The 56369-nt window shown below is 65.1% G+C and carries 56 protein-coding genes and 1 riboswitch (2 of these 57 only partly in view); of the genes, 23 read left to right on the top strand and 33 right to left on the bottom strand.

Translation table 11 applies throughout. The features are described 5' to 3' along the window. A protein-coding gene (locus CXR03_RS13750) for a phosphodiesterase (RefSeq protein WP_104104334.1) crosses the window boundary here: on the bottom strand, positions 1–706 show its 5' portion. 191 nt of this gene lie to the left of the window's left edge; 706 of the gene's 897 nt are visible here — the first part of the coding sequence; it begins with the start codon at positions 704–706; the stop codon falls past the left edge of the window. A 240-nt stretch (positions 707–946) separates the two neighbouring features. Here CXR03_RS13750 and CXR03_RS13745 point away from each other — a divergent pair, with 240 nt between their 5' ends. The 8 genes from CXR03_RS13745 to CXR03_RS13710 all read left to right on the top strand — a co-directional run bounded on the left by CXR03_RS13745 (position 947) and on the right by CXR03_RS13710 (position 7313). Next, on the top strand, positions 947–1495 hold the full coding sequence (locus tag CXR03_RS13745; RefSeq protein ID WP_308470583.1) for a hypothetical protein: 549 nt from the start codon (positions 947–949) through the stop codon (positions 1493–1495). A gap of 107 nt (positions 1496–1602) precedes the next feature. Then, positions 1603–1905: an urease subunit gamma gene (locus CXR03_RS13740; protein ID WP_104104333.1), complete on the top strand. Its 303-nt coding sequence runs from the start codon at positions 1603–1605 to the stop codon at positions 1903–1905. A gap of 5 nt (positions 1906–1910) precedes the next feature. Further along, entirely contained in the window at positions 1911–2243 is a 333-nt protein-coding gene (locus tag CXR03_RS13735) for an urease subunit beta (protein ID WP_104104673.1), read from the top strand. Between the two features lie 2 nt (positions 2244–2245). Next, entirely contained in the window at positions 2246–3952 is a 1707-nt protein-coding gene (locus CXR03_RS13730; RefSeq protein ID WP_104104332.1) for an urease subunit alpha, read from the top strand. Between the two features lie 10 nt (positions 3953–3962). After that, entirely contained in the window at positions 3963–4697 is a 735-nt protein-coding gene (locus CXR03_RS13725; protein ID WP_104104331.1) for an urease accessory protein UreF, read from the top strand. Next, the gene (gene ureG / locus CXR03_RS13720; RefSeq protein WP_258073652.1) at positions 4690–5475 is read left to right on the top strand and encodes an urease accessory protein UreG; all 786 of its coding nucleotides are present in this window, start codon (positions 4690–4692) and stop codon (positions 5473–5475) included. The genes CXR03_RS13725 and ureG overlap by 8 nt, the downstream gene beginning before the upstream one ends. Then, on the top strand, positions 5438–6283 hold the full coding sequence (locus tag CXR03_RS13715) for an urease accessory protein UreD (protein WP_181034614.1): 846 nt from the start codon (positions 5438–5440) through the stop codon (positions 6281–6283). The genes ureG and CXR03_RS13715 overlap by 38 nt, the downstream gene beginning before the upstream one ends. Before the next feature lie 94 nt (positions 6284–6377). Continuing rightward, the gene (locus CXR03_RS13710) at positions 6378–7313 is read left to right on the top strand and encodes an alpha/beta fold hydrolase (RefSeq protein ID WP_104104329.1); all 936 of its coding nucleotides are present in this window, start codon (positions 6378–6380) and stop codon (positions 7311–7313) included. Positions 7314–7375: 62 nt separating this feature from the next. Here the strand turns inward: CXR03_RS13710 and CXR03_RS13705 are convergent, their stop codons facing one another. From CXR03_RS13705 to CXR03_RS13630, 17 genes are all read right to left on the bottom strand, one after another. Beyond that, positions 7376–8392: a glycine betaine ABC transporter substrate-binding protein gene (locus CXR03_RS13705; protein WP_104104328.1), complete on the bottom strand. Its 1017-nt coding sequence runs from the start codon at positions 8390–8392 to the stop codon at positions 7376–7378. Beyond that, the gene (locus tag CXR03_RS13700; RefSeq protein ID WP_104104327.1) at positions 8393–9211 is read right to left on the bottom strand and encodes an ABC transporter permease; all 819 of its coding nucleotides are present in this window, start codon (positions 9209–9211) and stop codon (positions 8393–8395) included. Further along, positions 9208–10440, bottom strand: coding sequence for an ABC transporter ATP-binding protein (locus CXR03_RS13695; protein ID WP_258073651.1), 1233 nt, complete (start codon positions 10438–10440; stop codon positions 9208–9210). Before CXR03_RS13695 ends, CXR03_RS13700 begins: the two co-directional genes overlap by 4 nt. Beyond that, positions 10433–11074, bottom strand: coding sequence for an ABC transporter permease (locus tag CXR03_RS13690; protein ID WP_104104326.1), 642 nt, complete (start codon positions 11072–11074; stop codon positions 10433–10435). Before CXR03_RS13690 ends, CXR03_RS13695 begins: the two co-directional genes overlap by 8 nt. Positions 11075–11325: 251 nt before the next feature. Further along, the gene (locus CXR03_RS13685) at positions 11326–12342 is read right to left on the bottom strand and encodes a zinc-binding dehydrogenase (RefSeq protein ID WP_258073650.1); all 1017 of its coding nucleotides are present in this window, start codon (positions 12340–12342) and stop codon (positions 11326–11328) included. Positions 12343–12472: 130 nt separating this feature from the next. Then, positions 12473–13528: a zinc-dependent alcohol dehydrogenase family protein gene (locus CXR03_RS13680; RefSeq protein ID WP_104104325.1), complete on the bottom strand. Its 1056-nt coding sequence runs from the start codon at positions 13526–13528 to the stop codon at positions 12473–12475. 145 nt (positions 13529–13673) lie between these two features. Further along, entirely contained in the window at positions 13674–14120 is a 447-nt protein-coding gene (locus tag CXR03_RS13675) for a YchJ family protein (protein ID WP_181034612.1), read from the bottom strand. A gap of 39 nt (positions 14121–14159) precedes the next feature. Beyond that, positions 14160–14465 carry a hypothetical protein gene (locus CXR03_RS13670; protein ID WP_219816250.1) on the bottom strand — a complete coding sequence of 102 codons (306 nt, stop codon included), beginning with the start codon at positions 14463–14465 and terminating at the stop codon, positions 14160–14162. Beyond that, entirely contained in the window at positions 14462–15835 is a 1374-nt protein-coding gene (locus tag CXR03_RS13665) for a serine/threonine-protein kinase (RefSeq protein WP_104104323.1), read from the bottom strand. Before CXR03_RS13665 ends, CXR03_RS13670 begins: the two co-directional genes overlap by 4 nt. Positions 15836–16017: 182 nt before the next feature. After that, on the bottom strand, positions 16018–17319 hold the full coding sequence (locus CXR03_RS13660) for an Nramp family divalent metal transporter (RefSeq protein ID WP_104104322.1): 1302 nt from the start codon (positions 17317–17319) through the stop codon (positions 16018–16020). A gap of 107 nt (positions 17320–17426) precedes the next feature. After that, entirely contained in the window at positions 17427–17861 is a 435-nt protein-coding gene (locus CXR03_RS13655; protein ID WP_104104321.1) for a hypothetical protein, read from the bottom strand. Beyond that, on the bottom strand, positions 17858–18034 hold the full coding sequence (locus CXR03_RS18320) for a hypothetical protein (protein ID WP_181034610.1): 177 nt from the start codon (positions 18032–18034) through the stop codon (positions 17858–17860). The genes CXR03_RS13655 and CXR03_RS18320 overlap by 4 nt, the downstream gene beginning before the upstream one ends. A gap of 30 nt (positions 18035–18064) precedes the next feature. Further along, positions 18065–18188, bottom strand: a riboswitch (SAM riboswitch). Between the two features lie 95 nt (positions 18189–18283). After that, on the bottom strand, positions 18284–20011 hold the full coding sequence (locus tag CXR03_RS13650) for an ABC transporter ATP-binding protein (RefSeq protein ID WP_104104320.1): 1728 nt from the start codon (positions 20009–20011) through the stop codon (positions 18284–18286). Beyond that, on the bottom strand, positions 20011–20838 hold the full coding sequence (locus CXR03_RS13645; RefSeq protein WP_104104319.1) for an ABC transporter permease: 828 nt from the start codon (positions 20836–20838) through the stop codon (positions 20011–20013). The genes CXR03_RS13650 and CXR03_RS13645 overlap by 1 nt, the downstream gene beginning before the upstream one ends. Further along, positions 20835–21782: an ABC transporter permease gene (locus CXR03_RS13640; RefSeq protein WP_104104318.1), complete on the bottom strand. Its 948-nt coding sequence runs from the start codon at positions 21780–21782 to the stop codon at positions 20835–20837. The genes CXR03_RS13645 and CXR03_RS13640 overlap by 4 nt, the downstream gene beginning before the upstream one ends. Positions 21783–21788: 6 nt before the next feature. Then, positions 21789–23324, bottom strand: a complete 1536-nt coding sequence (locus CXR03_RS13635) for an ABC transporter substrate-binding protein (RefSeq protein WP_104104317.1) — start codon at positions 23322–23324, stop codon at positions 21789–21791. A 339-nt stretch (positions 23325–23663) separates the two neighbouring features. Then, on the bottom strand, positions 23664–23867 hold the full coding sequence (locus CXR03_RS13630) for a cold-shock protein (protein WP_104055094.1): 204 nt from the start codon (positions 23865–23867) through the stop codon (positions 23664–23666). Positions 23868–24079: 212 nt separating this feature from the next. Here CXR03_RS13630 and glsA point away from each other — a divergent pair, with 212 nt between their 5' ends. Further along, the gene (gene glsA / locus CXR03_RS13625) at positions 24080–25963 is read left to right on the top strand and encodes a glutaminase A (RefSeq protein ID WP_104104316.1); all 1884 of its coding nucleotides are present in this window, start codon (positions 24080–24082) and stop codon (positions 25961–25963) included. A 54-nt stretch (positions 25964–26017) separates the two neighbouring features. On the opposite strand, the gene CXR03_RS13620 is transcribed toward glsA, so the two are convergent. Next, entirely contained in the window at positions 26018–26956 is a 939-nt protein-coding gene (locus tag CXR03_RS13620; protein ID WP_181034609.1) for a LysR family transcriptional regulator, read from the bottom strand. Positions 26957–27191: 235 nt separating this feature from the next. Here CXR03_RS13620 and CXR03_RS13615 point away from each other — a divergent pair, with 235 nt between their 5' ends. Next, positions 27192–28523, top strand: a complete 1332-nt coding sequence (locus CXR03_RS13615; protein WP_104104314.1) for an LGFP repeat-containing protein — start codon at positions 27192–27194, stop codon at positions 28521–28523. Between the two features lie 95 nt (positions 28524–28618). Here the strand turns inward: CXR03_RS13615 and CXR03_RS13610 are convergent, their stop codons facing one another. The 3 genes from CXR03_RS13610 to CXR03_RS13600 all read right to left on the bottom strand — a co-directional run bounded on the left by CXR03_RS13610 (position 28619) and on the right by CXR03_RS13600 (position 31349). Next, entirely contained in the window at positions 28619–28822 is a 204-nt protein-coding gene (locus CXR03_RS13610; RefSeq protein WP_104055090.1) for a cold-shock protein, read from the bottom strand. Positions 28823–29028: 206 nt separating this feature from the next. Further along, positions 29029–29577, bottom strand: coding sequence for a DUF421 domain-containing protein (locus CXR03_RS13605; RefSeq protein WP_258073649.1), 549 nt, complete (start codon positions 29575–29577; stop codon positions 29029–29031). A gap of 218 nt (positions 29578–29795) precedes the next feature. Continuing rightward, positions 29796–31349: an FAD-binding protein gene (locus tag CXR03_RS13600; RefSeq protein ID WP_219816249.1), complete on the bottom strand. Its 1554-nt coding sequence runs from the start codon at positions 31347–31349 to the stop codon at positions 29796–29798. A gap of 209 nt (positions 31350–31558) precedes the next feature. Between CXR03_RS13600 and CXR03_RS13595 the strand changes: the two genes are divergently transcribed. Together CXR03_RS13595 and CXR03_RS13590 are read left to right on the top strand one after the other, a co-directional pair. After that, complete coding sequence (locus CXR03_RS13595) at positions 31559–32716, top strand: Rieske 2Fe-2S domain-containing protein (protein WP_104104312.1); 1158 nt, start codon at positions 31559–31561, stop codon at positions 32714–32716. Beyond that, positions 32716–32997, top strand: coding sequence for a ferredoxin (locus tag CXR03_RS13590; RefSeq protein WP_104104311.1), 282 nt, complete (start codon positions 32716–32718; stop codon positions 32995–32997). The genes CXR03_RS13595 and CXR03_RS13590 overlap by 1 nt, the downstream gene beginning before the upstream one ends. Positions 32998–33166: 169 nt before the next feature. Here the strand turns inward: CXR03_RS13590 and CXR03_RS13585 are convergent, their stop codons facing one another. After that, the gene (locus tag CXR03_RS13585) at positions 33167–34213 is read right to left on the bottom strand and encodes a ferredoxin--NADP reductase (RefSeq protein WP_181034608.1); all 1047 of its coding nucleotides are present in this window, start codon (positions 34211–34213) and stop codon (positions 33167–33169) included. Then, positions 34210–35109 (bottom strand): alpha/beta fold hydrolase, encoded by a 900-nt coding sequence (locus CXR03_RS13580; RefSeq protein ID WP_104104310.1) that lies wholly within the window; start codon positions 35107–35109, stop codon positions 34210–34212. Before CXR03_RS13580 ends, CXR03_RS13585 begins: the two co-directional genes overlap by 4 nt. A 221-nt stretch (positions 35110–35330) precedes the next feature. Between CXR03_RS13580 and CXR03_RS13575 the strand changes: the two genes are divergently transcribed. The 3 genes from CXR03_RS13575 (at position 35331) to CXR03_RS13565 (ending at position 38064) form a co-directional block, all read left to right on the top strand. Beyond that, the gene (locus CXR03_RS13575) at positions 35331–36515 is read left to right on the top strand and encodes an acyl-CoA dehydrogenase family protein (protein WP_104104309.1); all 1185 of its coding nucleotides are present in this window, start codon (positions 35331–35333) and stop codon (positions 36513–36515) included. 62 nt (positions 36516–36577) lie between these two features. Beyond that, positions 36578–37504, top strand: coding sequence for a VOC family protein (locus CXR03_RS13570; RefSeq protein ID WP_104104308.1), 927 nt, complete (start codon positions 36578–36580; stop codon positions 37502–37504). A gap of 92 nt (positions 37505–37596) precedes the next feature. Beyond that, positions 37597–38064, top strand: a complete 468-nt coding sequence (locus CXR03_RS13565; RefSeq protein WP_104104307.1) for a nuclear transport factor 2 family protein — start codon at positions 37597–37599, stop codon at positions 38062–38064. 82 nt (positions 38065–38146) lie between these two features. Here the strand turns inward: CXR03_RS13565 and CXR03_RS13560 are convergent, their stop codons facing one another. Continuing rightward, a complete protein-coding gene (locus CXR03_RS13560; protein ID WP_104104306.1) occupies positions 38147–38962 on the bottom strand; it encodes an IclR family transcriptional regulator in 816 nt (271 codons plus the stop codon). 244 nt (positions 38963–39206) lie between these two features. On the opposite strand from CXR03_RS13560, the gene CXR03_RS13555 reads away from it, so the two are divergent. Genes CXR03_RS13555 through CXR03_RS13540 form a run of 4 tightly spaced genes read left to right on the top strand, consistent with a single transcriptional unit; the run spans position 39207 to position 43225 of the window. Beyond that, positions 39207–40022, top strand: a complete 816-nt coding sequence (locus CXR03_RS13555) for a 2-keto-4-pentenoate hydratase (RefSeq protein WP_104104305.1) — start codon at positions 39207–39209, stop codon at positions 40020–40022. Next, entirely contained in the window at positions 40022–40996 is a 975-nt protein-coding gene (locus CXR03_RS13550) for an acetaldehyde dehydrogenase (acetylating) (RefSeq protein WP_258073648.1), read from the top strand. The genes CXR03_RS13555 and CXR03_RS13550 overlap by 1 nt, the downstream gene beginning before the upstream one ends. 2 nt (positions 40997–40998) lie before the next feature. Next, positions 40999–42006: a 4-hydroxy-2-oxovalerate aldolase gene (dmpG, locus tag CXR03_RS13545; RefSeq protein WP_104104304.1), complete on the top strand. Its 1008-nt coding sequence runs from the start codon at positions 40999–41001 to the stop codon at positions 42004–42006. A 31-nt stretch (positions 42007–42037) separates the two neighbouring features. Beyond that, entirely contained in the window at positions 42038–43225 is a 1188-nt protein-coding gene (locus CXR03_RS13540; protein WP_104104303.1) for a flavin reductase, read from the top strand. A 3-nt stretch (positions 43226–43228) separates the two neighbouring features. Here the strand turns inward: CXR03_RS13540 and CXR03_RS13535 are convergent, their stop codons facing one another. The 5 genes from CXR03_RS13535 to CXR03_RS13515 all read right to left on the bottom strand — a co-directional run bounded on the left by CXR03_RS13535 (position 43229) and on the right by CXR03_RS13515 (position 48404). After that, positions 43229–44593 (bottom strand): TetR family transcriptional regulator, encoded by a 1365-nt coding sequence (locus CXR03_RS13535; protein WP_219816248.1) that lies wholly within the window; start codon positions 44591–44593, stop codon positions 43229–43231. 44 nt (positions 44594–44637) lie between these two features. Beyond that, positions 44638–45105: a thioesterase family protein gene (locus CXR03_RS13530; RefSeq protein WP_258073647.1), complete on the bottom strand. Its 468-nt coding sequence runs from the start codon at positions 45103–45105 to the stop codon at positions 44638–44640. Continuing rightward, positions 45102–46613 (bottom strand): FAD-dependent oxidoreductase, encoded by a 1512-nt coding sequence (locus CXR03_RS13525; RefSeq protein WP_104104301.1) that lies wholly within the window; start codon positions 46611–46613, stop codon positions 45102–45104. Before CXR03_RS13525 ends, CXR03_RS13530 begins: the two co-directional genes overlap by 4 nt. A 163-nt stretch (positions 46614–46776) precedes the next feature. Beyond that, positions 46777–47766: an LLM class flavin-dependent oxidoreductase gene (locus CXR03_RS13520; RefSeq protein ID WP_104055075.1), complete on the bottom strand. Its 990-nt coding sequence runs from the start codon at positions 47764–47766 to the stop codon at positions 46777–46779. A 149-nt stretch (positions 47767–47915) separates the two neighbouring features. After that, entirely contained in the window at positions 47916–48404 is a 489-nt protein-coding gene (locus tag CXR03_RS13515; protein ID WP_181034607.1) for an SRPBCC domain-containing protein, read from the bottom strand. Between the two features lie 155 nt (positions 48405–48559). Between CXR03_RS13515 and CXR03_RS13510 the strand changes: the two genes are divergently transcribed. Beyond that, the gene (locus tag CXR03_RS13510) at positions 48560–48856 is read left to right on the top strand and encodes a DUF3253 domain-containing protein (protein ID WP_181034606.1); all 297 of its coding nucleotides are present in this window, start codon (positions 48560–48562) and stop codon (positions 48854–48856) included. A gap of 2 nt (positions 48857–48858) precedes the next feature. Here the strand turns inward: CXR03_RS13510 and CXR03_RS13505 are convergent, their stop codons facing one another. Then, positions 48859–49167, bottom strand: coding sequence for a cupin domain-containing protein (locus tag CXR03_RS13505; protein ID WP_104104298.1), 309 nt, complete (start codon positions 49165–49167; stop codon positions 48859–48861). Between the two features lie 61 nt (positions 49168–49228). After that, positions 49229–50872 carry a PucR family transcriptional regulator ligand-binding domain-containing protein gene (locus CXR03_RS13500; protein ID WP_104104297.1) on the bottom strand — a complete coding sequence of 548 codons (1644 nt, stop codon included), beginning with the start codon at positions 50870–50872 and terminating at the stop codon, positions 49229–49231. A 150-nt stretch (positions 50873–51022) separates the two neighbouring features. Here CXR03_RS13500 and CXR03_RS13495 point away from each other — a divergent pair, with 150 nt between their 5' ends. The 3 genes from CXR03_RS13495 to putP all read left to right on the top strand — a co-directional run bounded on the left by CXR03_RS13495 (position 51023) and on the right by putP (position 55597). After that, a complete protein-coding gene (locus CXR03_RS13495) occupies positions 51023–52513 on the top strand; it encodes a CoA-acylating methylmalonate-semialdehyde dehydrogenase (protein ID WP_104104296.1) in 1491 nt (496 codons plus the stop codon). Between the two features lie 21 nt (positions 52514–52534). Then, on the top strand, positions 52535–53908 hold the full coding sequence (locus CXR03_RS13490; RefSeq protein ID WP_104104295.1) for an aspartate aminotransferase family protein: 1374 nt from the start codon (positions 52535–52537) through the stop codon (positions 53906–53908). A gap of 177 nt (positions 53909–54085) precedes the next feature. Next, positions 54086–55597, top strand: coding sequence for a sodium/proline symporter PutP (putP, locus tag CXR03_RS13485; RefSeq protein ID WP_104104294.1), 1512 nt, complete (start codon positions 54086–54088; stop codon positions 55595–55597). A gap of 58 nt (positions 55598–55655) precedes the next feature. Here putP and CXR03_RS13480 read toward each other — a convergent pair whose 3' ends face one another. Continuing rightward, a protein-coding gene (locus tag CXR03_RS13480; protein ID WP_104104293.1) for an L-lactate dehydrogenase crosses the window boundary here: on the bottom strand, positions 55656–56369 show its 3' portion. The gene runs 249 nt beyond the window's last position; the window shows 714 of its 963 coding nt (coding positions 250–963); its start codon lies beyond the right edge, outside the window; the stop codon is at positions 55656–55658.

Genomic DNA, 56369 nt, shown 5'->3' with positions numbered 1-56369 from the left:
CAGGCGTGGTCAGGTCTTGGGTGTAACAGGTTGCCGAGGCCACGGAGACGGGGATGCCGGCAAAGGTGGCGAAGGTTGAATAATGCAGGTGTCCGGCGATGATGGACCGGACATCGGTCCCGGCCAGCGCCGCCGCGAAATCCCGCTGATGGCGAAGCTCCACCAGCACGGTCAGGTCCTGGACGCTGGGAACCGGCGGATGATGCAGGGCCAGGATCGTGCCGTCCGGGGCGGGAGTTTTCAGCACGTTCCGCAGCCAGTCCAGCTGGGTGCCGGTCAACTCGCCGTAATGGTGGCCCGGCACGGTGGAGTCCAGGGTGATGATCCGCAGTCCGTTGACCATGTAGACACGGTCCACCGGCGCCATGTCCGGTGCTTCGTCCAGCAGTGCGGTTTTCAGGTTTTCGCGGTTGTCGTGATTACCCATCGCCCAGATGAGCCGGGCTCCCATCCGCTCGGCAACGGGTGCCACGATGCCGCGGAGTTTCGCGTAGGCCTGCGGTTCGCCCTTATCTGCCAGGTCACCGGTAAAGACAATGGCCTCCGGTTTTTGTCCGGACGCCTCCAGCCTGGCGAAAAGTTCTGCCAGCCTGGCCTGGCTGTCCACGGCCCCGTACAGCGGGCCGGGGCCGGCGACCAGATGCGTGTCGCTGAGATGAAGAATGAAATGTCGCGGCCGGGGGTGTTCGGCCGGGAGGAAATCCATGAGGACCTTCTTTGTCGACAGCAGTTACTGCGTTCCTTCCTTTCCATCAAACCAGAGTTTCCGGTTGAGGGTGAACCTTCCGCGGCGTGTTCCCCGCTTACACGGTGCAGGTAACCGGAGGCCGCCGGCAGATCACCCGGCAGGCCTGTTCCGCGGCAGGAGTTGGTTTGCCTGCTCTGGCGCACTGCCGCCGGCGCCCGTAGGCTCGGGGATGTCAGCGACTTCACGGGAGGACCCCTCATGAGAATCAGCCACATTCCGTTGCGCCTAACCACGGGCGCGTACATCCTGAACTCCGGTCTGGGCAAGCGCAACCTGGACGAGGAAAGCGCAGCAGGCCTGCAGCAGATGGCCGCCAACGCGTTTCCGCAGGTCATGGATCTTGACGCGGCCAGGTTCGGCAAACTGCTGAGCGCAGCGGAGATCGCCGTGGGCCTGACCCTCCTGACACCGTTTGTCCCCAGCAGGCTGGCCGGCCTGGTCCTCGGAGCCTTCTCCGGCGGCATGGTGACCATGTACCTGAAGACCCCCGGCCTGACGGAAGATGACGGAATCCGCCCCTCCGCACAGGGCACGCCGCTGGCCAAGGATGTTTGGATGGCGGGAATTGCCGCGTCCCTGCTGCTGGACCGCAAAAACCGGACCAAGATCAAGGAAGTTACCAAGGTCAAGGAAGTCAAGGTTCCGGCTCCGGTCAAAGCTGGGGCGGCTGCCGTGGCCGTCAAAGCAGCCAAAGACATCAAGCACCATAAGGATAAGGACCACAAGGGCAGCAAGAAGTCGAAGTAGTGCCGTTGTGCCCGGCCCGTCATCCAGTTCGCAGCGTGCCGGGCACAACCTGCAGGTAATACGTAATACGCAACACAGCGGAAACATGGCGGTGGCACACTCGGCACATGTTTCTCACTCCCTCGGATACGGAAAAGCTCCTGCTGAGCGTTGCCGGCATGGTGGCGCGTGACCGCCGTTCGCGTGGTGTCCTCCTCAACTATCCCGAAGCCGTTGCCCTGATCTCCTGCTGGGTGATGGAACGTGCACGCGAGGGCGGGCTCGTGGCTGACCTGATGAGCGAGGGACGCAGCGTCCTCACGCGCGGGGACGTGATGGAGGGTGTGCCGGAAATGATTCCGGACCTGCAGATCGAAGCCACCTTTCCCGACGGCCGCAAGCTCGTCACCATCACGGATCCCATTTCATGAGCGGCCTGATACCCGGTGAGGTACGCACAGCCGCGGGCAGTCATGAACTCAACGCCGGCCGTGAGACGCGCGTCCTCGTAGTCACCAACGACGGCGACCGTCCCGTCCAGATTGGCTCCCACTTCCACTTCGCGGAAGTGAACAGTGCGCTGACCTTTGACCGGACGGCCGCTGCCGGCTTCCGGCTGGGTGTGCCCGCCGGCACCGCCGTACGCTTTGAACCGGGTGCGTCCCGCGAAGTGACGCTGGTTCGGCTGGCCGGCAGCGGCACCGTGCCGGGCCTTCAAATCCGCGACGGCGGCTCCCCCTTCGCGCCTGTCCCCGGATCGGAGTCCTGAAGATGCAGATCAGCCGGCACGACTATGCACACCTGTACGGGCCAACCGTCGGTGACTCCGTCCGGCTCGGTGACACCGACCTGTGGATCAGCCCCGAAAAGGACTACACCTTCGGCGGCGATGAATCGGTGTTCGGCGGCGGGAAGAACATCCGCGAATCGATGGCCCAGTCCACCCGCACCTCCGCGGAGGGCGCCCCGGACCTGATCATTACCAACGTGCTCATCGTGGACCACTGGGGCATTGTCCGGGCCGACGTCGGCGTCAGGAACGGACGCATCGCAGGCATCGGCAAGGCCGGCAACCCGGACATCATGGACAACATCGATCCGGCACTGGTGATCGGTCCCGGCACCGAGGTCATCGCCGGCGAGGGCAAGATCCTGACCGCCGGCGGGATCGACACCCATGTGCACCTGCTCGGCACCGACGCTCTACGGGAAGCCCTGGCCGCCGGCATCACCACGGTGGGCGGCGGCGGCACGGGCCCCGCCGAGGGATCCAAGGCTACCACCGTCACCCCCGGAGCCTGGAACCTGCAGGTGATGCACCGCGCGCTGGACACCCTGCCGATGAATTTCCTGCTCTACGGCAAGGGCAACACGGTCAGCCAGGCCGCCCTGGCGGAGCAGGCACTGGCCGGCGCCGCCGGCTACAAGGTCCACGAAGACTGGGGCTCCACCCCGGCGGCCATTGATGCGGCGCTGACCGCCGCGGACCGGTGGGGTGTGCAGGTGGCGCTGCATGCCGATTCGTTGAACGAGGCCGGCTACGTGCAGGACACCCTGGCCGCCGTCAAGGGCCGCGGCATCCATGTCTTCCACGCCGAGGGAGCCGGCGGCGGACATGCCCCGGACATCATCACCGTGGCTTCCGCCGCCAACGTGCTGCCGGCGTCGACCAATCCCACGCTGCCGTTTACGGTCAACACCGTAGCCGAGCACCTGGACATGCTGATGGTCTGCCATCACCTGAATCCGCGCATCCCCGAGGACCTGGCCTTCGCCGAGTCACGGATCCGCGCCAACACCATGATGGCCGAGGACGTGCTGCAGGACCTCGGTGCCATGTCCATCACGTCCTCCGATGCGCAGGCGATGGGCCGGATCGGAGAAACCATCACGCGCACCTGGCAGGTGGCACACGTGATGAAGGACTACATGGGGGCCGCGGAATCGGCCCTGCCGGCGGATAACGAACGCGTTCGCCGGTACATCGCCAAATACACCATCTGCCCGGCGGTGGCCCACGGCATTGATCATGAAGTCGGCTCCATTGAGCCGGGCAAGATGGCGGACCTCGTGCTGTGGAACCCCGCATTCTTTGGCGTCCGGCCGTCCCTGGTGATCAAGGGCGGTGCCATTGTGGCGGGCCAGATGGGTGATCCCAATGCCTCGCTGCCCACGCCGCAGCCGGTCTGGATGCGGGAGGCCCTGGCCGGCAGGGCCTCGTCCGCTCCGCATCTGTCCACCTCCTTTGTGGCGCAGGCTGCACTGGACGACGGGCTGGCGGACCGGCTGGGCCTGGTGCGGAAACTGACCGCCATCCGCTCCACCCGGGACGTGACCAAAGCTTCGCTGCCCAACAACACCGCGCTTCCGGACATCCGGGTGAACCCCGAAACGTTCATGGTCAGCATCGACGGACAGGTCATTGAACCCGCACCGGTTGCCGATCTGCCGCTGACCCAGCGCTACACGCTCTTTTGAGGCGGGAAGCATGACATCTTCCCTGCCTCAGGGCGGAAGTACCGGCGAATCCGCTGTGGCCGCGTTCCTGCTGGCCGATTCGCGTCTGCCGTCGGGCGCGTACTCGCATTCCGCTGGTCTTGAACCTGCGGTGATGGCCGGGCTGCAGGTGGAGGGCGTCTACCCCTATCTGATCTCCCGGCTGCAGACCGTGGGCCGGATGGAAACCATTGCCGCTGTGCTGGCGCACCGCCGGGCCCTGGAACTCTGCACGGCGGCCGGTGGGGAAGACGACGGCGGTGCCCCCGGTTTTGCCGCCCTGGAGGCGGCGCTTGACGCCCGGACGCCGTCGGCCGCCCAGCGGGATGCTTCCCGGCGGCTCGGCCGCGGGATGCTGCGGCTGGCGGCTACGCTCAAACCCGGGGATCCCGCCGTCGCCGCACTGAAACGGGAAGCCCCGCGTCCAACCCGCCCGGTTGCCCTTGGCGTGGCCGCCAGTGCCTTGGGTGTAGGCGAAGCCGCGCTCGCCCGGCTGTGCTGCTATGACGATGCGCAGTCCGTGGTTGCCGCTGCTTTGAAACTGCTGCCCATCGATCCCATGACCGCCACCGGGTGGATTTTGGCCGCCGAGCCGCAGATCAACGCCGTCGCTGATGACGCTCTGCAGGCCCGGGACCTTGACGACTTACCCGCGCTCAGCGCTCCCCTGATGGAGCACTGGGCCGAAGACCATACCGAAAGAACAAGGAGACTGTTCGTTGCCTGAGAACACCGCATTCACCGATAAAACCACCGCGTCACCCCTGTCCGATCCGAACCGTTCGCTGCGCCTGGGCGTTGCCGGGCCGGTGGGGACCGGCAAGAGCTCGCTGATCGCGACCATCTGCCGTGCCATGTCCGAGGAGCTGTCCATCGGCGTCATCACCAATGACATCTACACGGATGAGGACGCCCGGTTCCTGCGTTCGGCCGGGGTGCTGCCCGCCGAGCGCATCCGCGCCGTGGAAACCGGGGCCTGCCCGCACACCGCCATCCGTGACGACGTCACCACCAACCTGCTGGCCGTGGAGGACCTGGAAGCTGACTTCGCCCCGCTGGATCTGGTCCTGGTGGAAAGCGGCGGCGACAACCTCACCGCCACCTTCTCCCCCGCCCTGGTGGACGCGCAGATCTTTGTCCTGGACGTGGCAGGCGGCGGGGACGTGGCCCGCAAGGGCGGCCCCGGCATCGCCCGGGCGGACCTGCTGGTTATCAATAAGATCGACCTGGCCCCGCATGTGGACGTGGATGTGGACCTGATGGTCGCCGACGCCACCACAGCCCGCGAAGGCGGGCCGGTGCTGGCCCTGTCCCGCAAACAGCAGCACACCATCGATGACCTCAGCGCGTGGGTCCGCTCCATGGTGGCCCTGCACCGCGCAGGCTCCCACACTCCGCAGGACCCCGGGCCCATGGCACCCCATTTCCACGCCGATGAAGACGGCGACGGCGGCTTCTTCCACACCCATGACGAGGAGCCGGACGCTGTCCCCCACCGTCACTAACTCCGTTACCGGGTACCCCGCTGCCGCTGCAGCTCCACGGCCGCGGCCCACCCGCATTTCCGTGGAGCGCGCCGGGGACCGGGCACGGTTTTCGGTGCTGGATCAGGGGTTGTACCTGGCACCCCGGCCCGTCAACGGCACCGCGGATCCGCTGCACCTGCGCGTGGCTCTGATTGGCATCCACATGATGCTGCTGGGCGGCGACGACGTGCGGATTGAGGTTTCTGTGGACCCCGGAGTGACTCTGGAAGTGGTGGAGCCCGCGGGCATGGTGGCGTACGACGCCGATTTGGTTCCGTCCCGCTGGTCACTGGACGCGGAGCTGGGCGAGGACGCTGCCCTGATTTGGGACGGCGCGTCCTTCGTGGCAGCCGCCGGGTCCAATGTCCGCCGGCAAACCCGGCTGCAGTTGGCTTCCGGAGCGAGGGCGCTGGTCCGGGAGACGCTGGTGCTGGGACGCAGCGGCGAGCACGGCGGCCGTTTGCGCAGCATCACCCGTGCTGCCGGACCCGGCGGGGATCTCCTCTACGAGGATCTGGACCTCACCGGGCCGCGGCACCGCGCCGTCGGAATCCTTGGAGATGCCAAGGTCGTGGCCACGGCGACGGCGGTTGGCTGGCGTCCGGGTGCCCTGCCCGCACCCGCTGCAGGCACCGCACCCGATGGCGCCCGTGAACCGGACCGGACACGGCGGTTCGACCTGGCAGCTCCCGGCGCAGTGGCCCGCAGCCTCGGCGTTCAGGCGCACACCGCGGACCGGGAAGCGGGAGCCGTGTTTGAGGCCTGGCGGGCGGAGCTGACAAGCTGAGCCCGTCCCGCCGCGCAGGGGTGGCGGAAGGAGGCACGGGGTGGTTGGCTGGTGCAAGCTCCGCACCCGCGTGCCTGCACGAGAGGAAAGCATCATGGCTGAAGGCCTGCCCGGCTTTGCCCGTTTTGAACAGTTTGCCGTGGAGGTCAACGGCATCACCGTTACCGGACGCGTCTCACGCGCCGATGCGGCGGGCCCCGGAGGCGGCAGTTCCAAGCCGGCGCTGCTCCTGCTGCACGGGCATCCGGAAACGCATTTGATGTGGCACAAGGTGGCCGACGCACTGGCGGAGCACTTCACCGTGGTGGCACCGGACCTGCGCGGCTACGGCGGCTCCTCAAAGCCGGCCGGAGAGCCCGACCATTCCACGTACAGCAAACGGGAAATGGCAAAGGATGCCGTCGCGGTCATGGAGCATTTTGGGGCCGTTCGGGGCTTCGACCGGTTTGCCCTGTGTGCCCATGACCGCGGAGCCCGCGTGGGGCACCGGATGCTGGCCGATTTTCCGGAGCGTGTCACGAGGGCCATGTTCCTGGACATTGCTCCCACCCTCGACATGTACGCCGCTACGGACCGGGCCTTCGCAGAGGCCTACTTTCACTGGTTCTTCCTGATCCAGCCGGCGCCGCTGCCCGAGGCCCTGATCGAAGCCAATCCGCGGGCCTACGTGGAGAACATCATGGGCAGCCGCTATGCCGGACTGGAGCCGTTTCCCGCACCGGTGCTTGAAGCCTACGTGGCAGCGCTCTCCTCCCCCGGCGCGGTTCATGCCATGTGCGAGGACTACCGCGCCTCAGCCACCATCGATCTGGAACACGACCGGGCGGACCGCGAAGCCGGGCTCACCCCCGAGGTGCCGCTGCGCGTGCTGTGGGGAGCCCACGGGGCCATCGAGTCGCAGTTCGAACCGCTGGCGCTCTGGGGCAAAGCAGTGCCCGGAGCCACCGGCAGGGCGGTGGACGCCGGGCACTATCTTCCCGAGGAAGCCCCGGCGGAAGTTCTGGCCGAGATTCTCGCCTTCTTCGTCTAGTACACAATCCCGAACACCCAGACGGCCAGAGTGAACGCCCACGTCAGGACGCCGTCCAACAGCTACTGCGCGGGACTTACCAACCCCTCCGCCACCATCCAGTCATAGGCCACCTGCTCCGGTTCCTCGCCCTGGACATCCACCTTGAGGTTCAATGACCGCATGGTTTCGTCGTCAAGCTTCACCGCCACCTGTTCCAGGACCGCTTCCAGCTCCGGATACTCCTGCAGGGTCTTGGTGTAGATCACCGGTGCGGCGTTGTAGGCCGGAAAGAAGCTGCGGTCATCTTCCAGCACCAGCAAGTCCAGGGCGTCAATCCGCCCGTCAGTCGCGAAGACTTCGCCGACGGTGCACTCCCCCTGGTCCACCGCACCGTAGATCGCACCGGTGTCATACAGGCCCACGTTCCCTTCCGGAACCACGATCCCGCGGTCCAGTCCGTAGAGCTGGAGCATGGGATTGAACCCGTCCTGCCGCGAGTTGAATTCTGCGTCCACGCAAAAGGTCAGGTCCTGCACCGGCAGTGCCGCCAGGTCGGAGATCCTGCTGACACCCAGCGCTTCTGCCCGCTGCCTGCTCATCGCCAGCGCGTACGTGTTGTTCAACTCCGCGGGGGCTCCCCACGTCAGCCCGTTGGGGATATCCGCGTCATACACGGCCTGCCACTGCTCCTGCTGGTCCGGGAGGCCCTGTTCCTCGCCCAGATACGTGAGCCAGGCGGTTCCCGTGTATTCCCACATGATGTCCGCCTGCCCGCTGCGCAGCAGTTCCCGGGCAGGGGTGCTGCCCGGCACATTGCTCAGGTCCGTGACCTCGAACCCGGCAGCTTTCGCGGCCAGGACGCTCATCTTGCCCAGAATGAGCTGCTCCGTGAAATTCTTCGAGGTCACCGTGACGGACGCCCCCTCGGGCAGGCCCTCAATCGGTTCAATGCTCCCCGGCTCCACCGGCGGTACATAGGAACCGGCCGGCTGCAGCCCGCACCCTGACACCAGCAGGGTGAGCACTGCCAGCGCTGCTGCGAGCGCTGCAGCAGTCCGGGTACGCGGTGCCCGGCGTGTCTGCGGTGCCGTACTCATTCAAAGACCTTTCGGACGGGCAACGTACTCCACCACACGGCCGATCCAGTCCACCATCAGGGCCAGCAGGGCTACCATGACGGCACCGCTGATCAGCACCCGGGGCAGGTTCAGGTTCACTCCGGTGGTAATCAGGACGCCCAGCCCGCCGCCGTTAATGAACGTGGCGAGCGCTCCGGTTCCCACCAGCAGCACCAGCGCGGTGCGGATCCCGGCCAGCATGAGCGGGACGGCCAGGGGCAGCTCCACCCGGAACAGCACCCGCGCGGCGCTCATTCCCATCCCGCGCCCGGCCTCCACCAGCCGGGAATCCACATTGTCCAGACCCAGCATGGTGTTGCGCAGCACGGGCAGCAGGGCATAGAGCACCAGAGCCACCACTGCCGTCCGGAATCCGAACCCCAGCCAGAAAGCCAGCAGAACCACCAGCCCAATGGCCGGTGCCGCCTGGCCGATGTTAACCACGGCCAGCACCGGCCCGGTCAAAAAGCGCAGCGGCCTGCGGGTGAGGAGTACACCCAGGGGAAGAGCGATGAGCAGCACGATGACGGCTGAAATCACAGTCAACCGCAGATGTTCCAGCGTGTAGACCCAAAGGGTGGCCGGATCCAGGGTGGTCAGTTCGGTCTGCGTCAGGTCTGCTGCCGAGAGCCAGAACAGCAGAATCCCGAGGGCCGCAGCGATCCCCGCCAGCTGCCAGATGAGCCCCCGCGGGGAGTTTCCCCGGAGTTCTGAAGCGGCTTCGGCATCGGTGAGCCGCTGTTCCCGTTCCGCCGGTTTCGGTGCAGCGACGACTCCCGCCGCACTGTTGGCGCTCATGGCTGCCCGGCTTCCGTGGAGCCCGCCGGAGCCGGGCGTGACTTGGAAGCCCGTTTCCGTTCCCGTTCCTGTCTGGCGTTGGAGACCCATTGCCGGGTGCGCACTGCCTGCAGGATGAGCGGAGCGTCAATCACGCCGTGCAGGTGCCCCTGCGCATCGGTGACGAGTACCCCGTCACGGCTGGACACCAGCACCAGACTCAAGGCATCGGCAAGGTTGTTGCCGGGGCCCACCACGGGAAGTTGCGGTTGCCGGTCTGCGGGCAGCACCTGCATCTGCTCCAGCTCCGCCACGGAGAACCAGGCAGCGGGGCTGCCGGTTTCGTCAACAACCACCGCTGATTGCTGGCCCGCTGCCAGGGCGCGGGCCAGGAGTTTCTGCGGTCCTTCTCCGGCGGTTCCGCTGGTCACCGGCAGGGCGGGAACACTGCTGATCCGGGCCAGGGCCAGCTGTTTGAGGCCGGCTTCGGCGCCGGTGAACTGCCGCACAAAGTCATTGGCCGGTTCCGCCAGGATCCTTTCCGGGGAGTCGTACTGGACCAGGTGCCCGCCCTCGGCGAAAACGGCGATGCGGTCCCCCAGCTTGAGGGCCTCATCAAAATCATGGGTCACGAAGACCACGGTTTTCTCCAGATCCGCGTGGATGCGCAGCAATTCGTCCTGCAGCCGTTCCCGGGTAATCGGATCCACTGCGCCAAACGGTTCATCCATGAGCAGCACCGGCGGGTCCGCGGCCAGTGCCCGCGCCACTCCCACCCGCTGCTGCTGTCCGCCGGAGAGCTCCTTGGGGTACCGGTTCCGGTAGCGCGCCGGGTCCAAGGAAACGAGGTCCAGCAGTTCGTCGACCCGGCGGGCGGTGCGCGCCTTGTCCCAGCCCAGCATGGCGGGAACGACGCCGATGTTCGCCGCCACTGTCATGTGCGGGAAAAGACCCCCGGCCTGGATCACGTAGCCGATGCCGCGGCGCAGCTGATCTCCATCGGCGGCGGAGATGTCCTGGCCGCCCAACAGGATCTGCCCGGAGGACGGTTCAATGAGGCGGTTGATCATTTTCAGCGTGGTGGTCTTTCCGCAGCCTGAAGGTCCCACCAGCATGACCATGTCTCCGGAGGAGATCTCCATGTTCAGGTTGTCCACGGCCGCGCGGTCCTGGCCGGGGAACCGTTTGGACACGTCCCGGAGCAGGATTCCGGCAGATGACCGGGCAGAAGGAGAATTCGTTTCAGACACGGATGCCTCTCGGTATGGTCAGCCGGCCGAGGCCCACCAGCAGAAGATCCAGGATGAGTGCCAGCAGCACCACCCCCACGACGCCGGTCACCACGGATTCCAGGGAATTGGCGCCGCCCAGCCGGGACAGGCCTGAAAAGATGAAGCCGCCCAAGCCCGGGCCAAGGGCGTAGGCTGCAACCGCCGCTATCCCCATCACCATTTGGCCGGAGACCCGGATGCCGGAGAGGATGACCGGCCACGCCAGCGGAAGTTCGATCCGGAAGAACAGCCGCAACCGTCCCATCCCCAGTCCCCGGGCAGCTTCCACAGTGTTCCGGGGCACACCGGACAGGCCAACAATGCCGTTGCGAAGGATGGGCAGCAGGGCGTAAAAACCCACCACGATGACGGCCGGAAGCACGCCGAATCCCAGCGGGGCAATAAGGAGGCCTATGAGGGCAAAGGACGGAATGGTCAAACCCACGGCGCTGATGCTGTCCGCCGCAGACCGCAGAGCCGACCGCCGATAAGCCAGAGCCGCAATCAGCACGCCCAGAAATGCGGCGACAATGAGGCACTGCACCACCAGCGAAAAATGCTGCCAACTGGAAAAGAGGATGTCATTCCAGCGCTGCGCAATGAAGTCTGTCACGCCAAACCCACTTCGTCGGTTGGGTGGGATCTGCTTTCATTCCAGCGTAAACCGGCCCTGTGCCGGTGTGCAGTGCCTAGGGCGCCAACAGCCACGCAGACGTATCAGTTGCCAGTACATTCCGGATGCCGGGCTGGCTGCCAGGACCTGGCGCCGCACCGGCGTGCCGGTACAGCGCCAGGAAGGAGCCGTCGTCGTGCTCCTGCTCCGACGAGGCCTCGTGTGCGGGTGCCGTCGTTATTTCTTCTCCCTCAGGGGATCAGCACCAGACGGATGGGATTGCCCTCTTTGGTGTCCAGCGCCTTCACCGCCTGCGCGGCTTCGCTCAACGGAATGCGGCCGCTGACGGATTTTGCGAAGTCCAGCCGACCCAGCCTGGTGAGGTTCACCAGCTGCGGCACGTGGTGGGCTTCGGATCCGTAGTGACCCAGGATCTGTTTGCGCGCAAAGGAGAATCCGGTGCTGTCAGCGATGGTGATGGGGGTGCCGCTCAGGCCCACCAGGACCAGCCGCCCGTGCCGGCCGAGGCATTTGATGGCCTGCGCACGTACGGCGTCCACGCCGGCAAAGTCCAGCGCCACGTCCAGTCCCCTGCCCGCGGTGGCAGCTTCCATGGCGTCTGGGAAGTCTTCGGCCATCGGATCCAGCGCATAATCCGCACCGAATTCCAGGGCGCGTTCTCGGGCCTCGGCAATCGGGTCCACGGCAATGATGGGGGCGGCACCAATCAGGCGCAGGAGCTGGACGCCGTGCGCGCCCAGTCCGCCAATGCCCCAGACGCCCACGGCTTCCCCGGCACGCACATCGGCGGTGGAGGAAATGGCGCCCCAGGGAGTGGAGACGGCATCCGGAATAATTGAGGCCTGGTCAAAGGGAATGTCGTCTCCCAGCGGCACCAGGACGCCGGCCGGCACGACGACGTACTCGGCCCAGCCGCCGTCGTAGTCCACGCCCATCGTGAGGGTGGCGCCGTTGTACTCGTAGCCGGCCTGGATGACCACGCGGTCTCCCGGCTTCGCCGAGGTCACGCCCGGGCCGGTCAGGTCCACGGTGCCCGCGACCTCATGACCGAGGGTCACTTCGTTGCCCTGAAGGAACTGGGGACGCAGCATGCCCTGAATCAAATGAACATCCGAGAGGCAGACGCCGGCTGCACCCACTTTGACGCGGACAAAGCCCGGCCCGGGCTCCGGAATGGGAACTTCCTGAAGCGCAAATTCCTTCGTCTCAACGTTGAGACGTCCTGCAAGCATGGTGCCGGCTGACATGGCAAACCCCTTTCTCGAAGATGGCGGCGGCTATAAATAGCGCCGCCCCCATTATGTTCCTCCGCCGGGCGGGCAGCAAAAAGGCCGCAGGCCGCCGGGGAACGGCGGCCTGCGGCCTGGTGGGATTTGTTTAGGCTTGCAGGATCACTTTCAGTGCGTCCGTTTCCGCCGCACGGGAAAAGGTGTCGTAGGCGGTGAGGATGTCATCGAGCGGATAGCGGTGGCTGATGAATTCCTCGGCCGGGAGCTTTCCCTCGGCAACCAGTTTCAGGAGCATGGGCAGGGTATTGGTGTTGACGAGGCCCATGCTGATGTTGATGTTCTCGATCCAGAGCCTGTCCAGCTCCAGGCTCACAGGTTTGCCGTGCACTCCCACGTTGGCAACGTTCCCGCCGGGGCGGACAATGTTCGTGCACATCTCGAAGGTGGCCGGTATGCCCACCGCCTCCACGGCAACGTCCACTCCCCATCCGTCCGTCTGGGACATGATCTGCTCGCGCCAGTCCGCATCGCCGGAATTCACCCCGTGCGTGGCACCGAACTTTTGTGCCTGCTCCACCCGGTTCGCGTCCAAATCCACGGCGATGACTTTCGCCGCCCCGTAAAGCTTCGCTGTGGCGATGACGGCCAGGCCAACCGGTCCGGCACCAATCACGGCCACGACGTCACCGGGCTTCGTCTGCCCGTACTGCACTCCCATTTCAAAGCCCGTGGGGAAGATGTCGCTGAGCAGCACACCGTGTTCAGGGGAGACCTCCTGAGGCAGGTGGTACAGCGACGTGTCGGCGTACGGAGCCCGCACGTATTCGGCCTGGGTGCCGTCAATCAGGTGGCCGAATATCCAGCCGATGCCGGAGCTGCCCTCCTCGCCGACGCAGTGCGAGTACAGGCCGTCACGGCAGAAGGAGCAGGAACCGTCGGCGGACACGCAGGACAGGATGACTTTGTCTCCCACCTTAAAGTTGCTGACGCCGCTGCCGATTTCGGTGATGGTGCCCACCCCTTCGTGACCCAGGATCCGGCCCGGGGTCACCGCCGGGACGTCGCCCTTGAGGATGTGCAGATCTGTGCCGCAGATGGTGGTGGTGTCTATCTTGACGATGGCATCGCGCGGTTCCTGGATTTGCGGGTTCGGAACGTCCTTCCACGATTTTTGTCCTGGACCCTCATAGACAAGTGCTTTCATGGTGTCCTCGTCTGCTCGGACCGATCGTTGACAGGCCGCTACAGCAACCTGGTCCGGCGGTTTCCGGAACACGGGGCGGCAGGCGCCGCCTGGTCGGTCTGTTCCAGCCTAGGAGCCGGGCGCGAGGTAGTGGAAGACCTGCGGGCTATTCACCGTCCACATAGAGCCAGACTCCGTTGGCGCGGACAAAGCGGCTGGTTTCCTCCTGGATCCCGCGGGCGGCTCCGTCCCGGTAATGGGCCCTGAACCGGACCACCCCGTGATCGTCGAGCGGACCTCCGGCGGACGTTTCCACAATATCCAGCCGCCGCCACTGCAGTCCGCGGTCGAGTTCCAGAACTGCCGGGCGGGTGGACGGGTGCCAGGTCTTCAACAGATAGGGCTGGTCGCCGACGGCGAAGGCAGAGTACCGCGAACGCATCAGTGCCTCGGCGGTGGGAGCGTCTTGTGCACCGGAATGGTACTTCCCGCAGCAGCCGGCGTAGGTTTCCCCGCTCAGGCAGGGGCACCGGTCATCCGCGGCGGGATAGGCGGGAGCGCTGCCGGAGGCGGCTGCGGAGACAGAATGGGAGGCACGCTCGGCTGAAGTCATGAACCCATTATCTCCGGTGCCGTCCTCCGTTCGGGCAGGTCATTTCTGCAGCGCGATCTCCGCTTCCAGGCTCAGTCGCACGGCGTCGATGGCCGCGGTGATCCGCTCCTCACGGGTCAGGGACACGTCCCCGTCTTCGGCCGCAGTCTCCAGCCGCTCGGCCAAGTTGTCCAGATCCCGGAGCGCCTCCTGATACCGGCCGGATTGTGCTGCCTCCGTTACGGCAGCCACCTCCTTCCGGAGTTCCTCCGCAGCGCCCGGCTCAAGTGCGGCAAACCCGCAGCCGCTCAATGCAGTGCCGGCCAGCAGAACCCCTGCCATGGAAAGCGTTCTGCGGCGCCTCACGGTGTGACGCTTTCCTGGAGCTGGCGAAGGCTCTCCCCCAGCTGGCCGGGAACTGCCGGATAACCCTGGTCCTGGGGAAAGATGCCCAACCGGTCGGCCACCATCATCACGGCCATGGCCAGGACCGCCACGGCCACGAATCCCAGCAGGGTCCGTCCCGCCAGCGCCAGCTTTGTCGGCCGTACGGGGACCGCCTGCAGCGCTGCCGCCGCGGATGCCGGCTGCCTCTTGCCGGTACCGACCCTAGGCGGCGTCCGCGGCGGAGCGGGCGTTGAGGAACCTGCGGCGCTTGCGGTCGCCGGCGCCGGCAGCATGCCCCGTTCCGACGGTGCAGGCTCGGTTTCCGGCACCGTTCCTTCTTCCCGGCCGGACCCGCCTCCCGGTCCCTGCTCCTGTTGGTTTCCCTCGTCAGCAGTTGGGATCACGGCGTCGGCGGTGGGTGGCCCGCCGTCGTCCGCTTCCCATGCGGTCTCCCGGTTTCGCGGCTCCGCCACCGGCTGGGTGTGCCCGGACCACCGGTACTCGAGCAGCGCGGCCGATACTTCGGCTGCGGTAGGCCGCTGGTCGGGGTCGCGGGAGGTCATGGACCTGAGCAGCGAACACCAATAGCTTCCAAGTGCGTCCGGCACCTCGGGATTACGGCTCAGCCGGGCAATGGCTGCCTCCACCGCGCTGCCGCCGAACTCGATGCGGCCCGTTACCGCTTCGAGAAGCACCAGACCCAGAGAGTAGATGTCGCTGGAGAATCCCACGTCACGGGAGCTGGCCTGTTCCGGGCTCAGATAGTTGGCGGTGCCGAGCGTGGCGTTCGCGGCCGTGATCCGGGCGCCGTCCAACATGCGTGCTATGCCGAAATCGGTGAGTTTGGCCCGCGGGAGGGTCCCCGAAATGGCCGGGGGAAGCAGAATATTGGCCGGCTTTACATCCCGGTGGATCACCCCGCGCCCGTGGATGTACGCCAGCGCTCCGGCAAGTTCCGCCCCAATGTAAGCAACGTCCGGCGGGCTCAGGGGCTCGGCGTCGCGGAGCCGCTTGCGCAGGTCCGGGCCGTCCACAAGCTCCATGACAAGGAAGGCCCGCGGTTCGCCGGCCTCGCCGTCGTCGCGTCCGGCATCGTCCTTGCCGGCGTCGAATAGGGTTACCAGGCCCGGATGGGAGAGGGACGCCAGTAACCGCATTTCGGTTTCCTGGCGGCCAACGTCGTCTGGGGCGACGGCGCTGGCCCGGAAGAGTTTCACGGCGATGTCTCGGCCGAGAGCCTCGTCCTGTCCACGATAGACGGTGGCCATGCCACCGTGGCCTATGGGTTCGATGAGTCGGTATCGCCCTGAAATGAGCCGGTTGGGGCCATCTGCTGCGAAACTTTCCATGCTGCAACCTCTTCTCGCCTTTCCAGCGTAGCCGAGGGAAATCATGGCGTGGATGGCCCGTGACGAGTTTTTTTACCCGCTGCGGGGGCCCTCGCAGAAGTGTCTGCGTTGCGCTAAACTGCCCTGCCGCGAAAGACGCGGCAGGGCAGTTTAGCACTGAGGTTTCAGCTGTATGAAAAAGGTCAGAGCGCCTTGACGATGGCGTCGATCACCTGCTGTACACCGAGCGCGATGAACAGCAGCGCGGTGATGCCCAGAGCAATGTTGGTGTGCAGCTTGTTGGCCCAGGCCTTCGGCACGCGGCGGCCGTTGAGCAGCCCCAGCAGCGTAACCGCGAGGAAGGGCATGAACAGTGAACCCAGGACACCGTAGGCCAGGATCAAACCGATCGGCTTGCCCAGGATGAACAGCAGCATCGGCGGGAAGGTCAGCCAGAGCAGGTAGAACTTGAAGTACTTTCCGCCCACCCGGGTGTCTTCGTGGCCGGATTCCTTGCCGCGCATGTTGCCCCAGAAGTCAGCGAACATCAGCGAGACGCCGTTCCAGACACCGATGATCGAGGAGAAGGATGCGGCCCAGAACCCCACCAGGAAACCGGTGCCCACAAAATCGCCGTACTCGGCCTTGAGCACGTCGTACAGGTCCAGCAGGCCTTCGTCGCCTGAGCTGAGGGAGATCCCCGCGGCCCGGACAACTTCCGCACCGACGATCAGCATGGCGACCACAAAGATACCGGTCATCACGTACGCCATGGAGTTGTCGATCCGCATGACGCGCATCCACTTGGGCGTGTACCAGCCCTTTTCCCGCAGCCAGTAACCGTAGGCCGCCAGGGTGATGGTTCCGCCCACGCCGCCGGCAAGTGCCAGCGTGTATACCACGCCGCCTTCGGGAATCATGGGTACAAGTCCGGACATCATTTCCGGAATGTTGGGCGCGGCAATAACGGCCAGCCCCACCACGGTGACGAACATAATGCCCACCAGCACCGCAGTGATCTTTTCGAAGGTGGCATATCGCCCGAACCACACCATGGCGAAACCGGCCAGGCCCATGAGGATGGCAAAGACCCACAGATCAACCGCGGGGAACAGAGCCGCCAGCGGAAGCGCGGCGGAGGACATAGCCGTGGCCCCGTATACGAAGCCCCAGATCATGATGTAGGGGCCGAAGTACCAGGTGGTCCATTTGCCGAGTGAGCGCCACCCTTCAAAAATGGTCTTGCCCGTGGCCAGGGTGTAGCGGCCGGCACCTTCAACCAGAATGATCTTCAGGATGACACCAAGGATGACCGCCCAGAGCAGACCGTACCCGTAGCGGGATCCGGCGACGAGCGTAGCAACCATGTCCGCAGCGCCAACGCCGGTGGCCGCCACCACGAGTCCGGGACCGACAACCTTCCATTTGGCAGGGGCACCGCCGTCATCATCAATTCGGTCCGCGTGCGCGACCCGTGACGGGGGAACAGTGCTTTCATCGGCCATGGGCCAGCACTCCTAACACTAGTTTTGGGCAGCCGAAAGCAGATGTGCTGACGGTCACTGGGATGTATGTATTCTCCCACAACCCTTGACTATTCCCGGAATGAGGACTAAGCGGTTACGCCGGTTCCGGTGCCCTCTCCCTGGGGCGGATGCGCAGGTGGCACCGGTGCAGCGTGCCACGGGTCAACTGCGGCGGCTCCCAACCGGCGGAAATCCTCCGGCCGGTCGGTCACCACCGTCAGGTCATGGTGCAGGGCGGTCGCAGCCACCACCACGGTGAGAGTGCCGGTGTCGTGGTCCAATCCCGTGGACGCCAGTGCCACCCCGGGATCCACCGGCAGGATATGGCAGCCGAAGCGGCCGGTGAGCTCCTGCAGCCAGGCACGGTCCGGCTTCGGCAGGTCGCCCAGGGTCAGCGCCGAGATAAAGATCCGCAGGCTGCTGCGGCAACGCAGAAAATCCCGCAGAGCCGCGCTGGGATCAGGGCTTCGGATGTCAGCCAGAACGGCGGTGTCCAGCAGGAGCCCGGACTGCCCGTTCATGCCGGATGCTCGGCACGGGCCAGCAGGAAGTCAAGAAACTCCTGGCGGGCCGCCGTGATAGCCCGGTAATCCGAAAGGGAAACGCCCCGGGGTTCGGCTGCGCGGCCGGGATCAGCGGTGTCAGCGGGCCTGCCTGCGGCAGGGCGGTCAGCGGCATAAACGGAATTGTCCATGAGAATACGGCGACGTGCGCCGGTCCTTTCGGCGTGCTCTTGCCCGCACCGGTTACCCGAGGGCGAGTGCAGGCCACTTCTTCATCCGAACCACCCAACGAGCGTGGGGTTGGTATGCGGCCAAGTCGGAGCTTGGCGGCCGCAGTTCTTGAAGCTGCTTGGAAGTATAGCCAGTTTTGCCGCTGTGCCGGCCGTATTGCCTTCTGTGTCTTGTGCCCGACGTGTGGGGTCCTGTGTCCGATGTGTGGACTAGGTCCGCGCCGGAGAGCCGGCATGCAGGGACAGCGACGAGGCCACGAGCCGTTGAGTGTACTCGTGCTCCGGCGCGGCATAAACCTGTCCGGTTGGACCGGACTCCACGATCCGTCCCTGATGCATGACGGCCACCGTGTCGCACAGGTGTTTCACGACGCCCAGGTCGTGGGAAACGAACACGAGCGTGAGCCGATATTTGTCCACCAAATCAGAGAGCAGGTTCAGCACCTGCGCCCGCACTGAAACGTCCAGGGCGCTGACCGGCTCATCGGCCACCAGGATGCGGGGCTCGCAGATCAGGGCACGCGCTATGGCGATCCGCTGCCGCTGACCCCCGGAGAACTGGTGCGGAAAACGTTCCGCGGCATCGGAAGGCAGGCCCACCGCGTTCAGCATTTCCGCCACCTTGCCGGCATGGTGCCGGGCGGCCACCGGCTCGCCGGGCAGCAGCAGCGGTTCAGCAACCAGATCCCGCACGCGCATGCGGGGATTGAGGGATCCCATCGGATCCTGGAAGACAATCTGCAGCTGCCGGCGCAGTTCCAGCAGCTGGTTCTCTTTCGCACCGCCCACCTCATTGCCGGCCACCTTTACGGAGCCCGACGTCGGCTGGTCCAGACCTGCGAGGATCCGCAGCAGGGTGGACTTGCCGGACCCGGACTCCCCTACTATGCCAAAGCGTTGGCCGGCAGCAACCTGGAAGGACACGTCCTGCAGGGCGGCGACCTCCGCAGGAGCGCGGAACAGGGAACTGCGCCCGCGGCGGTAGGTGCGGTTGAGCCCGTTCACCCGGATCAACGGCTCTGCAGCCTCAGAGTCCGCGGGCGCTGTGACCGCCGGCGCTGCCGGTGCCTGTTCCCGCGCAGCCCCCGGAACGTACCCGGCCGCAGATGAAACCGTGAACAACCGCCCGGAACTGTCCGTCGCCTCCAGATCCGAAGCCGCCAGCAGCCCTCGGGTGTATTCGTGCTGCGGCCGGACAAACACGTCCGCAGTGGGTCCCTGTTCCACGAGCACGCCGTCGCGCATCACCAGAATGCGGTCACAGATGCTGGCCGCCACAGCCAGGTCATGGGTGATGAACAGCAGCCCGCTCCCGCGCCGGGCGACACCCTCTGAGATCAGCTGCAGCATTTGGCGCTGCACGCTTACGTCCAGCGCGGTGGTCGGTTCATCACAGATCAACAGGTCCGGGTCATTGGCCAGCGCCATGGCCAGCATGACGCGCTGGCGCTGCCCGCCCGAAAGCTGGTGCGGATAGGCACGGGCAGCCTCGGCCGGATCCGGCAGCTGTACGGACGCCAGCAGTTCAACACTGCGCGCCACGGCGGCCTGGCCGCGGAGGGTTCCGTGCTGGGTCAGCGCCTCAGCCACCTGACGGCCCACCCGCATCAGCGGGTTCAGGGCACTCAGCGGCTCCTGAAACACCATTCCCGTCCGCCGGCCGCGGATGCGGCTCATCTGGCGGTCGGAAGCTCCCACCAGATCGTGCGGAACGCCGTCCAGCCGGACCGATCCGCTGGTCCGGAGCTCGTCCGGTAACAGTCCCATGAGAGCGGCCGCTGTCACAGATTTTCCCGACCCGGACTCTCCAATCAGGCCCACGCGTTCACCGCGGGACAGGGACAGGGCAAAATCCTTCACCAGCATCCGGCTTCCGGCGCTGACCGATAGGCCGGTGACCTCCAACAGGGGCACAGATGCCGGATGCGGTGCTGACATCAGCGTTCTCCGTTCAATTTTGGATCGAACCGGTCCCGCAGGCCGTCGCCCAGCAGATTGAAGCCCAGCACCGCCACGGCAATGGCCGCTCCGGGCCAGACCGCCAGCGACGGATAGGTGCCCAAAAACTGCTGGGACTCCTGCAGCATCCGGCCCCAGGACGGCACCGGCGGCGGCGTTCCCAGGCCCAGGAAGGACAGCGCAGCCTCTGCCAGGACGGCCAGGCCAAAGGTGACGGAGCACTGCACCACCACCATCCCGGCAATATTGGGCAGGACGTGCCGGCGGGCGATGCGCAGCGCCGGCTGGCTGGCTGCCCGGGCCGCCAGCACGTATTCGGTGCTCATGACCTGCAGGGTGCCGGACCGGGCAACGCGGGCGAAGCCGGGAATGGAGCCAATCCCGATAGCGACCATCGCCGTCGTCGTTCCTCCGCCGAACACCGCGCCGAACATGATCGCCAGCAACAGTGCGGGAAAGGCCAGCAGGATGTCCGCGCCGCGCATCGCCACTTCGTCCACCGCGCCGCGGCGCATGCCGGCCAGAATGCCGATGGGGGTGCCGATGAGGGCGGCGATGCCCACGGCAACCAGCCCCACCGACAGCGTGATGCGGGCTCCATAGAGGATGCCGGAGAAAACGTCCCGCCCGTAGCGGTCCGTGCCCATCAGGTGATCGGGGGTGGAGCCCTGCAGCCGGTCGGCGGGAAAAGCACGGACCGGATCGTAGGGCGTCCAAAAAAAGGACACCAGTGCCGCCAGCAGCACCAGCGTGACCAGCACGGCTCCGACCAGCAGTGTGGGAGAGATCCTGCGGGTGGTCCTCATGGGCGTTTCCTCAGCCGGGGATCGATGATCGTATACAGGACGTCAACGGCCAGGTTGATGATCAGGGTGAGGGCCACCAGGACCATCACCACCGACTGGACGGTAAGCAGGTCCCGGTTCCCCACGGCGTCCAGAAGCATGGAACCCAGGCCGGGAATGACGAAGACGCGTTCAATGACCACGGCGCCAATGATCAGTGCCGCCAACTGTAGGCTGGCGACCGTCAGCACCGGAACCGCGGCATTGCGCAGCCCGTGCCGAACCAGTGCTTCCAGTTTGCCGAGCCCCTTGGCCCGGGCGGTACGCAGATAGTCCTCGCTCATGACTTCCAGGACGGCGGACCGGACGTAGCGGGTCAGGACAGCGCCTTGGACGGAAGCCAGGGCGAGCACCGGCAGGGTCACCCGGTGCAGGAAATCGGCAAAGTCCACCCCCGGCGGAGTCCAGCCGTTGGCCGGGAACCAGCCCAGCCCCACGGCAAAGACCACCACCAGCATGATCCCGGCCAGGAAGCCCGGCACCGCCACGCCCAACTGGCTCAGCCCGCTGAGCAGGACTCCACTGGGTTTGCGGTGCCGCAGCGCGGCAAGGGTCCCGAACGGCACGGCGATGACCAGCGCCGCGGCCATGGCCAGCCCCACAAGAATGAGCGAGACCTGCAGGCGGTCCAGCAGCAGGGGGCTGATGTCCTGCCGGGTGACATAGGAAACCCCGAAGTCACCCCGGAACAGTCCCCCTACCCAGTCGAGATACTGCACCGGCAGCGGTCGGTCCGTGCCGAACTCCCGGCGGGTCTGCTCCAGCAACTCCGGGGTGGCGTTAACACCCAGGGCTATCTGGGCGGGATCGCCGGGGATGGCACGCATGAAGAGGAACACGGCCACGGTGGCCGCCAGGAACGTGGCGGCAAACCGGGCAGCGTTAATCAGCAGGCGGATTCCCACGGCCTGCTACTGCCACCCTGCCGAGCCCAGGTCCAGCGCTTCAGTGACCGAGTTGGCGGGAATGCCGGTCACGCCGGCCTTGGCCACCACAATGTTGGGAAACAGGAACAGGACATCCGCGGCGGCGTCGTCGTTGATGGTGCGCACCACCTGCTGCATGCCGGAAATGTAGCCGGCTTCATCCGCGGCATCCGCGGCTGCCGCGGCGTCCTTGATTTTGGCGTTGTCGTAGCCAAGGTAGTAATTGGGGTTGTTGAACATGGTGAGCAGGTCGCGGCTCTCCACGGCCAGGACCACTGACATGTCGTAGTCGTGGCGGGTGAAGACCTTGTCCAGCCAGACGGCGGGGAACTCGGCGGATTCAATCGTGGCGTTGATGCCCACTTCGGCCAGCTGGGACACCACAATTTCAGACACAGCCGTGGCGTACGGACGGGTGGGCACCGTGAAGGTGACGTCCAGGTTTTCCGCGCCGGCTTCGGCCAGCAGCGCACGGGCCTTTTCGGGGTCGTAGGGATAGGTGCCGTTGAGGTCCTCGTAGTACGGGTCGGTGGGCGGCACGGGTCCACCCACCAGCGTTCCGTAGCCGCTCCAGGCCGTGTCCAGAACGGCTTGGCGGTCCACTGCATGCAGCACGGCCCGGCGGACGCGCACGTCGTTAAACGGAGGACGGGCGTTGTTCATGGACAGCATGATTTCGCCGTTGGAGGTTCCCTCAAGAACCTGAAAGGAGTCGTCGTCCGCGAAGGTGGACAGCAGTTCGGGGGCCTGCATGTTGTAGACCACGTCCACGTCTCCGGAACGGAGGGCGTTGGTGGTGGCCACGGCGTCCGCGAAGTAGCGCAGGGTTGCACTCTCCACCTTGGGAGCCTCCCCCCAGTAACCGGACCGCGCCGCCAATTCAATGGATTCGCCGCGGTTCCAGGCCTGGACGGTGAAGGGTCCGGTGCCGATAGCAGTGGACGCCAGGTCCGCGACGCCGCTTTCATCAAACATGGCGCCCACGGGGGTGCCCAGGTCGAAGAGCCAAGCATTGGACGGGCGGGACAGCTTCACGCTCACTTCGGTGTCGCTGAGGACGGTGACGGATTCCACCACATCCATCTTGGCTTTCAGGCTGGACAGCCACGCGTCCGACTTCACCCGTTCCAGGCTGAACTTAACGTCATCGGCGGTGAAGGCCTCCCCGTTGGAAAACGTGACTCCCGGCTGCAGGGTGAAAGTGTAAGTAGTCCGGTCCCCGCTGATGTCCCAGGACTCCGCGAGCAGCGGCTGGATCTGTCCGTCCTGGTCGATTTCCACGAGTCCCTCATACACGTTGGCCATCAGCGCCTGCGGAATGGCAGCGCCGGCCGTAGTGGTGAAGTCCAGGTTTGCGGGTTCACCCGTCAATGCGACGACGACGCCGTCATTCTCCTGACCGTTCCCCGCACCGTCCTGGCCGGAGCCGCTTTGGCCGGCGCCCGATCCTGCGGAACAGGCGCTGAGTGTCAGCGCCGTCAGCAGAAGGGCAGCCGACGAGCGGACGGGAATTCGGCGCATCTTTTGTTCTCCATCGGTGGGGCGGGCGGTGCCCGGACGGCTGCGGACAATGCGTCCGCGCCAAATGTTGTCCTACATAGTATGAACTCGCTCGGGAACAGAGCGGAAATCGTCTCGGCACGGCCGAAGCGCCACCCCTTGAAGGCAAGCAGCCGCTGTTCCGGGTCACCGGCGGACGCTGCGCTCTAGACCCTGTTGTCCACGACCCCCTACTCCGATCAGGAGGCGGCAGACACCGGACACCTGCAGAACGCGGTGTTAACGCAGAAGCAGGACGGGAATTTCTTCCCGTCCTGCAACTTATTCAAGCCGGTTCCCGGGGGAACCCAAAGTCTAGATTTAGAGGGCCTGGATGTTTACGGCCTGGGGACCCTTGGGGCCCTGCTCTGTATCGAAGCTAACCTTCTGGTTCTCTTCGAGGGAGCGGTAGCCACTCGAGTTGATAGCGGAGTAGTGAGCGAAAACGTCGGCGCTTCCGTCATCGGGCTCGATGAAGCCAAAGCCCTTTTCGGAGTTGAACCATTTCACGGTACCTGTTGCCATTTTTAATCATCCTTCTAAAGAAACCACCCCCGACCTTCGAGGAGTTTCACGTTGCTGTGCCGTACGCGACACGTTACAGAAAAAGCGGCTGGCCCTTGATGTGGGTTTCGCCGCTTGGACTATCAACATGCGCAACACTGCAACTGAAATTAGTATACACAGAGGCCTCCCAGGCGTCACCCCCTTTCCGCGCTACTCGTTAGGCTGGAGAGATGCGTTCCACTTCCTCCGTGACTGCCGCTCACGCGGCGACGTCCCCATCCGCGTCCGGCTCCTATCCCAGCTCCTCCCCCATCGAGACATACCTCCGCAGGATTCACACCGAAATAGCGGAACTCAAGGACGGCAAGCCGTACAGCAGCATTCCTGCGATGGCGAATGTGGACCCGAATAACTTCGGCATTGCACTGGCCACGGCCGACGGATATGTCTACGAGGTGGGCGACACCCGGGAGGAATTCAGCATCCAGTCCATCTCCAAACCCTTCACCTACGGGCTGGCCCTGGCCGACAGGGGAATGGACGCCGTGGACGCGAAGGTGGATGTGGAGCCCTCCGGGGATTCCTTTAATGAGATCTCGCTTGCCGAAGGCACCGGGCGGCCTGCCAACGCCATGATTAACGCGGGCGCCCTCACTGCAACCTCCCTGGTCCGCGGCTCCGGCGGCAGCACCCGCTTCAAGCGGATCCTGAACACTTACTCCGCATTCGCCGGGCGCCAGCTGTCCGTCAGCGAACGGATTTACCGGTCGGAGCTAAAGTCAGGCCACCGCAATCACGCCCTCGCGTACCTGTTGCGCTCCTTTGACATCATCGAATCCGACCCGGCTCCGGTCATCAAGGATTATTTCCGCCAATGCTCGGTGATGGTCAATGCACTGGACCTGGCCATGATGGCCGCTACGCTGGCCAACAGCGGCCGCAACCCGCTCTCCGGCGATCAGGTACTGGAGATTGAACCGGTGGAACGGGTGCTTTCAGTCATGACCACCTGTGGCATGTATGACGACGCCGGTGCCTGGCTGTCCAGCGTGGGTATGCCGGCCAAGTCCGGGGTTGGCGGCGGAACCATCGCCGTGCTGCCCGGGCAGGTTGGACTTGCGGTCTATTCCCCTCCGCTGGACGCCCACGGCTCCAGTGTCCGCGGGGTTGCCACCAGCCAGCGGATCTCCCACGACATGCAGCTGCACTTTGTCCGCGCTGCCCGCACCGGCCGTTCCGCCATCCGCAACGTCTATGACATCACTGCCGCACCTTCGGGTATCCGGCGCACAGACGAAGCCGTTGAGGTGCTGCGCAGCCACGGCCACCGCGCCCAGGTGCTGGAACTGAACGGGGACCTCCTCTTCGCCGGCGCAGAATCGGTGGTGCGGGCGCTCTCCAACCTGGACGACGACGTCGAAATGGTGATCCTGGACCTGCGGAGTGTGGATGAAGTCTCCGAGGTTGCCCTTCGCCTGTTTGCCGAGTCCGCCGAAATGCTGGCACTGAACGGACTGGGCCTGGTGCTGGTGGACGGCGAAGGAACGGTCACCGAAGATCTGGCCGCACGCGGCCGCGAGGTCCCGTCCTTCCCCACCCGCAACGCTGCCGTTGAATACTGCGAGACACATCTCATTGATGCTTACGGCAGTGAACTGGTGCTTCCGGACGTCATGGAGCCGGTCGATTCGCCGGCCTTAAACCAGCTGGATCCCGAGGATGCCCAAACCGTCCAGGACCTCATGGAAGAGCGTTCTTATGACGACGGCGACGTGGTCCGGCGGGTGGGCCAGCGTTTCGGAGGCGTGTTCTTCATCGTCGCCGGCAACATTGCCACCTCCATGCCGGCACCGGACGGTTCCCGGATCAAACTCACCACTCTGGGCCCGGGGATGACCTTCGGCGAGATGGCCCTGGGCACGGACAAACGTCAGGAAACAACAGTGAAAGCCGCCGGACCGGTTCGGCTCAAGGTTCTCACCGCTGACGCCATGGACACCCTTGAGGAAGAGAATCCGCGTCTGGCCGTGGAACTCTGGAAGGCTCTCACCCGCGACGCCTATACGCGGGTGGAACAGTACCTGCGCGAAAGTGCCCTGCGCGCCCGGGACTGATTCAGCTACAAAGAACGGCGCCCCTGCACAGACGCTGATGGGGGCGCCGTTCTGCTACCCGGCGGCAGCAGGAAGCCGCACGCTCTGCGGCTCACCCGCCGCCCGTATGAAGAATGTACGAAGGGCATGGATGAGGGCCATGACCGGCTCACGGTGGTCCCCGTGACGGGACCCGGCGAAGAAGGTTACCGGGGGCACGCCTACCAGCTGGACCGCCGCCAGTCTTGGGTCCAGGTGCCTGGCGAACGGTGAGGGAAATGCCGCCAAACCCGCGCCGCCTGCCACGCTCGCCAGCACAGCCGATGAATCATCGGCCCGGATATCCACCAGCCTGGCCTCCTGAGCAGGCCGGACATCGCCCAGATACCACTGCGCCATCCAGCCGGCAGGCAACGACGAGTCATAGACCATCGGTTCCTGTACAAACTCTTCGACCTGAACGCTGGCATTGGCCCAATCATGGCGGGCGGGCACTATTCCGCTCCGATCCACAGTGACGAGCGGACTCGAATCGATGCCCGAATGCTGCACCGGTGACGCCGTCAGGAGCACATCAACCGCTCCAACCAGCACTGCGTCGGTCAGTGAATGAAAAGGTACGCCGCGGCAGTTGAGCGCGACCCCCGCCACCAAATGCCGTACGAGGGCTCCAAGCTCAGCCAGCTCGCTTCGCGTTATGTGCTCTCCCATGACGCCCGGGAAGCCCAGCCGAACGCGGAAGGGAGCAGATGCCTCCGTTGCTGCATGCCGGACCGCGGCGGCATGAGTCAGCAGGGGCCCGGCTTCCCTGGCAAATCTGGCTCCGGCCGGAGTCAGGGCCAGCATGCCCGAGGGTCCCCGTTCCACCAGCCCGGTCCCAAGCTGGTGCTCGAGCCGCTGCAGCCGTTTGCTTAGGGCTGAGGGAGAGAGGTGCAACCGAGCTGAGGCACGGCCGAAATGCCTCTCGTCCACAAGAATCAGAAAACTTGATACGCACGCCAGGTCCAAGTCCATGGGAGCGCTCCTGCCCTGTCCGTCCATCACATTTTAGAGATCCAAGGCCAAAAACGATACGTGCCGTGGAATCCGTTCAGTGTTTTTGCCCTGCCTCCCCTCGTTGTCGAGGGGTGATTCCACCTTGGAAACGCAGCCTCGAAGGGGCGCTGACCGGGATTACGTTGAGGGAACAACGGCAACAGCTACGGCCCGCCCCGGGCCGGTGCGCCGCCTCAAGCAAGGAGATGGAATCATGCCGGATGACCACCGTGTGCCTGCCGGCACGCCACTGACCCCCGGGACGGGGAGAATAAAAATATCCGACCGCATCAAGATCCCTCCCCTGATTTCCGGGGAGGGAAACCTGCGCCGGAAATACGACGCCCTCGGCGGAGCTGCCGCCCTTGGCGAACCGGTCAGCAAGGAGGAGGGAAAGATCTGGACCTTCGCAAACGGATCCTGCCTTTGCTACAACCCGGACATGTTCGCCGCATTCGAAATCCACGGCGACATCTACGCGAAGTGGCTCGCCCTGGGCGGCATGGCATGGGGTATACCCTGCACTGACGAGACCGGAACCCCGGACGGCGTTGGGAGGTTCAACCACTTCAACGCCAACACAGCTTCAATCTACTGGACGCCCGCCACGGGTGCCGCGGGGATCTGGGGGCTCATCCGGGAGAAGTGGGCACAAATGGGATGGGAACGCTCACCGCTCGGCTATCCCGTGACGGATGAATCCGGTACGCCCGACGGCGTCGGGAGGTTTAACCACTTCAGCAACGCCGGCTCCGTGTATTGGACACCCGGGACCGGTGCCCACGCTGTTTACGGTGACATCCGTGCCCGCTGGGAAGCAATGGGCTGGGAAACCTCATATCTTGGTTATCCGGTCAGCGACGAGGTGGACTTTGCCGAAGGCGGCCGGGCCAATGAGTTTCAAAACGGCGGGATCTATTGGTGGCCCGACACCGGCGCGATCGACCTGCGCGACGTCGTCGTCCACTACACCGGCTTGTACTGTTTCGGGGAAACGGACTGGGACCAGGGTTCGTCAGCGGACGAACCCTACGTCATTATGGGCGTCACCTCTCCGCAGGTGGCTACGGTTCACCGGTCCGGGATCTATAACGATGTTGACGCAGGTGAGTCCCGGCCAGACCTCATCGAGGTTTACCGCGGACGCCCATACGGCATGAATATCAGCACCGTGGTGATGGAAAACGATTTTGGCGACCCGGACAAGTACAAGGAAGATATCCAGAACGTGGTGATGGGCGTGCATGCCGCCGGCACGCTGGCTCTTGGCCTGATACCGGTTGTGGGACCCGTGATCGCAGCCGTCGCCGGCCCGGCGCTGAAAACACTGATGCCAAGCATCGGAGGCGCCATCAACAACGCCCTCAACCTGGGCGATGACCGGATTGGGAGTTCCTCCATTACTGTTTCCGCCAAACAGATGGTGCTGCTCGCAGCACGAACCCCGAACACCGATTTCCACGGTATCGGGTACAAAGTTGAGAGCGGACTGGTCTCCGGCTCCGGCGCCTCCTACAAGGCGTATTTCGGCGTGGTCCCTGCCTAGGCAAAAGGTCCCTGGTTAAACACAAAAGCAGGACGGGTAACCCGTCCTGCTTTTGTAAGGCAATTCAGTACTAGTACTGAACCGAAGTCTCTAAATTAGAGCGCCTGGATGTTCGTAGCCTGGGGACCCTTGGGGCCCTGCTCGGTATCAAAGCTAACCTTCTGGTTCTCGTCCAGGGACTTGTAACCATTGGAGTTGATAGCGGAGTAGTGAGCGAACACGTCGGCGCTGCCGTCATCGGGCTCGATGAAGCCGAAGCCCTTTTCGGAGTTAAACCATTTTACTGTACCTGTAGCCATTTTAATATTCCTTCTGGAGTGAAGCTGGTCCCGACTTTCGGGGAGCTTCAGTCGCGGTGTTCATTTACCGCTTTTACAGAAAAGCGGCTAGCCCGTTTGGGTTTCGCCGCTTGAAATACAAAATGCGCAACAACCAACAACTGAGTAAGACTCTACACGAGATCTACCGAAAGGCAAAACGGGGCATCCCCGCACTCTGAATCCGCTCAGCCGGGCAGCACCAGGTGGGCCGGAATACTGTCCCTGTCGGGAATTCTGCGCAGCAGCAGCGGGTCGATGAGCTCCCCGCGCCGCAGGACCGAGACATCACCGGTGGGTTCCAGGACGACAAGCGCAACTTCGGAAAAGTTCCTGATGCCCGCTTGGCGCAGTTTGAAGTACAGCTCGTCCTCCACAATTCTGGCTGAACGCAGTCCGGCCTGCAGAACCTGATCCCCCGCCATGAGCAGGATCGGTTTGCTGGAGAAGTAGGCACCCCGCCTGGTCCGGCGCAGGACGGCCTCCAACCGGAAGAGGGCAAACATAGTTGCCAAGCCGATGACGCCGGCGGCCAGGGTGGGCGTGTAGCCCAAAACCACCCGCCCCAGCACCGACCCGAAAGCAATCACAATGGCCTTGTCCATCGTGGACCAGCTGGCCAGTGCGCGCTGCCCGGCGGTCCGGATCAGGACGAAAAATGCGGCATAGATGCCAGTCGCAGAAAGGATGACCCAGAGGGCCTCCAAGGGTGAAATTCCGAGGTTGTGGGACCACACGGTCATTCTCCTTACAGGGCAAGGCCAGGACCTTATTCCGGTCCCGGCCCCTCAGCCGGCTTGGAGATGAACAGGAAGCCGACGCGAACTGAGGATGGCACCGGCAGCCGCCTGGGCCGATAGGAAAAATGCTAGCCCCCGGCGGTGCGGTTCCAACAGGCCGCTGCTGCAGGACTGCCGGACGGCTCCGTGATCCGTGCAGTCCAATACCCGGCTGCCTAGCGCGCCGCCATGGACTGGACCGCGCGGTAGGCAAAGACCATGGCGGTGCCGATGGGAATGCCCGGCCCCGGATAGAACCGGCCGGAGAAGGACGCGCTCGTGTTTCCCACGGCGTACAACCCGGGGATGGGTTCCCCGTCTTCGGCCAGGACCCGTGCGTCGGGGTCCGTGCGCAGACCGCCCTTGGTGCCCAGGTCGCTGAGCACCACCCGCGCGGCAAAGTACGGTGGCTGGTCCAATGCCACCAGGGCCGGATTGGGGCCGTGCGAAGGATCCGTGAAAAAGAGGTCATAGGGGTCTTCACCGCGGTGGAAGTCCTCGTCCACGCCGGTTTCGGCAAAACCGTTGAACCGCTGCACGGTTTCGCTCAACGCTTCCGCAGGCAGCCCGGTGCGTTCAGCCAGCTCCTCGAGGGTTTGTGCCTGAACCCAGGTTCCGGCAGCGAGGTGCTCCTGGGGTGATGTGTTGTCCGGGCGCATGATGGCGGGCAGCTCGCCGCCAAAACGTGAATCGAAGACAAACCATGAAGGGATCCGGTCTTCCGCGGCGAAGGCCATTTGGCGGCCCATCCGGTCATAAGGCAGTGACTCATTGGCGAAACGCCGTCCGTCCCCGCTCACCATCAGGCCGCCCCGGAAGCCCAGGGTAAAGGCGCTGTCGCCCGACGGCTGCAATACCCCGGGGCACCACCATCCCTCATCCATCAGCTCAACAGCGGCCCCTACCTCCTGCGCGCTTCGGATGGCGGTACCGGTGTTTGAACCGCGCGGCGCCATGCTCCAGTCTGCCGAACCGGGTGTTCCGTTCTCCCCGCGCATCCGGGCGTTCGATTCAAACCCGCCGGCACCCAGCAGCACTCCCGCTGCAGCCTTCAGCGTGTGCGGCCCTTCAGCGGTCTCCACGGAGATGCCGACTGCTCGTCCTTCCTCGACAATGAGGCCGGTCATCTCGGTTTCGGTGCGCACAGAGCCGTTGCCGGTATTCATGAAACCCAGCAAAAGGCGCCCGATGAGTGCCTGCCCGGCGGTCAGTGGACCGTCAGGGTGTGACTCCCCTTTGCGGTCACTCTCTATGTTCGGCCGCACCAGAGCGGCCAGGTTCCCAATCTCGCTTTTCGGAAGATCCAGCGGCATCATGGACCGTCCCGCGTCCATCCTTCCGGGACCCGCAAAGTAATCCGGGAACGCAGTCCAGCGGAACTCAATGGCCGGGTCATGTTCAAGGGCTTTGACCAGCTCCGGGGCACTGGCCAGGAAGGCTTCCCGCCGGTCAGCTTCAGCCTCTCCCAGCAGGGACTGCAGATAGGCGCGTGCAGCGTCGAGGGAATCGGCCACCCCCGCCCGCTCCTGCACCTGCGTGGCGGGCAGCCAGCAGGAGGCTCCGGAATAGGACGACGTGCCGCCAAGGAACGGCGTCTTTTCAACTACCAGCGTTTTGAATCCTCGGGAGGCAGCACTGAAGGCGCCTGCCATCGCACCTGCTCCGGAACCCACCACAATGACGTCATACTCGCTGTCCCAGTCCTGCACATTTACCTGCCCGATTGTCATGGTTTCCCTTTTCGTCGTCGTCGGTGGAACGCAGGCCTGGCTGCGGCATTCCGCCGGCGGCCCGCCCACCAGATTGTCAGGCGGGAAATGCGCCGCTCACGACGGTCCCATACACCGGGACTGGCCCCTCACACGGTTACGCCTGTGCCTAAATTCAAGGTTCGAGACGTTCGACACCGCACAGGTGAATTTGAAGGGAACGGTTCCACATGAGCATTGTTGAGTCAGACCAGGACGAAGTCAGGCAAATTGAATCAGGACAGGTGCCCACGCGGTACGCGCGCGGATGGCATTGCCTGGGCCTGTCAGACAAGTACAAGGACGGCAAACCGCACACGGTAAAGGCCTTTGGCCAGAAACTGGTGATCTTCACAGGCAGTGACGGCAAGACCAATGTCCTTGACGCGTACTGCCGCCACCTGGGCGGAGACCTTTCACAGGGCACCGTCAAGGGCAACGAGGTTGCCTGCCCGTTCCACGACTGGCGCTGGGGCGGAGACGGGCGCTGCAAGTCCGTTCCGTACAGCCGCCGGGTGCCGATGCGCGCCCGTACCAGCACCTGGCAGACGCTGGATCAGGACGGACTGCTGTTCGTCTGGAATGACCCGGAAGGCAACCCGCCGCCGGAGAACGTCGTCATCCCCCGCATCGAGGGCGCCGAGGACGAGGGCTGGACCAAGTGGGTCTGGAACGAGATTGTGGTCAACACCAGCACCCGTGAAGTCATCGACAACGTCGTCGACATGGCCCACTTCTTCTACATCCACAACAACTTCCCCACTTACTTCAAGAACGTCTTCGAGGGACACATCGCCACGCAGTACTTCGACGGAATTGCCCGCGAGGACGTGACTCCCGCCGACCCCGACCCCAGCGCCCCGAAGATGCTCAAGACCTGTTCAGTGGCCTCCTACTACGGCCCGTCGTTCATGATCGATGACCTGGTCTACATCTACGAGACCTTCGAGATGAAGACCGTCCTCATCAATGCGCACTACCCCATTGATGAGAACTCCTTCGTGCTGATGTCCGGAATCATCGTGGAGAAGAAGCCCGAACTTCCGGGCGACCCGGACCAGATTGCCGCTACCCAGGCCCAGTGGATCCTGGGCGGCTTCAACCAGGATGTGGAGATCTGGCAGAACAAGGCCCGCATCGACAACCCGCTCCTGTGCGAGGAGGACGGCGCCGTCTACCAGCTGCGCCGGTGGTACGAGCAGTTCTTCGTGGATGTGGCGGACGTCAAGCCGGAAATGACCGACCGCTTTGAGCACGAACTCGATACGAGCCGGCCGGTGGAAAGCTGGCAGAAGGAAGTGGCGGGCAATCTGGCCCTGCGCAAGGCTGCAGAGGGACAACTGATCTAATGACGGAACGTACCGATCTCCGCATTATCGATAATCCAATGCAGCCGCTGGACTGCAGTGCGTGCGCCGCTTCTGTCCTGGTGCGCAAGTCGAATTGGCAGCAGACCAGCATCCAGTGGAATGAAACCGCGCAAAAGGCCTGCCGGGAGCGTCCGCTCGCCTGCCGCGGGGACAGGCCGACGGGACAGTTTGCAGGCTGCGAGACCCTGGCAGCGACCATCCGCGATGCTTCCCTGGAAGGCAGGATCGACGTGATTTTCAAGGACGTGCCGGAGAAGTAGCGCCGAGACGCTTGGAAAGGCGGGCGGGAGGGATCAGTTCAGCTGGAACTGATCCCTTCCCGCTTTTTTGTGCCCTTGGGCTTCCTCAGAAAAAAACACTGCCCGGCCCCACGGGGAGCCGGGCAGTGCCCTGGTGTTTCACGGCCGGGATGGGCCGGGCGCGATCGGCCTACTCGTCGTAGGTGATCCTGACTTTCTCGCTGACTGCCACCGCCTGGCAGGCGAGGATGTACCCCTCGTCGAGGTCCGCTGCATCCAGGACCTCGTTCCTTTCCATCCGTATCTCGCCTTCGAGGACGCGGCACGTGCAGGCACTGCAGGCGCCCTCCCGGCAGGAATATGGCGCGTCTATGCCGGCGTTGATCAGGACGTCCAGCAGGCGGTTTCCGCCGGGCCAGGACAAGGACCGGGTCTGGCCGTCCAATTGGACCTCCACCTCCGTGCTCTCCCCCTCGACGTCGTGAACCACTGCAGCCACCGGAGCGAAGGGATCGGTTCCCAGCGAGGTGAAGCGTTCAATGTGGATCTGCTCCGACGGCATGCCGAGCGTGTCCAGTGCTTGGGCAACGCAGTCCATGAACGGTCCGGGACCGCAGATGAAAACTTCGCGGTCTGCGTAGGGTGCGGCCAGGGCACCGATGGAGGGCTGGTCTGGCAGCCCCTGCACGGTTCCCAGCCAGTGAATGACCGTAAGCCTGCCGGGATGCTGCTTGGAAAGAGCAATGAGCTCATCCCGAAAAATAATGGAGGACTCATCCTGGTTGGCGTAGACCAGCGTCACCAGTCCGTTGCCGGCAGCCAGTGCCGACTTCAGAATGGACATGACAGGCGTAACACCGCTTCCCCCGGCGAACAGGAGGAAGTCCTTGTCCAGCGAGGTCGGGGTGAAGGTTCCCGCCGGGCGCAGGACGTCCAGGACGTTGCCTTCCACTACGTTGTCGCAGATCCAGTTCGATCCGTAGCCGTCCCGGGTGCGCTTGACCGTCACCTTCAGCTTTTCGTCCTGCTGCGGCGAGCTGCACAGCGAGTAGCAGCGCGCTGCGCCGCCGGGACGGTCGCTGGGGATGCGGATGGTGAGGAACTGGCCGGGCTTGTAGCTGAAGGTACCCCCCGCTTCCCCCTCCGGTTCCAGGACAAGCGTGTGTGCGTCGGACGTTTCCCGGATGACCTCCACCACCCTCACCTGCAGGGGCGTTACCACTGACAAAGTGCTCATGCTGCTTCCTCTTCCCGCTGCAGGAATGCCAGTACGGTGCTTTCAAAGGCAGCCTTCTGCTCGATCATTGCCCAGTGCCCGCAGTTGGGGAACACATGAAGTTCCACGTCGGGAATGGTCCTCAGCGGCACCAGCACCCCGTCCAGTGGGGAGACGCGGTCATCACGGCCCCAGGTGATCAGGGTTTTGGCCTTCAGCTTGTGCAGCTGTGCCCAGGCCGGGGCAGCATCGGAGGCAGCGGCAGCTGCGGCCGCGGCTTTCATCGCCGCCCGGCTGTACATTCTGCGGGCGCTGGCCAGTGTCTTCGGTTCCGTGGCCTGCTGCCAGCGCTCATTGATCAGTTCCTCGGTGACCAGCTCCTGGTCGTAAACCATGGACTGCAGCCACTGGATGAGCCGCTCGCGGGTGGGATCCTCGGTGAAGGCAATCAGCAGGCTGATCCCCTCAGCGGGGGACGGGCTGAAAATATTTACGCCCATGCCGCCCAGCGTTACCAGCTTGGCCACCCGGTCCGGGTGGTTGATGGCAAACCGCGTTCCGATCATGCCGCCCATCGAGTTGCCGATGATGTCCACCCGGTCCAGGCCCAGGCCGTCCACCAGATCGACAACGGCCTGCCCGCCGGCCTGCATGGGATGCAGGTCCGAAGGGTCACTGACGCCGAATCCGGGAAATTCCAGGACGTAGCAGTGGAAGTGCTCGGCGAAGGCCGGAAGGATGCCCTTGAAGTTACCCATGCCGGTAACGCCGGGGCCCGAACCGTGCAGGAAGACCAGCGGGGGGCCTTCACCTGCCTCGTGGTAGCGCAGCACGCCGTTGCCGGTCTGGAGCTCCCGCAGCACTGCGTTGCCGGTCCGGGCTGCACTGCCCTCTTCATGGCGAAGGTCCGTGGTCATTTCTCAGGCTCCTCATGTACGAATCTCTTCGGTCTTCCTGAACCATAAACAGTCCCCCGGTATACGGCCACGCAGATCCCGATCACCGGGATGGGTTGCCTGTGCCGCGGCCGAGCCGCCAATCCCGGTGACCGGGACATCCCGGGCTCCCCCTTGTCGAAGGACCCTAGATTTTGCACAGAGGCGGAGTACAAGCCCTGACGAGGAAGCGAGAAGCAGCAATGACAACCACTGTAAATTCCGATGTGCTGACCGAGCGCGGCGAAGAACTGCGTTCATACGGCCAGGCCAACGAAGACCTGGGAAAGCTCAATGAGGCCACCGTGGACATCCTTCGCCAGTCCGGTGTCATGAAGCTGCTTGCCCCCGTTGAGTACGGCGGCACCCGGGCGCACCCCGCGGAATTTGCCGAAACGGTCATGAAGATCGCCAGCCTCGACGGAGCAGCGGGCTGGGTGGCCGGCGTCGTTGGCGTGCATCCCTGGGAACTGGAGCTCATGGCTCCGAAGCTCCAGGAAGAAATCTGGGGAGCGGACGACAACACCTGGGTGTCCTCCCCCTACGCGCCGATGGGCGTTGTCATCCCGACCGACGGCGGCTACCGGTTTAGCGGGCACTGGCAGTTCTCCAGCGGCACCGACCATGCACAGTGGGTCATCCTGGGAGCATTCATCGGCGACGCCGAGGGCAAACCGCTGATGCCCTATGAATCAGTGCACGTGGTTGTCCCCCGTGCTGATTACACCATCGTTGAAGACTCCTGGGACGTGGTTGGACTGCGTGGCACGGGCAGCAAAGACGTCATCATCAAGGACATCTTTGTTCCCGAGTACCGGGTCATCAACCAGGCCGACCTGTTCAGCGGCAAAGTGGCACGCGATGCCGGCAAGACCGACCCCATTCACCGCATCCCGTTCTACAGCCTGTTTCCGCTCGGCCTGACCTCCGCAGTGGTGGGCATCGCTGAAGGAGCGTTGCACGCGCACCTGGATTACCAGCGCGACCGAATGCAAGTCAACGGATTCAAGAGCATCGAGGATCCGTACTCGATGTACGCGGTCAGCGAGGCGGCCGGAGAAATCCGGGCCTCCCGGTCGGCAGTTCTGGACAACATCAGCAGGATCTATGACACAGCGGCTGCCGGCCGTGAGATCAGCCTTGAGCAGCGCGCCGTGGGGCGCCGCACCCAGATCCAGGCTGCCTGGCGGGCCGTCGCCGCCGTAGACACCATCCTGTCCCGTTCCGGTGGCAACGGGCTGCGGATGAACAACCCGATTCAGCGATTCTGGCGCGACGCCCACATGGGCCTTGCCCACGCCATCCACGTGCCCGGCCCCACCTACCACGCAGCCGTCCTCACGGAGCTGGGCGTGGAACCGCCGGCAAACCTGGCTGCCATGGTCTAACCCGCCGGGAAACCTCCGGATACAGCAACAACCCTCACCACAACAGCAAGGCAAGGAACACCATGACTCACATTCGAGGACTGGGCTATCTCAAGGTCCAGACCCAGCACATTGACCGCTGGCGTGAACTAACCGTCGAAGGTCTCGGCTTCGCCGAGGCCGTGGGCCCGGACCCCGACGGCCTGTACCTGCGCATGGACGAACGGGAAGCGCGCCTGATCGTGCTCCCGGGAACTTCCGACCGGGTCCTGGCCGTGGGCTGGGAAGTCCGCGACCATATCGCCCTGGCCCAGGTGGCCAGGGACGTGGAGGCTGCAGGCATCGCCGTCACCTGGCTCAACGAGGAAGAAGCCGACGAGCGCGGCCTGGAACAGGTCATCACCTTCGCCGATCCTGGTGGAACTCCGGTGGAGGTTTTCTTCGGCCCCCGCCTGGACCACAGCATCCTGAAGACCGGTTACGCGCAGAAGTTCGTCACCGGCGCGCAGGGCATGGGCCACGTTGTCCTGCCCACCATGGCCATGGAGGAAACTACTTCCTTCTACACCGATGTGCTGGGCTTCCTGCCCCGCGGCGCAGTGCGGCTGGGCCCGCAGCGGCCGGCCAACCGGTTCCGGTTCTTCGGCGTCAACCAGCGCCACCACAGCCTTGCCATCGGCGGCGCACCGCATGCCGATGCCCCGGGTCTGGTGCACCTGATGGTTGAGGTCGAGGACCTGGACACCGTGGGGCGGGCCCTGGACACAGTCACGAAGCAGGGCTTCAAGCTCTCGGCTTCACTCGGACGCCACACCAACGACAAGATGGTCTCCTTCTACGTCCGGGCTCCCGGCGGCTGGGACATCGAGTACGGCACCGAGGGCATGCTGGTGGATGAAACCTACTACACTGCCGAGGAAATCACGGCCGAGAGCTACTGGGGCCATGATCATTCGGGCGCAGCGGACGAGCCGCTGGCCGCGTTTGTCCCTAAAAGCGCTGCCGTTTAGTTAGCAAAACAGAATGCCGCCCCGTCGGGCGGAGGAGAGCCGCTGCAGGCCGCTCCGCCCGACGGTTCGCCGTCTTCGATGTAAGGAACCCCGTGACTCACTCTCCAACCGGCACGGCCTCTGCACCCCGCACTGCTTCTGCCGCCGGCGCAGCGGACAGCGACATCGAGCTGATCCGGCGCCTAACCCACGAATATGTTTCAGCCCTCGACGGCGGCCGGCTGGACGATCTGTTGGCCCTGTTCACCGAAGACGGTGTCTGGGACGGCACCGGCTGGGGAATCCCCGCGGTTCAGGGTACGGCCGCCCTGCGGGAGTTCTTCACATCCACCATGGCCTCAAACCGCGGCACCTGCCATCTGGTCCTCAACCACATCATTGACGTTGACGGCGACACAGCGAAGGGAACCGCCTACTTCCACGCCTTTGGCCGGCGCCTCGACGGCAGCCTGCAGGATTCCCTGGGACTGTATTCAGACTCGTTCGCCAGGACCGCCCGTGGATGGAAGTTTGCACGCCGGTCGGTGGCCGGCCTGCTGACGCCCCCGGCCGCTGACTGAGAACCCGGCCCAGTGAGAGCTCCCGGGGACAGGCACATGGGTCCAAGCGACACGCCTGGACCCATGTGCCGTTCCGGGGCGCTCAGGACCCGGTATGCCGGTCCTGGGCCAGGTCACCGGGAAACAGCGCTGCTGACACGCGGCGTGCCGCATCCAGGACCAGTGGAGCCACACGTTCAATCGGATCCCCGGCGGTGCCCACCAGGGAAATGCTTGCCACCGGCTCCCTCCGGTTGCGGATGGCCGCTGCCACGCAGGAGATACCCTCGTAGCTCTCACCGGATTCGTACGCCAGCCCGCCGCGCTGGCGAATCCGGTTCAGCTCCGCGTACAGCGCGGGGACATCCCTGATGGTCCGCGGCGTGTTGGCGGACAGTCCGTGCCGGAACATTTCGTCCAGCTGCTCGGGGTTGATCCAAGCCAGCATGGACTTTCCCAGTGCCGTTGCATGGGCCGGAGCGTTGCCGCCCACCCGCGACGGCACCGAGGTGGCCGAGCGTCCGCCGGCCTTGTCCAGATAATGGATGTTGGTGCCGTTGAGGACGGCCAGATGGACCACCATTCCGGTCCGTATCTGCAGGCTGTGCAGCAGGGGCGCGGCCTCAGCCCGGATCCGGCTGTTTCCGTTGTCCAAGCCGCCGAACTGCAGCGAGCGCCAGCCCATGCCGTAGCCGTCGGGCGTGTGTTCCAGCCAGCCCAGCTGCACCAACTGATCCAGGATCCGGTGCGTGGTGGAGCGCGGCAGGCGCGTCCTGGACGCTATTTCGTCCAGCAGCAGCCGGACGGAGCGTGAATCGAACACCTCCATGATCAGCGTCATCCGCGCCGCCATTGCCGGAGGCGGTCCGGAGGGAGCCGGAGGCCAGGCAACAGGGGGTGCCGTCAGGGAAATACTCATCGGCACCGCCCGAAGGAGACACCGGCGGAACACCGGCGGAACCTGCAACAGGGAACATTCATTAGCTGGGACCTCCTTGGCACATCTATGGACCACAAAAACTATGTGAGCTAACGCACATTAGAGCTTCACTGTACACATCGCTACAGGATTTGCACCACCCTTCTCCCATCCCGCTCTTCGGGACTGCCCCGGGGCAGGACAGCTCATCGGCGCAATACTGAAGGCTCACTTGGGAGGACAGATGACTGCAACCATCGAGACTGCACCTGCTTATCCGGCAGGCATTGCAGAATTAGCCGCACGCCTGCGCCGTGCAGAGCGGGACGGAACGCCGATTGAGCCGATCCGCGACCTGCTCGCAGACGGCGGCATCAGCGCGGCCTACGACGTCCAGCGGACCAACGAGGACGCCTGGATCGCCGAGGGCCGCCGCGTGGCCGGGCGCAAGATCGGGCTCACGTCACGGGCCGTACAGGCGCAGATGGGCGTGGACCAGCCGGACTTCGGCGTTCTCTTTGCCGACATGTGCCTGGCCGACGGCGATGCGCTGGCTGCCGCGGCAGTCCTGCAGCCGCGGGTGGAAGCAGAAGTTGCCCTCGTCCTGAAAAAGGATCTCCCCGAGCCGGACACCACGCTCACCGAGCTGATCGCCGCTGTGGACTACCTGCTTCCGGCTATTGAGATTGTCGGGTCAAGAATCACCAACTGGGACATCTCCATCCTGGACACCATCGCCGACAACGCGTCCAGCGGCCAGATAGTGACCGGCACCCGGCCCGTCGCGCCGTCGTCGATTGACCTGGCGGCCGCCGGCATGGTCATGGAAGTCAACGGCAGCGTGGAATCAGTGGGCTCGGGCGCTGCCTGCCTGGGCCATCCCTACCGTGCCGCGCTCTGGCTGGTGAGGCGCATGGCGCAGCTGGAACGGCCGCTAAAGGCCGGCGAAATCCTGATGACCGGGGCCCTCGGCCCCATGGTCGACTTTCCGCCGGGGGCCAACGCAGTAGTGAACATCCAGGGACTTGGACAGGTCCGCATCAAACATGAGGAGAAGTAGTGGGAACCAACGAACTCTGGCCGGTGGCCATCATCGGCTCCGGCAACATCGGAACCGATCTGATGATCAAGGTGCTCCGCGGGGCCAAACGGCTGGAAATGGGTGCCATTGTGGGCATCGACCCGGAGTCCGACGGGCTCCGGCGCGCCGCCAGCATGGGCGTTCCCACTACTGCCGACGGCATCCAGGGCCTGCTTGAGATGCCGAACTTTAAGGACATCAAGGTGGTCTTCGATGCCACCAGCGCCTCCGCGCACCTCACCAACTGGGACCTGCTGAAGGACACCGGCGTCCGCGTGCTGGACCTGACACCGGCCGCCGTCGGCCCCTACTGCGTCCCCGTGGTGAACCTTGAGGACCATCTGGACGATACCAACCTGAACATGGTCACCTGCGGCGGACAGGCCACGGTGCCCATGGTGGCTGCCGTCACGCGGGTGGCTCCGGTGCGCTACGCAGAGATCGTGTCCTCCGTTGCCTCCCGTTCCGCCGGTCCCGGCACCCGCGCCAACATCGACGAGTTCACCGAGACCACTTCCCGCGCCCTGGTTGAGGTCGGCGGTGCGGCCGAAGGCAAGGCCATCATCATCATGAACCCCGCCGAGCCGCCGATGATGATGCGGAACACGGTGTACTGCCTGGTCGACGGCGAAACGGACCATGCCGCCATCGCGGCGTCGGTCAAAGCCATGGCCGCACAGGTGCAGGAGTACGTTCCCGGGTACAAGCTCAAGCAGGAAGTGCAGTTTGAAACCTTCGGCCCGGAGAATGCCCTGCACATTCCGGGCACGGGCAGCTTCACCGGCACCCGGGTCACAGTGATGCTGGAAGTGACCGGCGCCGCGCATTATCTTCCCGCCTACGCGGGCAACCTGGACATCATGACCTCCGCCGCCATGGCCGTCGCCGAGCGGTGGGCCGAACGCGGCGGAGTACAAGAACAACACATCGCCGCGGCGATGCAGGAGGCATAACCATGAGCAGGCTCTACATCTCGGACGTCACCCTGCGTGACGGCATGCATGCCATCCGGCACCAGTACACGGTGGACCAGGCCGTCGCCATCGCCACCGCGCTGGACGCCGCCGGCGTCGCTTCCATCGAGGTGGCGCACGGCGACGGAATCAACGGCTCCTCCTGCGTGTACGGCTTCGGTGCCCACACGGACCTGGAATGGATTTCCGCGGTTGCGGGGGCCGTCAAACAGGCCAAGGTTGCCACACTGGCGCTGCCCGGCATCGCCACCATCCATCATCTCAAGGACGCCAACAGCGCCGGGGCTTCGGTGGTGCGTGTGGCCACCCACTGCACCGAGGCCGATGTGTCCGCGCAGCACATCGGTGCCGCCCGCGATTTGGGCATGGACACCGTGGGCTTTTTGATGATGTCCCACATGAGCCCGCCTGCCGAACTCGCCAAGCAGGCAAAACTGATGGAAAGCTACGGAGCCACCTGCGTGTACGTTGTGGACTCCGGCGGAGCCCTGACCATGCCCGGCGTAGCCGAACGAGTTGATGCCTTCCGGCAGGTGCTGGATCCGGCCACTGAAATCGGCATCCACGCCCATGAGAACCTCTCACTGTCGGTGGCGAACTCCCTCACCGCCGTGGAACACGGCGCCAACCGGGTGGACGCGTCTCTGGCCGGCATGGGAGCAGGAGCCGGAAATGCTCCGCTGGAGGCGTTTATTGCCGCTGCAGACAAGTTCGGGCTTGACCACGGCTGCAACCTGCCGGCGCTGATGGACGCCGCTGACGACCTGGTGCGCCCGCTGCAGGACCGCCCCGTCCGGGTGGACCGCGAGACCCTGTCGCTGGGCTACGCCGGCGTGTACTCCAGCTTCCTGCGGCACGCGGAAACGGCCAGCACCCGCTACGGCATCCCCACCACGGACATCCTGATGGAGCTGGGCAAGCGGCGCATGGTCGGCGGTCAGGAAGACATGATCGTGGACGTGGCTCTGGACCTGCTCGCTCAGAAGTAACCCCGTCCCACAGCTTTCGAAAGGAAACACAATGACCGAAATCAGCATGGAACAACAGCGGCCCCTCACGAGCGATCCGATGGTGTTCCGCAACGTGCTGGGCCACTTCCCCACCGGCGTGGTTCTGATTACGGGCATGGCTGAGGACGGCGAACCGGTGGGCATGATCGTGGGTTCCTTCACCTCGGTGTCACTGGATCCCCCGCTGGTGGCGTTCCTGCCCACCGTTGCATCGCAGACCTTCAGCAAGCTCCGCACCGCCGGATCCTTCTGCGTCAATGTGCTGGCCGCGGACCAGGAGGACCTGTGCCGCCGCTTTGCCGGCAAGTCCGCTGACAAGTTCGCCGGCTTGTCCTGGCGGCCGTCGCCGCTCGGCGCGCCGGTGCTGGACGGGGTGGTGGCCTACATCGACTGCACCTTCGATTCAATCAACGACGCCGGTGACCACTACATTGTCCTGGGCGCCGTCCATGAGCTGCAGGTGTGCAGCCCGGTGGCGCCGTTGCTGTTCTTCCAGGGCGGGTATGGACGGTTTGCCCCCATGTCGCTGAGCGCGCCTTTCGACGCGGACCTGATAGCCGGCGTTCGGCTGGCCGAGCGGGGACGGAACGAAATGGAGCGGCTCGCCGCCGAGCTGGGAGCCGAGTGCACAGCCATGGCTGTCATCAGCGATCAGCTGGCTGTCATAGTCGCCGCCGCCGGCACGGCTCCGGAGCAGGACGATCGCCTCGGGGAACGCATTCCGCTGATGCCTCCCATGGGTGAACTCTGCCTGGCGTGGGAAGACCCGAAGACCATCGACCGCTGGCTCTCCCGTGCCCTGCCGAGCGACGAATGCACCCCGGACGAGTACCGGGGACGCCTGGAAGCAGTGCGTCAGCGCGGCTGGTCCATCACCATGCGGGGCGGTTACCGGGACGAGCAGGTTTTCGAGGCCCTCCGCGAGTACTCCGCCGGCACCTACACCCCGGCCCAGGAACGCGAAATCCGCGAAATCATCTCCCGCACCTCCAACAGCTACGCTCCGGTGCAGCTGGAAGAAGGGCGGACGTACGACGTCGATTCCCTGCTCGCGCCCGTGTTTGACGCCGCCGGGAAGGTCCGGCTGGTGCTGCGCATCGCCAATCTGCCCCGGAACGCCGAGGCGTCCCGGATCCAGGCTCTGGCACAGGAACTGCTGGCTGCGGCTCAGGCCATTGGTGCGGTAGCCGACGCCTGAGGGTCAGCGCCCGGCGGGAGCTGCCGATCCTGCCAGCAGTTTCTCAGCTGCCCGGTGCAGGCCCACGGCCAACAGGTCAGCCAGCAGTCCCGGTTCCCAGGAATGGGCGTCGATCTGCCTGCTGAGCAGTAGGCCTTCCAGGAACCGGAAGAGACACTCGGACAGATACTCCGCCAGCTCGGTGCGCTGTTCTTGGCTCTCCATATCCGGCAGCACAGCGGAGAACCAGTCCGTCGTCACGCTCTGCATGTTCTCCATCACCGTCTCCAGGCTTTGCACGCCGCAGGAGGTTCGGTTGCCGTCCTGGAGCAGGAGCAGCAGGCCCAGCCGCAGGATCCCGGTTCCGGCGGCGGTCCCCTCGAGCACATCACGCAGCTGGTCGCGAAGCGGCACGGTCCAGTCCCCCTGCGCCGGTTGCCCGCTCAGGTCCAGCCGGGCAGCTTCCCACTTCTGCACGGCTCCGGCCACCACCTCGGCCACGAGGTCGTCCTTGTCTTTGAAGAACCAGTAGAGCGAGCTGGCCGGCAGTGCGGCGCGTTCGCAAACCCGGGCTACCGTGACCCCGGCGTACCCGAATTCGGCAATGATGTCCTCGGCAGCCTGCAGGAAGGCCCGGCGCCCGGTCTGCGTGCCGGCGCACTCCACGGCCTGAACCGGTGGTTCCCCTTCAAAGGGGATCGGGGCATCCCCGGCCAGTTCCCCCAGACGGTCAGCCATCGCATCCACGGACAGCGCCAGCATCCACGTGATGCGGTTCTCGTCGAATTGGCGCCCGGCGTGCCGCCGGAGAAAGTAGCTGTCCCGGACCGCGAACGTGAGGCTGCCCAGCAGCACCGATCCGATCCCCCGCTGCTCCATCTGCTCCGGCAGGCTGGGTTTCCACCAGCGGGCCAGCCAGTCGATGCTTTCCCGGCGAATCTCCAGGAACCTGTCCCTGGCCGGGGACTCCTCCGGAGGCCGGACCACGGCCATCTGCAGCCCGAAGCGCCAAAAGTCCTCACGGGGCCACTGGAAAATCTGCTCATACAATTCGGCGCTGCGGTTTTCGCCCGAGGCAAACTCCGGCCACGTGGGGATCGTCTGCAGGTGAGTGCCGATGGCATGTTCCAGGGCCGCTGCAATGAGTTGTTCCTTGTCCGAGAAGTGCCAGTAGATGGAGCTGGCGGACAAGCCGGTGGCTTTGCGGACCATGGAGATCCTGGTTCCCTCATAGCCGTGGCGGGCGGCAAGGCGCATGGTCTCTTCGAGGATCCGTTCGCGGGTCTGTTCACCCTGCCGGTTCTTCCGGTCCGTCTTGCGCTGCGCCACTACCCACCCAATGTTCTCCGGTTCGAAACCCGTTTCGGCCTCGGCCCTCCATCCTTGCACAGCACCGCCGGCTCGTCCGGGGCAATCCCGGCCAGCGATACCGTTTAGAACACTGACGCCCCGAGGTAGGGCAGCATGAGGGCCTTCTGGTCCGGAGCGATCCGCAGCAGCCGCCCGGAAGCGGCGTCGACAAAAGCGAGGGTGGTCTCCGCCTTGGCGCACGTTTGCGCTGTTACGGGATCGCTGATGACGTAGGCGATGGTGAGGCTGGCCCCTTTCAGTGCGCTGATCCAGACGTCGATCTCGGCCGGGATGTTGCGGTAGGTCAGGGGCGAAAGGTACTTCACCCGGTGCTCCGCCACCAGCGCCTGGGTTCCGTGGGGCACGTTATTGAAGAGTGCGACGACGGGTTCCCGCCCCGGCCCGCCGGTACCGCCGGGCGGGCCGAAGGCGTGGATCCGTGCCTCTTCCAGAATCCGCAGGATTTCCACGTTGTTCACGTGCCCGTAGGCATCCATGTCCCCCCAGCGCATGCCGACGGAACACCGGATGACCTGCGGGGTTTTATTCATGGTTTGTTTCTAGCACAGGCTCGGTTCTTACCGCCCGGCGCTGCAGCGGCGGCCGCACCGGCACGCCGGCCAAAGAACGTACCCTCGCCGAGGGAAGTGCCGCTGATGTACCCCTGTCCGTAGATCCCGGCGGTGGCGCGGCCTGCAGCGTAGAGGCCGGGAACCGGTGTCCCGGAGACATCCAGCACTTCGCCGTCCGGCCCGGTTTGCAGTCCGCCGAGCGTGAAGACGCTTGCACCGCCCCCTCCGGCGGAACCCGATTCCGGAGCGGTCATGCCGCGGCGGACGTCGATGGCGGCAAACGGCGGCTCCAGGGGCCGCAGCCAGCGCTTGTTCTTGAAGAAGTACGGGTCCTCCCCCGCCGCCGCATGCCGGTTGTACTCGCGCACGGTTCCTGTCAGCGAACCCTCCGGCATACCCACTTCCTGTTCGAGTTCTTCGACGGTCTCCGCCGCGAAATGCGGAACCACGCCCCAGCGCTCCTGTTCCGGAACTTCCTCGTAGGCCTTCTCATCCAGGATGACCCAGACTGCCAGGTCCTGCTTGAACAGGGCGGCCTGTCCGAGCAGCCCGGGATACTGGTCTTCGTTGATGAACCGCTGCCCGACGGCGTTGACCAGCATGCCGCGCACCACCAGGCCCGGGATCAGGGTGATTCCCACTTGGGCGGAGGACATCCGTGCAGTGCCGGCACCGAGCGCCTGGGCCATGCGGATTCCGTGTCCGTCATCGCCGCCGTCGCTGGTTACCCCCAGCCCGGTCAGCCGCGGGGCGTGCAGGGCCACCATCTCGGCGTTGTCCGCAAAGCCGCCTGTTGCCAGGACGACGCCGCGGCGGGCACGGTAGGTCACCGTCTTTCCGAAACGGGTGGCGACGACGCCGGCAACGGTGCCGCCGTCGAGGATGAACTGCCCGGCATAGGTATCGGTGTGGACCGGGATGTCCGCCTCATCCACGGCCTCGGCCAATACCTTCATCAACACCTTGCCGCCGTAACCTTCCGAGGTAACCCGGTGGCCGCGCGGTGCCGGCTTTGCCAGGGCAGCAAAGGGCATGGCGTTTTCGCCCAGCCACATCAGTCCGTCGTCGGTGGGAGGCACCCAGGACGGGCTGTCCCACAGCGAGGGCTTGAACGGGACGCCGAGGCTGCTCAGCCACTCGTAGTGCTCCAGGCTGCCCTCGCAGTAGAGGCGGATTTTCTCGGCGTCGGCGTTTGGCCCCAGTGCCGCCAGCAGGTAGGCCTCCATGTCCCCGGCAGTGTCGGTAAACCCGCAGGCCTGCTGGATCGGTGTGCCGCCGCCCAGATAAATCTCACCGCCGGAATGGGCTGAGGAGCCGCCTCCCCCGCTCGCCCGCTCCAGGAGAATAACCTCGGCACCCAGCTCCCGCGCTTCGAGCGCAGCCGCCGCACCGGCGCAGCCGCAACCGATCACCAGCACGTCCGTCTCGTAATCCGCCGGGTCCACCTCGCGGGAGTCCACCGGTCCTGCAGCTTTTTGCGCGCTCATCCTCGAGCCCCTTCGTTTGGCCATTCGTAGGGCTACTTAGGCACACGAAGGAGGAACACGTCCGCGCCAGTCCCGTCCAGCGGGACCGGCGGGGCCGGACGCCGGAGACCTGGCCGGGCGCCGAAGGCCTGCCGGTCTCCGGCAGCCTTATGCCAGGACCAGCTTAGGCCCGGACCAGCTCCGTCACTGAAGCCAGCAGCTCGAACGAGTGGAGCCGTGATTCGAGAGTCGGGGTCTGCGTGGCCACGATCAGCTCGTCGGCATCGGCGTGGGTGCTGAACCAGTCCAGGTAGTCGCGGACCTCTGCCGGCGTACCCACAGCGGAATAACGTCCCATCTGCTTGACCTGCTGCCCGCCCGGGGATTCCAGGATCATGTCCGCTTCCTCGGGCGTGAAGGTCCGGTCCCGGCCAAAGAGCTGGGTGACGCGGCGGCGCTGACCGTCGGTGAACATCTGCTGCGCTTCTTCGGAGGTGTCCGCGGCAATGACGTTGACGCCGGCGATGACGTACGGCTCGGCCAGCTGCTCGGAGGGGCGGAAGTCGCGGCGGTAGATGGCCACGGCATCCTGCAGCGCCTGGGGGGCAAAGTGCGAGGCGAAGGAGTACGGCAGGCCCAAGGCCGCAGCAAGCTTGGCGCCGAACAGGGACGAGCCCAGAATGTACAGCGGCACGTTGGTGCCTTTGCCGGGGGTGGCGTCAATGCCGGGGATCAGGGTGTTGCCGGTGAGGTAGCCCTGCAGCTCCTGCACATCCTGCGGAAAGCTGTCCGAGGACATGGGATCGCGGCGCAGGGCGCGCATGGTCTTCTGGTCGCTGCCGGGGGCGCGGCCCAGGCCCAGGTCAATCCGGCCGGGGAAGAGTGTCTCCAGGGTGCCGAACTGCTCCGCAATGGTCAGCGGGGCGTGGTTGGGCAGCATCACCCCGCCGGCACCGAGCCGGATGTTCTCGGTGTGGGCGGCGATGTAGCCCACCAGCACGCTGGTGGCCGAGGATGCGATGGTGGGCATGTTGTGGTGCTCGGCGTACCAGATGCGGGTGTACCCCAGTTTCTCGGCATGCTGTGCCAGGGCGAGGCTGGAGGCGAAGGAGTCGCGTGCGGTTTCGCCCTCGTCAATGATGGCAAGATCGAGGATCGACAGCGGAACAGTCATGTGGGTTTTCGGCCTTTCGTTGCACGTTGCACCCTGCCGGCTGTTTGCCCGGGCACAACTGGTGCAACAGCGGAGGGCACGCTCTTATTTCACGCGCTCCTTTTCATGCCGCTGCCTTTTATGCCGCCGCCTGCCTGCCGCCGCTTACCTCATCTGCCGCCGCCGCGGCGGACCAGATACCGGGAGAGCCGGTCAAAGGAAGAGTTCCAGCCGCTCTGGTGTCCGTCCAGATCACGCCGGTCGGAGAAGGGTCCCTGCCGGAACGTCATGCGCGTTCCACCGTGATGCGCGGTCAGGTCCACCGTGATCAGGGTTTCCGGGCTCGACGGCGTTCCGTCCGGAGACTGCCACTGCTGTGTCATGGCCAGCCGGCGGGGAGGCTCCAGGTCCCGCAGGGTTCCGCCCCACCACAGCTCATCCCCGGTCAGGGTGTTCACCATGCAGGCGCGGTAAGTTCCGCCCACGCGGTTGTCGATGCTCACCCGATCCGGCGGCACGATAAAGCCCTCGGGTCCCCACCAGTCCGTGGCATGCGCCAGATCTGCCCAGGCATCGTAAACAGCCTGCTGCGGGACCGGGAAATCCCGCACCATCAACAGCTCATTCTCCGCTCCCTGCGGTGACACCGGATCACCCATGACAGTCCTTTCGGTTCGGTTCCGCCCGAATCTGTCTTCAAGTGTGGTCCGCTGCATGTCTGCGTGGCCAGACCGCTGCGGCAAACGGGAACCGGCGGCGGAATTCCACCGGACCCGGTTCCGGTGAGCAGCACGTCGGCGGCACAATGGCCTGCATGGATACCAGCGGAACATCCCAGGCCGGAAGCGCCAACGCCCGGAAGGACGACGTCGGCCCGCGCCTGGAGGCAGCCATCCTGGCCTTGCTCGCTGCCCGGGCGGACACCGCCACCATCTGCCCCTCGGACGCGGCCCGGGCGGTGGCCCCGGACAATTGGCGGCCGCTGATGGACCCGGCCCGCAGTGCGGCGGCCAAGCTGGTGGCGAGCGGCGACGTCGAGATCACCCAGGGCGGCGGCGTCGTCGATCTTTCCACGGCCCGCGGACCGATCCGCATCCGCCGCAGACGCTGAGGCTAGCCCTGCTGCTTGAGCTCAATCTCGATGAACGCGAATTCAGTGTCGGTTTTGTTGATGACGTTGTGCTCGGCCCCGGCTTCCCGGGCATAGGAGGCACCCACCACCAGGTCCTTGGTGACCTGTTCCTCAGCGGTCTCATAGCTCATGTGGCCGTCAACGGTGGGTACCACCACATAGTCCAGCTCATGGCGGTGCCAGCCCGTTTGGGTCCCCGGCGGAAAACGCCATTCGGTCACACGGATGCGGGCATTGTCGATCTGTACGGAAGCTACGGCCTGGCCGTAGACCGAGGTGGTCGAAGTCATGGGGAAAACCTACCCCAGCACCGGCGGTTGCCGAAGGATGTTAAGCGATGGCCTGCTTCATTCACCCTGCCGCCGAGAGGGACCGCAGCTGCCGCAGGAGCACCGCCACGTGCAGTGAGGTCCGGGATTCGGGATCTTCCAGGGACACCCCCAGCCTCGCTTCCAGCCGTTCCAGCCGGGCGTACAGGGTGGGGCGGCTCAGATAACCGCGGCGGGCCAGCTCCGTTTTGTTGCCTCCGCATTCAAGAAATTTCTGCAGCAGTGCCAGGTCCTCCCCCGCGCCTTCCTCCAGGATCCCGCGCAGCTCGGTGTCGGCAAACGTGACAGCCCGCGGATCTTCGCGCAACAGGGCCAGCAGTCCCCTGAGCCGGACATCGGCGGACCGGAAGTACCGTCGGGTCCCGGCGGACAGGGTTCCCGCTGTCTGCGCCACGTGGGCAGCCTCATCAAGGCCGGCGGCGGCATCCGAGAGAGCAGAACGGGCACGTCCGGCCCCGGCGGTCCAGGTCAGCGGTTCGGCGGCCTCCGCGGACCGTTCGGCCAGCACCCCGCAGATGCGCTCCAGCACGCTGTCCTCGAGCAGCCGGGCCGGCAGGGCCAGCAGTACTGCCACCTGGCCGGTCTGCACAGCGGCAGCCAGCGCAGTATTCCGGGTGGAGGACAGGACACTGTCCAGCATTTCGAGCAACGCGCGCTCTTTACGCTGCATGGACATGGGATCCTGGCCCGCACCTGCTTCCAGATGCAGCACCAGCGGAAGGTAGGCCGGCGAAGGTTTCAGTCCCAGCGCCTCCGCCCGCGTTCGGGCCTCGGCTTCATCGGGCCCCCGCGGCGAGCGCAGTTCATGGATCAGGCCCGCTTGCGCCTGCTGCGACAAGCCTGCCTGGTCGCGCTCGGCCAGCCGGTTGATGGACAGTGCCTGGCCGGCACGTTCCAGCACCATGGACGCCTCCGCGGCGGCGGCTTCCGACGCAACCGGAAGTCCGGGGATCACCAGGCGGCCCCAGCGCTGGCTGCCCAGCCCCACCGGCGCCTGCAGCCACGCTGCGTCCGCTGCCGCCGAAAAATTTTCCTCTGCTAAACCGGAACGGTGCACCGCGCGGGAACGGCGCTGCCAGTCCCGCAGCAGATCCTTTGACGGTACCGGCCCCGGCGCAAAAGCCACCACCAGGTGCGAGCTGTCTTCCAGGACCACCGGAGAGTCCAGCAGCTGCGCTGCCCGGTCCACAATCTCCTGGACGCCGGCGCTTTGCAGGCTCAGCATCGTGAACACCTCGTGGACCTCCCGTGCCCGGGCCACCTGTTCAAACTGCCGGGCCACGATGCGCCGGTGCACCACCTCGGTAACCTCCACAAAACGGATCCGCCGGTGCAGCCGGATCACCGGCAGCCGGGCACCGGCGGCAGCAGTGGTCAAAGCCGCCGCGTCGGCCGGCCGGTCCCGGGTGAGCTCCACGATGACGCCCGCCGCTCCGGCAGCCTCCAGCCCGGCCAGATAGTCCGCCGCCGCCGCAGCGGAATCCCCGAAAGCCAGGCCGGTGGTGAGCACCAGCTCACCGCCCTCCAACAGATCGGCCAGGTTGCGCAGTTCCGCGACGTGAACCCAGCGCACCGGGCGCTCCAGCAGTTCCCTCCCCGCGAGCACTTCCGGCTCCCCCGCGCGCATCACGTCCAGGTCCAGCACTGCGGCCACCGTCAGCATCATGCCGCGAGTCTAGGCCTGTTCCGCGTGCGCGTCCTTACAAACCGTAAAGGTTGCGCCACATTTCCTGACAGGTTGGCAATGGTGTCGCGGGGCCTGCCACGGCAGGATGGTCCCACTTCCGTTTCCCGCGTTCCATCCACAGGAGCAGGCATGCAGACCACTCAGCACTGGATCAACGGCACTTTCACTAAACCGGCCGACAGCCGGCTGGCCGACGTCACCAATCCGGCCACGGGCAAGGTCACGTCCCAGGTGGCCCTGGCCTCCGCAGAGACGGTCAACGACGCCGTCGCCGCCGCAACGGCGGCTTTCCCGCTCTGGCGCGACACGTCACTTGCCCGCCGCGTGCAAATCCTCTTCACCTTCCGCGAGCTCCTGAACGCCCGCAAGCCGGAGCTGGCCGCGATCATCACCGCCGAGCACGGCAAGGTGCTCGACGACGCCCTCGGCGAAATCAGCCGCGGCCAGGAAGTCGTGGAATTCGCCTGCGGCATTCCGCACCTCCTCAAGGGCGGCTACACCGAAAATGCCTCCACCAGCGTGGACGTGCATTCCCTGCGCCAGCCGGTGGGTCCGGCCGCCATCATCAGCCCTTTCAATTTTCCGGCCATGGTACCCATGTGGTTCTTCCCGGTCGCCATCGCGGCCGGCAACACCGTCGTCGTCAAGCCCAGCGAAAAGGATCCGACCGCGGCGAACTGGATGGCGGAGCTATGGAAGGAAGCGGGCCTGCCGGACGGCGTCTTCAACGTGGTCCACGGTGACAAGGAAGCGGTGGACACCCTGCTCCACCACCCGGACATCAAGTCCGTCTCCTTCGTCGGCTCCACGCCCATTGCCCAGTACGTCTACCGTGAGGCCACGGCCGCCGGAAAACGCGTCCAGGCTCTGGGCGGCGCCAAGAACCACATGATTGTCCTGCCCGACGCCGACCTGGACCTGGCCGCCGACGCCGCCGTCAACGCGGGCTTCGGGTCCGCCGGCGAGCGCTGCATGGCCATCTCCGCACTGGTCGCCGTCGAACCGATTGCCGATGAGCTGGTGGCCAAGATCGCCGAGCGCACCCGTACGCTGCGCGTCGGGGACGGGCTGCGCGGCGCCGATATGGGGCCGCTGGTGACCGCTGCCCACCGCGACAGGGTGGCCGGCTACATCGAAGCCGGAGCTGCCGCCGGCGCCGGCGTGGTGGTGGACGGCCGGGACGTGGCGCCCGACGCGGAGGGCGAGGGGTTCTTCCTCGGCCCGACCCTGTTCGACCGGGTCACCCCGGACATGTCCATCTACACCGATGAAATTTTCGGTCCGGTGCTTTCCGTCATCCGTGCGGACAGTTACGAGGGCGCCGTGGCACTGATCAATGCCAACCCCTACGGCAACGGCACCGCCATCTTTACCAACGACGGCGGCGCCGCCCGGCGCTTCGAGAACGAGGTGGAGGTGGGAATGGTGGGCATCAACGTGCCCATCCCCGTGCCCATGGCCTATTACTCCTTCGGCGGCTGGAAGAATTCGCTCTTCGGCGACTCGCACGCACACGGCACCGAGGGAGTGCACTTCTTCACCCGCGGGAAGGTGGTCACCACCCGCTGGCTGGACCCCAGCCACGGCGGCTTGAACCTCGGCTTCCCGCAGAACGCCTAAGACCCAGGAGGACTACCGAACATGAACACCACCACCGAATCCGCAGTAACCGAAGCGGAACTCGCCGCGGGCCGACGCGCCTATGAACTGGACCGCCAACACGTTTTCCACTCCTGGTCCGCCCAAAAGCAGATCAAACCCATGACCGTCACCCGCGCCGAGGGCTCCTATGTGTGGGACGGCGAGGGCCGGAAGCTGCTCGACTTCTCCTCGCAGCTCGTGAACACCAACATCGGCCACCAGCATCCCAAGGTGGTCGCCGCCATCCAGGAGCAGGCCGGCAAGCTGTGCACCATTGCTCCGCAGTACGTCAACGACGCACGCTCGGAAGCGGCCCGGCTGGTATCAGAACTGACGCCGGGAAATCTGGACACCATTTTCTTCACCAACGGCGGTGCAGACGCCATTGAACACGCCGTCCGCATGGCCCGCCTCCACACCGGACGCTACAAGGTCCTCTCCGCCTACCGGTCCTATCACGGCGGCACTGCACTGGCCGTAAACGTCACCGGGGATCCCCGCCGGATTCCCAACGACTACGGCACTGCCGGTACCGTCCATTTCCATGCCCCGTTCCTCTACCGGTCCCAGTTCCACGCCGCCACGGAACAGGAGGAATGCCGGCGCGCACTGGATCATCTGGAGCAGATCATCCAGCTGGAAGGGCCGTCGGCGTTCGCCGCCGTCGTGCTGGAGTCCATTCCCGGCACTGCCGGAATCATGGTGCCGCCGCCCGGATATCTCGCCGGGGCCCGGGAACTGGCCCGCCGCTACGGCATCATGTTCATTGCCGATGAGGTGATGGCCGGCTTTGGCCGCTCCGGCAAGTGGTTCGCCGTTGAACACGGCGGCGATGTGGTGCCGGATCTGCTCACCTTCGCCAAGGGCGTGAACTCGGGTTATGTGCCGCTGGGCGGTGTGGCCATCTCCGATGAAATTGCCGCGACCTTCGCCGACAGGGCCTACCCCGGCGGTCTGACCTACTCCGGGCATCCGCTCGCGTGTGCCGCGGCGGTGGCCACCATCGGCGCCATGCGGGAAGAGGGCATGGTGGAAAACGCCGCACGGCTGGGCGACACCGTCTTCGGCCCCGGGCTGGCGGAAATAGCCGCCACGCACGCCAGCGTGGGCGAAGTCCGCGGCACGGGCGCCTTCTGGGCCATTGAACTGGTCAAGAACCCGGAGACCCGGGAACCGCTGGCACCCTACGGCGGCTCCAGCCCGGAGATGAACACGCTGATCGCGGCCTGCAAGGACCGCGGGCTGCTGCCCTTCGCTAACTTCAACCGCCTCCACGTGGTTCCGCCGCTGAACGTCACCGATGAGGAAGCCCGCACGGGACTGGACATCATCGATGACGTCCTGGGCATCGCCGACACCTTCGTGACCGGCTAACCGTCCCTGGTGCCCCTCGTTTGGTCAGCGGCGTGTTCCGGGACGCGCCGCTGACCGGGGCGGTTTCGGTCCCGCTGAATTCTCTGATTTCACCGCTCACTGTGACGCTTGGCATACTTGGTGGGGCCTTCGGGCTCCAACCGCGATACGTAACCAGAGTGAACGGCTAACAACACTATGACTGACCAGACGTACAAACTGATCGCCATGGCGATTTATATGCTCGCCATGCTGGCGATCGGTTGGTGGGCCTACCGGCGTACCACCGACCTCGACGACTACATGCTCGCCGGCCGGGATTTGAAGCCCGGCGTCGCAGCCCTCAGCGCCGGCGCGTCGGACATGTCCGGCTGGCTGCTGATGGGTTTGCCCGGCGCCATCTATGTCTCCGGCCTGGTGGAGGGCTGGATCGCCGTCGGCCTCACCGCCGGCGCGTGGCTGAACTGGAAGTTCGTGGCTCCCCGCCTGCGCTCCTACACTTTGGTCTCCAACAACTCCATTACGGTGCCCAGCTTCCTGGAGAACCGGCTGAAGGACCGTTCGCGGATCCTGCGTGTGGTCTCCGGGGTCATCATCCTGGTGTTCTTCACGTTCTATGTTTCCTCCGGCATGGTGGCCGGCGGCGTCTTCTTTGAGAGCTCCTTCGGCTCCACCTATCTGGTGGGCATGCTCATTGTTGCCGGCGTGACCATTGCCTACACGCTCTTCGGCGGCTTCCTGGGCGCCAGCTACACCGACGTTGTCCAGGGCCTGATGATGCTCGCTGCCCTGATCCTCGTTCCGCTGGTGGGGCTGGGCCAGGTGGGCGGATTCGGCGGGATGACCGATTCCCTGCGCGAGATTAACCCGGACATGCTGGATCCGATCGCCGGCGGCACCGCCGTCGGTATCATCTCGGCACTTGCGTGGGGCCTGGGCTACTTTGGCCAGCCGCACATCATTGTCCGTTTCATGGCACTGCGCTCCCCCAAGGATGCCGTGGCCGGCCGCCGGATCGGAGTGGGCTGGATGCTGCTGACCGTGATCGGCGCTTTGATGACCGCACTGATCGGTGCTGCCTACTTCCAGCAGAACAACCTCACCCTGAGCGATCCCGAAGCCGTGTTCCTGGAGCTCTCCCTGATCTTCTTCCACCCGCTGGTGGCCGGTTTCGTTCTCGCCGCAGTCCTGGCCGCGATCATGAGCACCATTTCCTCACAGTTGATCGTCACGTCCTCAGCCCTGGTGGAGGACCTCTACAAGATCGTGCTCAAGCGCGATGCTTCCCCGGGCTCCATGGTGATGCTGGGCCGCATGGGCGTGCTGGTGGTCTCGGTGATTTCGGTCCTGATTGCCCTGGACCGCAACGCCTCGATCCTTGACCTGGTGGGGTTTGCCTGGGCCGGCTTCGGCGCCGCTTTCGGCCCCACCATCCTGCTCGCGCTGTACTGGCGCCGACTGACCACCGCCGGCGCGCTGACGGGCATGATCGCCGGCGCAGCCGTCGCCTTCATCTGGGGCACGTTTGAGATGCCGGGAATCCTGGGCGACGTGTACGAGATCATTCCAGGCTTCCTGATCAACCTGCTGCTGACCGTCATTGTCAGCCGGGTCACCTTCAAGCCCTCAGCTGAGATCGACGCCGAATTCGACGACGCCGTGCGAATTTCCAAGGGCGACGGCGAACCGGCAGTGACCGTCCCCGCCTAGTTCCGCGGGATCCCGCGGGATCAGCTGCTGCCTCCGCGGGAACGAGCACCCTCACCAGCTACACTCCAAGTTTGGTGAGGGTGTTCCGCAGGGTCTCGGCGGAGTCCTGGAACTGCCGGGTCTCCGTCTCGTCCAGCGGCATTTCCAGCATGCCGTAGACGCCGTTGATGCCAACTATTGAGGGCAGGGACAGCGCGACGCCCTCAATGCCGTAGGCGCCCTGCATGATCGCCGACACCGGCAGCACCGCGTTCTCCGCCTGCATAATGGCTTCCACAATCCTGATTCCGGCCAGCCCGATGGCGTAGTTGGTGGCGCCCTTGCCCTCAATGACCTTGTAGGCGGCTGTCACCACGTCATGCGTGACCGCGTCCAGATACTCCTGGGTGAAAACCTGCCGGCCGCTGATTTTCCAGTCCCGAATCGGCACCGGACCAATGGAAGCGCTGGACCACACCGGAAACTCCGAGTCCCCGTGCTCACCGATGATGGTGGCGTGCACACTGGTCATCAGCACGTGCGCCTCCCGGGCCAGCAGCAAACGCAGCCTGGAGGTGTCCAGCACGGTGCCGGAGGAGAAAATCCGGTTCCATGGAAGGCCGGAGGCCTTCTGGGCCGCCACGGTCAGCACGTCACAGGGGTTCGTGACGACGACGTACACGGCGTCCGGCGCCTGTTCCATCAGCTGTGTCATCAGGTTTTGAATGATGCCAACGTTGACCCCGGCCAGGTCAAGCCTCGATTGCCCCGGCTTCTGCCGCGCCCCGGCCGT

Source organism: Arthrobacter sp. 08Y14 (assembly GCF_002929455.1).
Lineage (GTDB): Bacteria > Actinomycetota > Actinomycetes > Actinomycetales > Micrococcaceae > Arthrobacter_B > Arthrobacter_B sunyaminii.
Note: the sequence above shows the minus strand (reverse complement) of the source record. Positions and strands in the feature narration are given on the sequence as shown.

Bases quoted from the DNA above. Each gene is read 5' to 3' on its own strand.
- CXR03_RS13540 (WP_104104303.1), top strand. From the start codon at position 42,038: ATGACCGAAATCAGCATGGAACAACAGCGGCCCCTCACGAGCGATCCG.
- CXR03_RS13715 (WP_181034614.1), top strand. From the start codon at position 5,438: ATGACGAGGAGCCGGACGCTGTCCCCCACCGTCACTAACTCCGTTACC.
- CXR03_RS13570 (WP_104104308.1), top strand. From the start codon at position 36,578: ATGACTCACATTCGAGGACTGGGCTATCTCAAGGTCCAGACCCAGCAC.
- CXR03_RS13655 (WP_104104321.1), bottom strand. From the start codon at position 17,861: ATGAACGGGCAGTCCGGGCTCCTGCTGGACACCGCCGTTCTGGCTGAC.
- putP (WP_104104294.1), top strand. From the start codon at position 54,086: ATGACTGACCAGACGTACAAACTGATCGCCATGGCGATTTATATGCTC.
- dmpG (WP_104104304.1), top strand. From the start codon at position 40,999: ATGAGCAGGCTCTACATCTCGGACGTCACCCTGCGTGACGGCATGCAT.
- CXR03_RS13560 (WP_104104306.1), bottom strand. From the start codon at position 38,962: ATGAGTATTTCCCTGACGGCACCCCCTGTTGCCTGGCCTCCGGCTCCC.
- CXR03_RS13585 (WP_181034608.1), bottom strand. From the start codon at position 34,213: ATGAGCACTTTGTCAGTGGTAACGCCCCTGCAGGTGAGGGTGGTGGAG.
- CXR03_RS13675 (WP_181034612.1), bottom strand. From the start codon at position 14,120: ATGACTTCAGCCGAGCGTGCCTCCCATTCTGTCTCCGCAGCCGCCTCC.
- CXR03_RS13700 (WP_104104327.1), bottom strand. From the start codon at position 9,211: ATGAGCGCCAACAGTGCGGCGGGAGTCGTCGCTGCACCGAAACCGGCG.
- glsA (WP_104104316.1), top strand. From the start codon at position 24,080: ATGCGTTCCACTTCCTCCGTGACTGCCGCTCACGCGGCGACGTCCCCA.
- CXR03_RS13745 (WP_308470583.1), top strand. From the start codon at position 947: ATGAGAATCAGCCACATTCCGTTGCGCCTAACCACGGGCGCGTACATC.
- CXR03_RS13515 (WP_181034607.1), bottom strand. From the start codon at position 48,404: ATGGGTGATCCGGTGTCACCGCAGGGAGCGGAGAATGAGCTGTTGATG.
- CXR03_RS13645 (WP_104104319.1), bottom strand. From the start codon at position 20,838: ATGAGGACCACCCGCAGGATCTCTCCCACACTGCTGGTCGGAGCCGTG.
- CXR03_RS13705 (WP_104104328.1), bottom strand. From the start codon at position 8,392: ATGAGTACGGCACCGCAGACACGCCGGGCACCGCGTACCCGGACTGCT.
- CXR03_RS13525 (WP_104104301.1), bottom strand. From the start codon at position 46,613: ATGAGCGCGCAAAAAGCTGCAGGACCGGTGGACTCCCGCGAGGTGGAC.
- CXR03_RS13660 (WP_104104322.1), bottom strand. From the start codon at position 17,319: ATGGCCGATGAAAGCACTGTTCCCCCGTCACGGGTCGCGCACGCGGAC.
- CXR03_RS13595 (WP_104104312.1), top strand. From the start codon at position 31,559: ATGAGCATTGTTGAGTCAGACCAGGACGAAGTCAGGCAAATTGAATCA.
- CXR03_RS13520 (WP_104055075.1), bottom strand. From the start codon at position 47,766: ATGACTGTTCCGCTGTCGATCCTCGATCTTGCCATCATTGACGAGGGC.
- CXR03_RS13630 (WP_104055094.1), bottom strand. From the start codon at position 23,867: ATGGCAACAGGTACCGTGAAATGGTTCAACTCCGAAAAGGGCTTTGGC.
- CXR03_RS13680 (WP_104104325.1), bottom strand. From the start codon at position 13,528: ATGAAAGCACTTGTCTATGAGGGTCCAGGACAAAAATCGTGGAAGGAC.
- CXR03_RS13505 (WP_104104298.1), bottom strand. From the start codon at position 49,167: ATGACTTCGACCACCTCGGTCTACGGCCAGGCCGTAGCTTCCGTACAG.
- CXR03_RS13600 (WP_219816249.1), bottom strand. From the start codon at position 31,349: ATGACAATCGGGCAGGTAAATGTGCAGGACTGGGACAGCGAGTATGAC.
- CXR03_RS13620 (WP_181034609.1), bottom strand. From the start codon at position 26,956: ATGGACTTGGACCTGGCGTGCGTATCAAGTTTTCTGATTCTTGTGGAC.
- CXR03_RS13615 (WP_104104314.1), top strand. From the start codon at position 27,192: ATGCCGGATGACCACCGTGTGCCTGCCGGCACGCCACTGACCCCCGGG.
- CXR03_RS13725 (WP_104104331.1), top strand. From the start codon at position 3,963: ATGACATCTTCCCTGCCTCAGGGCGGAAGTACCGGCGAATCCGCTGTG.
- CXR03_RS13590 (WP_104104311.1), top strand. From the start codon at position 32,716: ATGACGGAACGTACCGATCTCCGCATTATCGATAATCCAATGCAGCCG.
- CXR03_RS13530 (WP_258073647.1), bottom strand. From the start codon at position 45,105: ATGAATAAAACCCCGCAGGTCATCCGGTGTTCCGTCGGCATGCGCTGG.
- CXR03_RS13740 (WP_104104333.1), top strand. From the start codon at position 1,603: ATGTTTCTCACTCCCTCGGATACGGAAAAGCTCCTGCTGAGCGTTGCC.
- CXR03_RS13610 (WP_104055090.1), bottom strand. From the start codon at position 28,822: ATGGCTACAGGTACAGTAAAATGGTTTAACTCCGAAAAGGGCTTCGGC.
- CXR03_RS13490 (WP_104104295.1), top strand. From the start codon at position 52,535: ATGAACACCACCACCGAATCCGCAGTAACCGAAGCGGAACTCGCCGCG.
- CXR03_RS13510 (WP_181034606.1), top strand. From the start codon at position 48,560: ATGGATACCAGCGGAACATCCCAGGCCGGAAGCGCCAACGCCCGGAAG.
- CXR03_RS18320 (WP_181034610.1), bottom strand. From the start codon at position 18,034: ATGGACAATTCCGTTTATGCCGCTGACCGCCCTGCCGCAGGCAGGCCC.
- CXR03_RS13730 (WP_104104332.1), top strand. From the start codon at position 2,246: ATGCAGATCAGCCGGCACGACTATGCACACCTGTACGGGCCAACCGTC.
- CXR03_RS13575 (WP_104104309.1), top strand. From the start codon at position 35,331: ATGACAACCACTGTAAATTCCGATGTGCTGACCGAGCGCGGCGAAGAA.
- CXR03_RS13710 (WP_104104329.1), top strand. From the start codon at position 6,378: ATGGCTGAAGGCCTGCCCGGCTTTGCCCGTTTTGAACAGTTTGCCGTG.
- CXR03_RS13665 (WP_104104323.1), bottom strand. From the start codon at position 15,835: ATGGAAAGTTTCGCAGCAGATGGCCCCAACCGGCTCATTTCAGGGCGA.
- CXR03_RS13635 (WP_104104317.1), bottom strand. From the start codon at position 23,324: ATGCGCCGAATTCCCGTCCGCTCGTCGGCTGCCCTTCTGCTGACGGCG.
- CXR03_RS13500 (WP_104104297.1), bottom strand. From the start codon at position 50,872: ATGATGCTGACGGTGGCCGCAGTGCTGGACCTGGACGTGATGCGCGCG.
- CXR03_RS13650 (WP_104104320.1), bottom strand. From the start codon at position 20,011: ATGTCAGCACCGCATCCGGCATCTGTGCCCCTGTTGGAGGTCACCGGC.
- CXR03_RS13685 (WP_258073650.1), bottom strand. From the start codon at position 12,342: ATGTCAGCCGGCACCATGCTTGCAGGACGTCTCAACGTTGAGACGAAG.
- CXR03_RS13555 (WP_104104305.1), top strand. From the start codon at position 39,207: ATGACTGCAACCATCGAGACTGCACCTGCTTATCCGGCAGGCATTGCA.
- CXR03_RS13580 (WP_104104310.1), bottom strand. From the start codon at position 35,109: ATGACCACGGACCTTCGCCATGAAGAGGGCAGTGCAGCCCGGACCGGC.
- CXR03_RS13495 (WP_104104296.1), top strand. From the start codon at position 51,023: ATGCAGACCACTCAGCACTGGATCAACGGCACTTTCACTAAACCGGCC.